Origin of the sequence: Curtobacterium sp. MCPF17_050 (genome assembly GCF_003224435.2) — a bacterium.
In the GTDB taxonomy this organism is placed as follows: Bacteria; Actinomycetota; Actinomycetes; order Actinomycetales; family Microbacteriaceae; genus Curtobacterium.
Window position 1 is genome coordinate 57,672 of record NZ_CP126250.1, and the last position, 56,574, is coordinate 114,245.

The following is a 56,574-nucleotide window of genomic DNA, read 5'->3' on the forward strand; positions in this document are numbered from 1 at the left end:
AGCGCGTCGAGTGCGAACGCGAGCGTGCTGAACACCGTCAGCCCGATCTGGGTCGTCGCGAGACCGATCGTGCCGAGGCCGGCCGCGGTGGCGATCGTCGCGAGCATCGCGACCCGCAACGACGCGGTCCGGAGGAACAACCACGCGCCGGACCGCAGCGCCCGTACGACCCCGGAGGCGCCGGGCCGGAGCGGTGCGCCCGATGCCCGGGCGGCGCGGACGGCGATGCCGACGTACACCGCGGCCATCGCCCACTGCACGACGACCGTGCCCGCGGCCGACCCCTCCACGCCCCAGCCGAACCCGTAGATGAGGAGCGCGTTGAGCAGACCGTTCGCGACGAAGCCGACGCTCGCGACGACGAGGGGGGTGCGGGTGTCCTGCAGTCCGCGGAGCAGCCCTGTCGAGGCCGTGACGACCAGGATGCCGGGCAACCCGATCAGCGAGACGGTGAGGTACGCCGTGGCGGCCGCGGAGACCCCGGGCGTCGCCCCGAACAGGTCGACGAGCGGCCCGGCGAGCGGCCAGCCGACGAGCGCGAGCACCACCCCCAGCGCGAGCGCCAGCCACATCCCGTCGATGCCGGCGTGCACGGCGCCGCGGCGGTCACCGGAGCCGAGTGCACGCGCCACCGCCGGCGTGGTCGCGTAGGCGAGGAAGACCAGGAGGCCCGTCACCGTCTGCAGGACCGCGCTCGCCACCCCGACGGCGGCGAGTGGTGTCGCGCCCAGGTGCCCGACGAGTGCGGTGTCGGTCAGCAGGAAGAGCGGTTCGACGACGAGCGCGCCGAGTGCGGGCAGGGCGAGGCGGACGATGTCGCGGTCGACGGCTCGACGCACGTGGCGGGGGTCGGTGTCGGACGCGGAGGGCACCAGGACATCCTGCCGTCGCTCCGGCCGGGCTGGTGACCCCGCCGCTCCGGGCCGAGGGCCATCCCTCCAGTGGGACGACTCTCGTCGAGGACCTGTCAGCGCGCGGTCGCTGCTGACGCTGTGACACCGGCGCGGTGGGCGTCCGGCTCAGCCGGGCAGGAGATCCGGGTGAGGACGGCGTCGCCCTCGAAACTCTCGACGCCGCCCGCCCAGACGGTGAGGGGGACGTCCTCGTGGAGCTCGACGGGGATCACGAGGTCGTGCGGGTTCCCGGTGGCGCCGTAGCCGTCGTACACGGCGAACTGCACGTCGGCTCGCGCGCAGTCGCGGCCGGGGATGACGTCGAAGCCGACGCAACCGAGGTCCCAGCACCCTTCGGGCTGGGCCTCGTTGTCCAGGGTGGGGAACCAGGTCGCGACGTGGTCGTCGATCTCCGGTCGCGGTCGGCACTCGGCGGCGTCGATGCTGCTCCATGACTCCGCACCGACCGAGGCGATGAACGCCGGTGTCCCCGGTCGGACACGCACCGATCGCTCTTCGGTGCGAGCGATCGGCCCGGTCTCGGTGTCGGCGAAGCTGATCGTCAGGTCGAGGTCGCACTCGACGGAAGCGACGACGCCCCACGCCAGACAGTCGGAGTCGCCCATGGCCGCTCCGCAGAGTGCCCACCAGGCGTCCTCGTCCTCGACCTGCCCGATGCGCACGGCACCGCCCTCGACGGCGAACGGCGGGACGGGGAAGCCGCGGGCGCCGCGGGTCGCGGCGACGGTCGGTGTCGGTGTCGGTGTGGGCTCGTCCACGACGGCGGGGCGTGCTGCCGTGGACTGTGCGGGGACGGGCGCCGGGAGGCCCTGACCACCGATCCCCACCACGAGCGCCAGGACCGAGAGGGTCGCGCTGAGCACCAGCGCGACCCGCCGAGCGCTGCTCACGGCGGCGACGGAGACCGTCGGGTGGCCGGCCAGCGGCCGGGCCCGGAGGTCGTCTTGTGCGCGGATCGCCCGTGCGGTGTCGACGGCGAGGTTCCACCACCGGACCGACGACACGGTGAACAGCGCGCCACCGCCCAGGACCGGGACCACGGCGAGCACGCCGACGATCCCCGTCCCGAGCACGGACAGGACGACACCGACCACGACGAGCCCGAGTCCGACCCACCGCAACGTCTCGTACTGCCATCGGTAGGCCGGCATCATCGCACGCACGACGTGGACGGAGGTTCTCAGCGCCGGGCGACTCACGCGGCGAGGCTAGTGAATGCGCCGTTGCCGCTGCAGGCCCCTGTTCGGGTCGGACCGACGGCCGCGAGCATCTGGCGTGCTCGCTTCTCCGTCAGTCCCTCCGGTCCGGACCCGCACGCGACCGGCGGAGCCTCCTCGGCGAGAACGACCCGTCCACGGGTTACCTGCACGAGTGGTCGAGTGGTCGCTCCGTGACGGGTCCTCCTACCGATGGTGGCGGGTGGTGGTGATCACGAGGTCGCCTTGTCGATCATGGCGAGCACGTGCGGCGTACTCCATCGCAGGAGGTCATCGGAGGGCGAGTCCTCGAGGTCCTCTCCCCAGATCGCAACCGCCGCGCCCGCCATGGGAGCAGCGAGGAGCGCACCCGAGTCGCCGTCCCACGTCCGCAGTGACCAGTTCTCGCGGAGATCGGTGGCCATGTACTCGCTGTCGGCCTCGTCGAGGTCGCTCGGCACCTCGTAGAGGTAGTACGAGTTGTAGTTGAGCAACTCGACCCCTGCCGCGTACAGGTCGTTCGCACCCGCTCGTCGCTGTCGGCGTTCGAGGCGCTCCGCAGTGTCCTCCGTGTCGCCGTCGAAGCTCCAGTACGTGACGTGGATGCGCGGGTCCAGTCGCTTGACCGCGACCCGGTCGATCCCGTCGTTCCACGCCCACACCTCACGGTCGCCGACGGCGGCCGCCATCGCGTTCAGCCACCCGACCCGTTCGTCTGCGGTGACGCCACCTCCCCATTCATCACCGCCGATGTGGACGGTGCGGCTGGAGGGGAAGGTCCGCGTCACCTCCGCTACGAGCTCGGTTGCCAGCGCGAGGCTCCCGGGTGCCGACGTGTCGAGCTCACTCTCACCCGATCGGATGCGATCGACCCACTCCTTGCCGTGTCGCGCCTCGAGCAGGGCGAACGCGGCTGCCATGTGGCCGGGAGTGTCGACCTCGGGCACGATCGCGATGCCCCGCCGGGCCGAGTACGCCGCGATCTTCCGCGCCTGTCCGGCGCTCAGGAACGGACGACCGGTCACTCGGCTCGTGTAGACGCCGTGGTGGAGATCGGCGTTCGCGGGGGTCTGGCCGAGGACGGCGCTCTCGATCCCGACGTTCTGGTCGTCGGTGAGGTGCAGGTGCAGGAAACGGCCGCCGTTGTCGGCCAGCAGGTCGACGTACCGCTTGATCAGCGCCACCGGGTAGTAGGCGCGAGCGACGTCGAGCATCACACCCGGTTCGGGACGTGCGCGGGACGCGGGTCTGCTCGTGACGGTCGTGGCAGACGTGCGGCATCGCTGTACGGAGTAGACCCCGGTGCAGCCGAGGACCCTGTACTTGCCGGCTTCCGCGCGGAGGGGTGACCTGTGGATCGCGCGGACCGTGGTGCTCGCGCCCGCGGCGAGCGGCTTCACGGTCACGTGGCCGAGCGTGTACTTCTTGCTGCCGGCGGACAGGTAGAGCCAGGCGTGGGCAGCCGGCTTCCGCACCGAGCTGGTGTTCTCGACCGTCAGGGTGGTCCGCACGGCCGTGCCGGTGGAGGTGACGGTGTTGGTCGCGGTGACCTTGGTGACCGTCACTGCCGAGGTGTTCGACTCGATGGCGACTGCCTGCACAACAGGGGCGTCGGGCGTCGCGCCCTCCGCCGGTCCCGCGGTCGCACCGATCCCGACCAGGGCTCCTGCCGACATCGCGATGGTCAGACCGACGGCGGTGATCCAGCCGACGCGTTCACGCGGACGCACTTCCGGCATCGGGGACGGGTTCGGTTCCTGACGCATCGCGACGTTCTTCCCCTCGACCATGCGGAACGTCCACCGCGCTACCGGGCCGGCTCGGATGGACCGGATGGCGCAGATCTTACCGGAACCGCTGCGGCCGCACTCCGAGCACCCGGTACTCGACCTGTGGCCTAGGCTCCGGGCCGTGGCTGACGAACTCCCGCGCTGCGCGACACGCCGACGAGGGAACCGATCGCGGGTCTGTGGACAACTCAGGACATGAACGAGATCGCGGGGGACCGGGCCGATTGGGCGCTGAGTACCGCGGGTGACGGGCAGGCGTTCGGGAGGGTGTTCGACCGGCACGCCGCACGCCTCCGGCGTCACGCGGTCGGACTCGTCCCCAGCCCAGCTGACGCCGACGACGTCGTCGCCGTCGCGTTCCTCGAGGCGTGGCGACGACGCGATCACGTCCGCTTCGTCGACGATTCGTTGCTGCCGTGGCTGCTCGTCACCGCGACGAACGCAGCGCACAACCTGACACGATCGACCACGCGACACCGCCGCTTCCTCGGCCGGTTCCCTGTCGATGACCCGGCGCCGGACCCCGCTGATCAGTACACGGACGGCGACGCCGTCGCGGCCCTGCGCGGACTCGGGCTCGCCGATCAACGCGTGCTCACCCTCTGCGTCATCGAGGGGCTCAGCGAACGCGAAGCCGCCGTCGCCCTCGGCGTCGCGGCCGGGACCGTCAAGTCCCGACTCCACCGAGCGAAGACTCGGCTGCACCAGCAGTACACAGCCACAGCGGAACCCCTCGGAGGCGCACTGTGAACGACGACATCTCACCCCGCTTGACCGCCATGCGCGAAGCCCTCATCACCGACGTCGCGTCGACCGGGACGGCCAGCACGACGGGCCGCCGCCGTCCCACCCGCGGCGCGGTCGTCGCCGTGGTCGCGGCTTTCCTGGTCGGCGGGACGATGACCGGTGGGCTCACCGCCGCGGCACTCCCGGGCAACGACCCCGACACCGCCATCCAGGCCTCCCTCGCCACGACGACGCGCTACATGGTCGAGGACGCCAACCACGGCCGTGTGGTGGGGACACCGAGCTTCCGCGTCGCACGCGGTGACACCGCCTTGACCTTGTCCGATCGCCCCGCCGGCGCGGACAGTGTCACGGTCGCGTGGGCGTGCCTCGACGGAGACGCGCCGACCGTCGAAGTCGACGGGCACCGCACGGAAGGCACCCTGTGCGGTCGACGAGACGACCCGACTTCCGAAGCGACCGGATGGGCGCTGTCCCCGATGGCCTCGACCGGTGCGACCGTCGTGACCCTCTCCGCCGATGACACTGACCGGTACGCCGTCTGGGTCTCCTGGGCGAAGGCACCGAGCATCGCCACACCGTCACCGCAGCAGGACGCCGAGACCGCCGACGGTGCCGTCACCCTGGACGAGTACAGGACGGCGTTCAACCGTCTCCTCGCATGCCAGGCACAGGCAGGACAACCGATGGGGGACGTTCCACTCACCTGGTACGCGGATGGAGCGTGGAACGGCAGCGGACGAGGGACCGGGCCCTGGTACCTGTACGCGACGCCGGCGGCCGGGAGCGAGGTGTTCGACACGCAGTGCTACCCGCGAGAGTTCGACGCCGTGGACAGGATCTGGCAGGAGGAGCACCCCGAGCCCGAAGACCCACCGGTCGAGCCCGCCGTCGGCTGACGCGGGGCGTGCCTCGTCCTGAGCCTCGACGCCGGGTAGCGGACGCGGGATCTCACCGCACCTCGCGGGAACGGTGCGCTGCGTGGCGCACTGCGGCGCTCGGACCGCCAGCTGCCTACTGCGACGGTTCCCGCCACCATGTGGCACGAGGCAAGCGTTCGAACGTGGCGGGATCAGCACCCACGAAGACGGTCTCGGCGCACGCCTCGGCGACGGGCAGATCATGCACCGAGTCCGTGAAGAACCGTGCTCCAGCGAGCGGGATGCCCGCCGCCCGGAGCGTCGCGTGCTTCTGTGCGCCGACGTTGTGGAGCCCGAATCGCAGACCCTCCGGGGTCGACTCGAGTTCCGACCCGAGCACACGGACGTCGTCGATCCCCATCGCCTCGACGAGTGCGCGCACGAGCCCTGCCTCGCTCGCCGTCGCGACGACTGCCCTGCCCGAAGCCGCTTCCGTCCGGAGCTCGGTGACGAACGCAGCCCGGAGCCAGTCCGAGGCGATGAACCGCGACACCACCCGTCGGACCAGTTCGTCGTACGTCCGGCGGTCGAGGCCGACGAGAGCAGCCTCGACGAGCGCTGCGTCCGCTCGCTGACGGGCGCGCGAATCTCGGGCGACCACGCGACGCACGAGTGACGGCACGGCCGCGACGAGCCGGCGCGGGTCGCTCAGCAGGCGGAGCCGACACACGTAGGCCATCGTGTCGCGGCTGGTGATCACTCCGTCGAAGTCGAAGACGACCACACCGACGGTACGCACGGTCATCTGTCGGGCCGACGACCGGGACGGCCGGTCAGCCCTTCCGGTGTCCGTCGATCCGCGGCTCGACGGGGGTGCCACCCGTCGCGGCCCGCTCGGCCTCGGTCGCGTCCGGGGTCACCGGATCGGTGCCCCGGGCCCGGCCCACCAGGTCCATGAGGTGGTAGACGACGATCGCGGCGATGGTGCCGATGATGATCCCGCCGAAGGTCGCGCCGCCGAACGAGAACGTGAAGTCCGCGATGCCCATGATGAGCGCGATGCCCGCGGTGAGCTGGTTCTTCGGCTTGGCGAAGTCGACCCGGTTCTCGACCCAGATGCGGATGCCGATCACGCCGATGAGTCCGTACAGCGCGGTGGTGGCGCCACCGAGCACGCCGGCCGGCACCGTCGAGATGACTGCACCGATCTTCGGCGACAGCCCGAGCAGCACCGCCGCGATCGCCGCGACCCAGTACGCCGCGGTGGAGAACACCCGCGTCGCCGCCATGACCCCGATGTTCTCGCCGTAGGTCGTCGTGGCCGAACCGCCGCCGACGCCGGCGAGCACGGTCGAGACCCCGTCGGCGAGCAACGCGCGCCCGGTCAGCGGGGTCAGGTCACGTCCGGTCAGTTGCCCGACGCCCTTCACGTGGCCGACGTTCTCGGCGACCAGGGCGAGCACGACGGGCAGGAAGCCGAGGTAGACGGCGGTCTGGGACAGGTCGAAGGCCGGAGCCGTGAAGGTCGGCAGTCCGACCCAGGCGGCGTCCTGCACGGCGCCGAGGTCCACCTCGCCGGCGACGAGTGCGACGAGGTAGCCCACGACGACACCGACGACGATCGACAGGCGACCGACGAGCCCCTTGAACAGCACGGTGCAGAGGACGATCGCGGCGAGCGTGACCGCGGCGATCACGGGCGCCTCCACGAAGTTGTCGCGGGCGGCCGGCGCGAGGTTGAACCCGATCAGGGCGACGATGGCGCCGGAGACCACCGGCGGCATGAGACGGTCGATCCAGCCGGCGCCGGCCAGGTGCACGATCAGTCCGACCACCGCGAGCAGCGCCCCGACGACGATGATCCCGGACAGTGCGAGCGGGATGCCGCCGATCTTCGTCGCGGCCCCGATCGGCGCGAGGAACGCGAACGACGAGCCGAGGTAGCTCGGGAGCCGATTGCCGGTGATGAGGAGGAACAGGATCGTGCCGATGCCGCTGAACAGCAGGGTCGTCGACGGGGGGAAGCCGGTGATGAGCGGCACGAGGAAGGTGGCGCCGAACATGGCGACCACGTGTTGCACGCCGAGGCCGACCGTCCGGCCCCAGGTGAGTCGTTCGTCCGGCGCCACGATCGCCGAGGCGGACACGGTGCGGCCGTCGCCGTGCAGCTTCCAAGGGAGTCCCATGCGATGACCGTAGCGGGCGCACGGGCGTCCGTGGGTCCGCAACCCGCCCTGTGGAGAACCGTGACGGACGGCCGGAATGCTGGATATGGTGTGTGGGACACCACGAGGAGCACCATGCGAACCACCAGCCACGTCCTTGTCCCCGTCCTCGCCGCACTCGCGGTCGGCGCAATGACGGCCGCGCCCGTGCTCGTCGCCGACCCCGCCCTGGCCGCGGGTGTCGACCGGCACGCGACGGAGACCTCGCGGTCGCCGGCGTCCGACCCGCCTGCCCCCGTCGACTTCACCGCCGGGGTGCGGTCGATCGCACACGGCACCGGCGTCGTCACCGTCACCGGCACCGTTCCCACAGGCGAGAGCGTCCAGGTCGCCGGGGACGTCGTCGAGCCCGTCTGGACCGAAGGGGACGCGGACGGTCGCTGGACGGCGCGGGTCCGGGTGCATCCGGGCGACCACGTCATCCGAGCCACGTCCCAGGTGTCCGGGCAGTCGATCGACATCCCGGTCCGGATGCTCGTGCTGCTGCCCCCGGACATGACCGCGACCGTCGACGGCATCGGACGGACCATCACGCTCGACGGCTCGGGCCATCCCGGAGCGCACCTCGTCGTCCGGGACCGCGGGACGGAGCGCGCCGAGACCGACGTCGCCGACGACGGCACCTGGCACGTCGTGCTGCGTGGTCTCGCGTTCGGTCGCCACCACGTGGAGGTCGGCCAGTACTTCGACGGCACCCTGAACGGCGGGGTCGACGACGTCTACGAGCTCTCGGGCACCCCGACCGTCGAGCACGCGACGGCTTCCCGGCAGACGGAGCACCTCGTCCTGGACGGACGTGCTCCCGCCGGCAGCACGCTGACCTTCGCGGACCGCCGGGGTCCGGTCACGGGAGCGGACGGCGAGCCCGTGGTCGTCCACGTCGGGGTCGACACGTCGTGGCGGGCGGAGCTCCCGATCCCCGACGACGTCCGTCTGCACGTGGTCTCGGTCATTGCCTCCGACGGAGGGGACGAGATCGGTCGGACGGACGCGCACGTCACGATCCCGTCCGTGCTCACCGGCGCGGTCGAGCGACTCGACGACGGCCGCCTCCGGTTCAGCGGCACGGGAGAGGTCGGCGGCACGGTGACGCTCGAGGACGAGGCCGGGAAGACCCTCACCGCCGCGGACGGCGAACCGCTCCGCACCACGATCGGTCGGTCCTGGGAACTCGTCGTCCCGCGCGACGCCCTGCCCGCCGCTGCCGTCGTCGCACAGCAGCGGGTGCAGGACGTCGAGCAGGGCGCCCTCCGGCTCGTGCTCCCCGGCGCACCGGGACGCCCCGGTCCGGGCGCCGGGAGCGACGGTGGTACTCCGACGGGAGGCGGCGTCACCAGCGGGGAGGAGGCCCGTCATCCGGCCGCGGCCCGCCTCCGGACCTCGGGCGCGCGTGCTGCCGCTGCCGGACGACTCGCCTACACGGGTGCGGACGTCGTGCACCCGGCCGTCGCGTCCCTCGTCCTGCTCGTGCTCGGAGGCAGCACCCTCCCGCTCGCCCGGGTCGTGCGCCGGCGTGCGACTCCCCGTCGGTGAGGGGCTGACGACGTGGACAGGTCGGTGAGCGAGCACCGGGTGGCGGAGGAGGGACCGGTGGCTATCGTGGAGCCCATGACCGACGTCGCAGGCACCACCGGAATCCGCACCGACGAACTCGACGAGTCGGTGCGACCGCAGGACGACCTCTACCGGCACGTCAACGGCAGGTGGATCGCCGACACCCCGATCCCGGACGACAAGGCCCGCTACGGGTCCTTCACGGTCCTGGCGGAAGAGGCCGAGGCCGCCGTCCGGACGATCATCGAGCGCGCGCAGACGGCTGAGCCGGGCACCGAGCAGCGGAAGGTGGGCGACCTCTTCACGTCCTTCACGGACGAGGTCGCCCTCGAGTCCGCGGGATCCGGGCCGATCGAGCCGCTCCTGGCCGACATCGCCGCGATCGAGGACAAGAACGACGTGCTCCGCATGGTCGGTCGCTTCGAGCGGCTCGGGCTGCCGAGCTTCATCCAGCTCTTCGTCGACAACGACCCGGGCGACCCGGACGCCTACATCGTCTTCCTCGAGCAGTCCGGCCTCGGTCTGCCCGACGAGTCGTACTACCGCGAGGACCGGTTCGCCGACATCCGTGAGAAGTACCGCGAGTTCGTCGGGTCGATGTTCCCGCTGGCCGGCTACGACGAGAGCGGCGACCGCACCGAGCACGTGATCGCCCTCGAGACGGCCATCGCGTCGGCACACTGGGACAACGTCGCCACCCGCGACAGCCAGAAGACCTACAACAAGATGCCGTGGGACGAGGTCTCGGCGCTCGCCGAGGGCGTCGACCTCCGCATCTGGTGGGACGCCATCGCCGCACCGGCGGGTGCGTTCGACACGGTCGTGGTCCGGCAGCCCTCGTTCATCACCGGCCTCGCACAGCTCTTCCGCGAGCAGCCGCTGCCCGTCTGGAAGGACTGGCTCTGCTGGCAGGTGATCCGGGCCTCCGCCCCGTACCTGACCAGCGCGTTCTCCGCGACCAGCTTCTCGTTCTACGGCACAGCACTGACGGGTGCGCCGAAGCAGCGTGACCGCTGGAAGCGCGGAGTCTCCCTGGTCGAGGGCGCGATGGGTGAAGCCGTCGGACGGATCTACGTCGAGGAGCACTTCGACGAGACCTCCAAGGCGACGATGGACGACCTCGTCGCGAACCTGGTCGAGGCCTACCGGCAGAGCATCACCGGGCTCGAGTGGATGACCGACGAGACCCGTGCCCGCGCGCTGGACAAGCTCGAGAAGTTCACGCCGAAGATCGGCTACCCCGTGAAGTGGCGCGACTACAGCGCCCTGCCCATCCGGGCGGACGACCTGCTCGCCAACGTCCGGGCGATCGCGTCGTTCCAGGTCGACCGCGAGCTCGGCAAGATCGGGAAGCCGATCGACCGCGACGAGTGGTTCATGACCCCGCAGACGATCAACGCGTACTACAACCCGGGCTTCAACGAGATCGTGTTCCCCGCGGCGATCCTGCAGTTCCCGTTCTTCGAGGCGACCCGCGACGCCGCCGCGAACTACGGAGCGATCGGCGCCGTCATCGGGCACGAGATCGGCCACGGCTTCGACGACCAGGGTTCGCAGTACGACGGCGACGGCCGCCTGCAGAACTGGTGGACCGAGGCCGACCGCCAGGCGTTCGAGGAGCGCACGAAGGCCCTCATCGCGCAGTACGACGCCCTCGTCCCGACCGAGGTGCCGGACGGCCACGTCAACGGCGCCCTCACCATCGGTGAGAACATCGGCGACCTCGGCGGCCTCTCGATCGCGTGGAAGGCGTACCTGATCTCGCTGGACGGTGCCGAGCCCCCCGTGATCGACGGCCTGACGGGTGCCGAGCGGTTCTTCCTGAGCTGGGCGCAGGCCTGGCGCATGGCGATCCGCCCCGAGGAGGCCGCACGCCTGCTCAGCATCGACCCGCATTCGCCGAACGAGTTCCGCTGCAACCAGATCGTGCGCAACATCGACGTGTTCTACGACACCTTCGCCGTCTCCGACAGTGACGCGATGTACCTGGCTCCGGCCGAGCGCGTCGCCATCTGGTGATGGTGGAGCCGGACGCGCCGAACTCGTCGCGCCGGCGCCGCCCGGGACGCCCCTCCGACGACGGCACCACCGCAGGAAGCGGGGGTGCCGCTCGGTCCGGCGGTGGCCGCGCCGGTGGTGGCGGTCGCAGCCGCGGCAAGCACCGGGGAGGTGCGGACGAGCGCTTCACAGCGACGACCGAAGCGCTCGGCGCGATCGCCGTCGACGGCGCCGGGGTGAGCGCGTCGATCATCGACACGTCCACCGGTCGGGCGCTGCTCGCGATCGACGACCGCCTCGTGCAACCGGTGGCGAGCCTCGGACGGGTGCTGCTCCTCATCGAGGTCGCCGCGCAACTCGAGGACGGTCGCCTGCACGGTGACCGCCTCCAGCGGATGGCCCGCGACACCGCGACCGGCGCGGGCCTGTGGCAGTTCCTGCAGGAACCGACCATGCAGGTGTCGGACCTGGCGACCCTGGTCGGCGCCACCGCCGACGCCTGGGCGACGAACGCGCTGCTCACCACGGTCGGGATGGACGCCGTGCGGTCCCGCGCGGAGTCGCTCGGCATCGAACGGACGGCCCTGATCGACCGGGTGCGCGACCGGCGCGGACCCGACGACGCCCCCGACGTGTCCGTCGCCGCCGCGGGTGAACTGAGCTGGCTGTTCCGGGGCCTCGCGCTCGGTGAGGTCGTCGACGAGGCGGTGTCGAACCGGGTGCTCGGCTGGTTGTCGCTCGCCGCCGACCTGTCGCTCGTCGCGGGGTCCTTCGGGCTCGACCCGCTCGCGCACCGGGCCCTCGACCACGGCCTGCAGTCCGTCGCCGTCACCGGTTCCGGACCCGGCGTCCGCGCGGAGGCCGGGGTCCTCCGTGGGCCGGCGTCGTCGGTCTGCTACGCGGTCACGATCCGGTTCGAGGACGACTCGCTGCAGCGCCGTCTCGCGGTCGTCGACGCCCTGCGCACCATGGGGACCGAGGTGCTCGAGGTCGTGCACGCCCCCGCCGAGCGCTGACCCCGTGGGCCTCGCGCATCCTCGCCCCGGCCATCACCCGCGTGACGCGGCCGTCGGCCTCGCGCGTCAGGCCGTGCCACACCCCGACTATGCCGCACACGACGGGGATGCTCACCACGGCGAAGAGCACCCGTTCGGGCATGGACTCGGGTTCGAGCGGCGTGGGCATGAGGTGCACGAGCCCGAAGACGGCAGGGCTCCCGTGGCGCACGTCCTCCCAGGAGCACACCGCCGCACAGCGACATCGGGCAGGATCGGCAGCGTGCACGTCGACGACGACGTGCCGGACGGAAGGACAGACCCATGGCAGCAGGCAAGCACGAGGCAGCACGCGGCGACGAGGACCGCGCGGACGGCGTGGACGAGCGCGCCGGCGAGTTCGTGGACAGCGAGATCCCCGGCGAGCACCGCGTCGCCGACGACGAACCGGTCGGTGAGTTCGTGTCGAGCGACATCCCCGGCGAACGGCGTCCGGAGTCCGAGGGTGAGCGCGGCGAGTACGTCGAGTCGGACATCCCCGGCGACGTCGAGCCCGGCGGCCCGGAGACGGCCGGCGAGTACACCGACCGCGACCAGTAGCGGCGAGGCGGGCCGACCTCAGTCGACGAGGTCGGCCTGCGTGAGCAGGCGCAGCGTCTCGACCCCGGCGGGCGGGCACCGCCCGGCGTCCGCGGAGGTGACCCACTCTACCTCGTCGACCTCTGCGGAGGCGAGGGGCGTGGCGGTGTCGAGCGCGCCTCCCGGCCGGGCCAGGAACAGCGTCATCGCGACGATCGTCCCCGGTGCCTGCCCGTGCGCCGGCTCGGTCACGGTCGCGAACTCGTCGACGTCGGCGGGCGTGAGCCGCAGCCCGGTCTCCTCGAACGCCTCGCGGACCGCGGCGTCCACGCTGCTCTCGCCGGGCTCGACCTTGCCGCCGGGCAGGTAGAGGACGTCGCGCCCGCGGGCGCGCACCATGAGCACGCGACGGTCGCGGACGAGCAGGAGGGCGCTGACCCGCAGCAGCGGGGCGGCGGCCGGGAGGCCCGGATCGCCCGAGCCGGTCAGCTCGCGTCCGCCTCGTCGTCGCGCACACGCGCGGCCCGGTCGGCGAGGGGCACGACGGCGGACGGCACGTCCGCGACGGGCTCGGGGCGCACCCCGAAGAGTGCGTCGAGCGCGCCGGTGAAGTCGTCGCCCCGACCGGCACGGCCGAGTTCGCGGGCCCGGACCGAGGGGCGGTGCAGGAGCACGCCGACCAGGTGCCGGAGTGCTCGCTCGGTCTGCTCGGCGGACTCGGGGGTGGTGTCGCCGCGCCGCTTCACGCGGTCGATCTCGTCGTCCAGGATGTCGAACACGTGCTTGCGGAGGGCGACGAGGGCGGGGGTGGTCGACTGCTCGAGGGCCTGGGCGCGGAAACGGGACACGGCGTCGTCGACGATCGCGCGTGCTTCGGTCTCGGCGTTCAGCTCGGCGATCGGGGCGTGGATGCTGATCGTCTCGAGGTCGAGCAGTTCGACGCCCTCGACGTCGGCGGCGTCCGGGTGCACGTTGCGGGGGAGGCCGAGGTCGATCACGATGCGGCGGGCCCCGTCGTCGAGGTCGCACGCCTCGACGACCGGGACCTCGCTCGACGTGCAGGTGATGACGACGTCGCTCGTGCCGATCGCGGTGCGCAGGTCGGTGGCGGCGACGAGGTCGTGCTTGGCGGCGAACCACGGTGCCCGGCCGGACGGCGAGAAGACCTGGATGTGCTGGGCCCCGCGGTCGCGGAGGGCGGCGATGGTGGTGGCGGCGTAGCTGCCGGTCCCGACCAGGAGCACGCGCGTCGCGGCCCAGTCGGTGATCCGCGAGGACGCGAGCTCGAGCCCGAGGCGGACGAGCGACCGGCCGGCGGCGCCGATCCGGGTGCGGGTCTTGACGCCGCGGGAGGTGTGCGCGGCCTCCTGGAAGAGCCGTTCGAGGTCCGAGGTGGTGGTGCCGTTCCGGCGCGCGTCCTCGAGGGCCCGGCGGACCTGTCCGGAGATCTCGGTCTCGCCGACGACGACGGACTCGAGCCCGCTCGACACGGCGAAGAGGTGCTGCACGACGTCTCCGCCGCCGAGCACCTGCACGGCGTCGAGGACCTCGTCGGCCTGCAGCTCGCTCGCTGCCGAGACGGCCTCGACGGTGGCGCGGACGGCTGCGTCGTCGTCGCCGGCGATGTCGAGGTAGGCCTCGAACCGGTTGCACGTGGCGAGGACCACGGCGCCGTCGAGGACGTCCGAGTCCGTGACGAGGTGGCTGGCGGCCGCGGGTGCTCCCATGCTCAGACGCTCCAGGAGGTCGAAGCTGGCGTTGCGATGCGACGCCGTGAGACAGATGAGCACGTGTTCAATGGTAACCCCGGTGCCCCGAGCACCGGGTCGGGGAGCCGTCCTGTTCGCGGTGCGAGAATCATCCGGTGACCGACGCGCTCCCGACCACCCATCCGCTCGCCGACGGCCGCACCACGGGCTCGCGGCTCGTCCGTGCCCTCCGCGGGGACCGGCCGGAGACGCTGCCGGTGTGGTTCATGCGGCAGGCCGGCCGGTCGTTGCCGGAGTACCGGGAGCTCCGCGTCGGGACGGCGATGCTCGACGCGTGTCTCGACCCGGCCCTCGCGTCCGAGATCACCCTGCAGCCGGTCCGTCGGCACGGGGTCGACGCCGGCATCTTCTTCAGCGACATCGTCGTGCCGATCAAGCTCGCGGGCGTGGACGTCGAGATCGTCCCCGGTCGTGGTCCGGTCCTCGGGTCGCCCGTCCGGACGGCGGCGGACGCGGACGCCCTGCGTCCGCTCGAGGCGGAGGCCCTGGCCCCGATCACCGAGGCGGTCGCCCGGACGGTCGCCGAGCTCGGCAGCACGCCGCTGATCGGCTTCGCGGGCGCGCCCTTCACACTGGCCGCGTACCTGGTCGAGGGCGGCCCGTCGAAGGACCACATCCGGGCCCGCACGATGATGCACGCCGAGCCGGAGACCTGGGCACGGCTGCTCGACTGGGCCGCCGACGTGTCGGGGGCGTTCCTCCGTGCCCAGGTGCTCGCCGGTGCCTCGGCCGCGCAGCTCTTCGACTCGTGGGTCGGGTCGCTGTCCCGCGCGGACTACGTCTCCCGCGTCGCTCCGCACTCGGCGCGGGCACTGTCCCACGTGACCGACCTCGGCGTCCCGCGCATCCACTTCGGCGTCGGCAGCGGCGAGGTCCTGGCCGACATGGCGACCGTCGGCGGCTCCGTCGGTGCGGTGGACGCGGTCGGCGTGGACTGGCGGCTGCCCCTCGACGAGGCCGTGCAGCGCGTCGGCGGTGACGTGACCGTGCAGGGGAACATCGACCCGGCGATGCTCTCGGCCCCGTGGCCGGTCCTCGAGGCGCACGTCCGTGACGTCGTCCGCCGCGGAGGCGTTGCCCGTGCGCACGTCGTGAACCTCGGCCACGGCGTCCCGCCCGAGACCGACCCGACCGTGCTGACCCGCGTCGTCGAGCTCGTGCACGCACTGGGCGACGGCACCGACGTCGGGACCGACGGGACCGACCGGGCCGCGTCGTGACCGACGTCGTCGTGGTCGGCGGCGGGGTCGCCGGGCTCGTCGCCGCTCGTGACCTGGCGAAGGGCGGCGCCCACGTCGTGCTGCTCGAGGCCTCGGGCGTGCTCGGCGGGATGATCCGACGGCACACGGTCGCGGGCCTCGACCTGGACATGGCGGCGGACTCGTTCGCGACCCGGACGGACGCCGTGTCCTCGCTCGCGGTCGAACTCGGTCTCGGCAACGACATCGTCTCCCCGGACCCGCGGGGTGCGTGGCTGATGACCCGCGACGGTCGGACCGCGCCGATCCCGTCGACCGGCCTGCTCGGGATCCCGGGCACTCCGATGGCCGCGGACGTCATCGCGGTGGTCGGCGGTGCCGGCGCCCTCCGCGCACAGATGGACGCGCTGCTGCCCTCGCCGGTCGGCGCACGGGCGACGTCGCTCGGCGCGATGGTCCGGAGCCGGATGGGCGCGAAGGTCCTCGACGACCTCGTCGTCCCGGTCGTGGCCGGCGTGCACTCGACGCACCCCGACGACCTCGACCCGGACCGCGTGGCGCCCGGGCTCCGTGCCGCCCTGCAGCGCGAGGGGTCGTTGGCCCGTGCGGTGCTCGCGCTCCGGAAGCGTGCCGTCGCCGGGTCCGCCGTGCAGGGGCTCCGAGGCGGCATCGCGCGGCTCGTCGACGAGCTCGTCGCTGATCTCGACACGTACCGCGTCGACGTGCGGCTGCACACCCGGGCCACCTCCGTCGGACGAGCGGCGGTCGAGACCGTGTCGGCGGACGGCACGACCGAGCGGCTGGCGGCGGACCACGTCCTCGCGACGGTCGCCGACCCGGCCCGGACGGCGGCTCCGCGTCGGTCCGGCATCGAGCTCGTCACCCTGGTCGTGGACCGGCCCGAGCTGGACACGGCTCCGCGTGGCACCGGCATGCTCGTGCACCCGGCAGCGACCGGTGTCGCCGCGAAGGCGCTCACGCACGCGACGGTCAAGTGGCCCTGGCTGGCGGAGCGGGCGGCCGGGAGGCACGTGCTGCGGCTCAGCTACGCCCTGCCCCCGGCAGGCGCGGACCAGGCGACCGGCGCTGCCGGCGCGACGGACGCGGACGAGGTGGCCACGAGCCTCCCGGTCGACCCCGCCGGTGCGGTGAGCGCACGGGCGACGACGGACGCGACCGCGCTGCTCGGCCTGCCCGTCCGTCCGGAGCACGTCGTCGGCGCGGCCCGCGTCCGCTGGCACGGACCGGACGCCGAGGCCGCCGGGCTGGCGGAGGGCGTGGTCGGGATCGGTGAGGCGTCCTCTGGGCGAGGGCTGTCCGGCATCGTCACCGCTGCCCGGGCGGCTGCTGAGCGCATCCTGGATTCCTGAGCGGACCGCTGACCCTCCGAGGGCTACTGTTGGGGGAACCGTCGGACACATGCCGATCGGTGCATGACCACGCACGGTGCCTTCACAGCACACTGACCCAACGGAGGAATCGCTCATGCGAGGAAAGCTCCTGTTCGTCGCCGGCGCAGCACTCGGGTACGTCCTGGGATCGCGAGCCGGACGGGCGCGGTACGAGCAGATCAAGACCGTCAGCGGCAAGATCTGGAACAGCAACGGCGTCCAGAAGAGCGTGAACCAGGTCGAGGACTTCGTGTCCGACCGCACCCCCGACGTCGCCGACTTCATCGGTGAGCAGACCAAGAAGGTCGTCCGCAAGGTGAGCTCGAAGGCGTCGTCCGGCAAGGGCTCGCAGATCTCATGACCGACACACGCGACCGGAAGTCGCGGTCGCTGTTCGGCCTCGTGAAGGACGTCCCCGACCTCGTCAAGGACCTGGTCAAGGGGGAGATCGCCCTCCTCAAGGCCGAGATGATCGGCAAGGCGAAGGTCTTCGCGGTCGCCGCGGGCATCCTCGTCGCCGCGCTGGTGATCGTGCTGTACGCGATCGGCGTGCTCCTCACCGCAGCGGTGATGGGCCTCGCCACGGTGATGCCCGCGTGGCTCGCCGCGCTGCTGCTCGCCGTCCTCATGCTGATCGTCGCGGCGATCCTCGGGTTCATCGGGTGGAAGCGGCTCAAGAAGGGCCTGCCGGTCACGCCGAAGCGCACCATCGCGAGCGTCAAGAACGACGTCAACGCGGTGAAGGGCCTCGGCCGGAAGCCCACCCCCGAGACGCTCCGTGCGTCACGGAAGCCGGACGTCGACGGCCGGTTCTGACGCCCGTCATCCCCACGACTCCCTCGGAGGACCAGTGACCGACCCCCAGCACGACGACCAGTCGAAGATCGCCGACCGCGTCGCTGCGACCCGTGCCCAGCTCTTCGACACCCTCGACGCGATCGAGGACAAGCTGAACGTGCCGAAGCAGCTCGGCATCGCCGCGTCGAAGGTCAAGCGTGGCGTCGACGCGAACCCGGTGCCCTACCTGGCCGGGCTCGCAGCGGGAGTGGCAGTGGTCGGGGGTATCGTCGTAGCGGTGCTCCGACGGCGGTGATCCACACGCGGCGAGCCTTCGCGAGCCGCAGTGGACGATCGTCCCGGACACCCGCTCGGCGAAGGGGGCCGGCGAACCACACCCCCGGCGAACGTGGAGGACGACCGATCCATGAGCACTGACGTGCCCACCCCAGCAACTCCCGCAGCACCAGCGGCCAGCACAGCGCACGAGACGGACCCGGCTTCCGGGATCGACCCGAACCTGCTCACGGCCTACGCCCTCTGGGCGGTCTTCCGCCGCCCGGTCGGCGCCGTCCGACCCGGCGGTGCGGATGCGGTCGCGGAACTCGACGCGGTCGTCTCCGCGGCTGCCGAGCGCGGCGTCACCATCCGCGGCTTCTACGACGTCTCCGGCTTCCGGGCCGACGCGGACGTCATGATCTGGTTGCACGGCGACGACGCACAGGCGATCCAGGCGGTCCTCCGCGAGATCCGCCGCACGGCCCTCTTCGCCGAGGCCGAGCCCGTCTGGCACGCCATGGCCATGCACCGGGAAGCCGAGTTCAACAAGCGGCACACCCCGGCCTTCCTGCGCGGCAAGGACCCGGAGCCGTGGATCACGGTGTACCCCTTCGTGCGCTCGTACGAGTGGTACCTGCTGCCCGAGGAAGAGCGTTCGAAGATGCTGCGCGACCACGGCATCGCCGGCGCGAAGTACCGCCGCGTCCTGACGAACACCATCGCGTCCTTCGCCCTCGGTGACTACGAGTGGATCCTGCCGCTCGAGAGCCCGGACCTGGTCGACCTCGTCGACCTCATGCGCGACCTCCGCTACACCGAGGCGCGCATGCACGTCCGCGAGGAAGTGCCCTTCTACACGGGTCGTCGCGTGACGACCGCCGAACTCCCGGAGGTGCTGTCATGACCGACACCAGCATGATCACGAACGGCCAGCCCGTCCTCGCCGCCACCGCTGCGGCCGCGTCCGGCCCGGAGCATGTCGAGGTGCCGACCGCGTACGACGCGATCCTGCTCGCCGGCTTCGGTGGGCCCGAGGGTCAGGACGACGTCATCCCGTTCCTCCGCAACGTCACGCGCGGTCGCGGCATCCCGGACGAGCGTCTGGAAGAGGTGGCGCACCACTACCGCCACTTCGGCGGCGTCAGCCCGATCAACGCCCAGAACCGTGCGCTCAAGGCCGCGCTCGAGGCCGAGCTCGCCTCGCGGGGCATCGACATGCCCGTCCTCTGGGGCAACCGCAACTGGGAGCCCTACCTCGAAGAGGCGTTCACCGAGGCGGCCGACAAGGGCTACAACAAGCTCATCGCGATCGCCACGAGCGCGTACTCGTCGTTCTCGAGCTGCCGGCAGTACCGCGAGGACTACGCCCGCGTGCTCGACGAGACCGGTCTGATCGACACGATCCAGATCGACAAGGTCCGCCAGTTCTTCGACCACCCCGGCTTCGTCCGGCCGTTCATCGACGGGGTCCGCGACGGACTGGCCCGCGCGATCGCCGAGAACGACGGCCTCGACGTCGCGACGGAGCTCCAGGTGCTGTTCTCCACGCACTCGATCCCGTCGACCGACGCCGCCCGCTCCGGCCCCGACTACCGGGGCTTCGACGAGCACGGTGCGTACGAGGCGCAGCACCTCGCCGTCGGGCAGGTCGTCCTCGACCAGGCGTGGGCGGAACTGCTCGAGCAGCCCGAGCACGCGCACCTGCAGGGCACGTCGAAGCCCGCCTGGAAGCTCGTCTACCAGTCGCGCTCCGGTCCCCCGACGCAGCCGTGGCTCGAGCCCGACATCAACGACTACATGAACGAGGAGCTCAAGGGCGGCCCCACCCGCGCCGTGCTCATCGTCCCGCTCGGCTTCGTGAGCGACCACATGGAGGTCATGTGGGACCTCGACGAAGAAGCCACCGAGACCGCCGGCGAGCTCGGCTTCTGGTCGCTCCGCACGCAGACCCCCGGCGTCGACCCGGCCTACGTGGCCGGTCTCGTCGACCTCGTGCTCGAGCGGGTCAACGGCACGCCGACCGCTGAGCGTCCGCACATGACCGACATCGGCCCCTGGTACGACGTGTGCCGTCCGGGGTGCTGCGAGAACGTGCGAGCGGGGTTCAAGCCCGCAGCCGCCGGCGTCGCTCCGTGACCGAGGCGACCGCGGACCACCCCAGCACCCCGGCGACCGACGGTCCGGCCCCGATCCGGCTCGGCACCCGTGCCAGCCGACTGGCGGTCGCCCAGTCGCAGGACGTCGCCGACCGCCTGGCGAAGGCCGCCGGCCGTCCGGTGGAACTCGTCACCGTGACGAGCGAGGGCGACACGAACCGGGCCTCCCTGGCGTCCCTCGGCGGTACCGGCGTCTTCGCGTCCGCGCTGCGGGAGGCGCTCGTGGCGGGCGAGGTGGACGTGCTCGTGCACTCGCTGAAGGACCTGCCGACCGCGCCGTACCCGGGCCTGACGATCGGCGCCGTGCCGAAGCGTGCCGACGCGCGTGACGTCCTCGTGGCGCGGAACGGTGCGACGGTCGAGACCCTGCCCGAGGGCGCGAAGGTCGGCACGGGGTCGCCCCGCCGTGTCGCGCAGCTCAAGGCGGACCGGCCGGACCTGGACGTCATCGACATCCGCGGCAACATCGACACGCGGCTCGCCCGTGTGGAGGACGACCTGGACGCCGTCGTGCTCGCGGCCGCCGGGCTCGGACGCATCGGACGGCTCGATGCCGCGACCGAGCTGCTCGACCTCGGGTTCTGGCCGAGTGCTCCCGGTCAGGGTGCGCTCGCGGTCGAGATCCGCACGGACGAGGACGACCGCAACCTGCTCGCCGCGCTGCGGAAGATCGAGCACGCCCCGACCCGCCTGACGGTGACCGCCGAGCGCGAGGTGCTCGCCAAGCTCGAGGCCGGCTGCTCCGCCCCGATCGGCGCGACCGCGGTCGTCGACGCCGAGATGCTCCTCGTCTCGGCGACGGTCTACCGCCCCGACGGCTCCGAGTACCGGACCGCGTCGCACGCGGCCGTGCTCGACGGGTCGGCGCAGGACCGCCTCGACGAGGCCCTGTCCGTCGCCGACCGGGTCGCCGCCGAGCTGCTCGAGAACGGTGCCGCCGAGCTGGCCGACCTGTCGAACTCCGCCGGGTCGGACTCGGCCGAGCACGACGCCGGGCACACCGTCGGCCCCGGCCTCGACACCCCCGGTACCGAGGGGCCGTCCGACACGTCCGCCACCACGACCGAGTAGGGCGACGATCACCACGGACACCACGCGGGACGACAGGACCGGGCCCCGGCCCGTGGTCGTCGTCCCGCGCGGTGGCTCATGGGGTGAACGGGTCGCCGCGGCAGCTGCGGCGCGCGGGCTCGACCCGCGCATCGTCCCGCTCGTCACCGACGCGCCGCCGCTCGACGCCGGTCCCCTCGACCGGATGGTCGCCCGGCTCGCGGCCGGCCGCCCCGCCCCGGCTCCGGAGCGGGCCGGAGCGGCTCCCAGCGCCGGCCGCCCCGCGCCGGTTCCGGAATTCCGGAACCTCGAGGCGTCGGATTCCGACATCGTGGAACCTCGACGATCCGCAGGCGGTGAGTCGTCGCACCTCGACGGCGCAGGCGCCGAGCGAGCGGGCGACGACTGGCTCGTGGTGAGCAGCGCGACCACCGTGCGGGTGCTCGCGGAACGCCTGCCGGGCCTCCCGGCCGGGGTCGGCGTCGCCGCCGTCGGCGAGCCGACCGCCCGCGCGGCCCGCGCCGTCGGATGGACCGTCGACCTCGTGCCGGCCGACCACTCGGCAGCCGGACTCGTGCGGGCGCTCCCGGCGGACGCCCGACTCGTCCTCCACCCGCGCTCCGACCTGGCCGCACCCACCCTCGTCGACGGCCTGCGGGCCAGGGGCATCGACGTGTCAGAGGTGGTCGCGTACCGTACGGTCGGGACCGGTGACGCGCCGATCCCGGGCGACCCCGCGCCGGACGTCGTCCTCGTGACGAGCGGCAGCATCGCCCGCGAAGTCGCTCGTCGTCTCACCCCCCTCGACCCCCGCACCCGGATCGCCTGCATCGGCCCCGGCACCGCCGACGAGGCCCGCGCCGCCGGCCTGCCGGTGGACGTCGTCGCCGCCGAACGGTCCGCAGAAGCCCTCCTCGACGCCGTCGTCGAGGCCCTCGTCCCATCCACCCCCGAACAGGAAGGCCACCCGTGACCGGCCGCTTCCCCCAGGTCCGCCCCCGACGTCTCCGCGCCACCCCCGCGATGCGTCGTCTCGTCGCCGAGACCCGGCTCCACCCCGCCGAGCTCGTGCTGCCGATGTTCATCCGCGAAGGCGCCACCGACGCGATCGACATCTCGAGCATGCCCGGGGTGCAGCAGCACTCCCTCGACTCGTTCCGCCGTGCACTGCACGAGGCCGCGTCGGTCGGCATCGGCGGCGTGAACCTGTTCGGCGTCCCGCAGCACAAGGACGCGGTCGGCTCCGGCGCGACCGACCCGGACGGCATCCTCAACGTCGCGATCCGGGTGGCGAAGGAAGAGGTCGGGGACGCCCTCGTCGTGCAGTCCGACCTGTGCCTCGACGAGTTCACCGACCACGGGCACTGCGGTGTCCTCGCGGCGGACGGCTCGGTCGACAACGACGCGACGCTGCTCCGCTACCGGGACATGGCGGTCGCCCAGGCCGAGGCCGGCGCCGAGCTCGTCTGCCTGAGCGGCATGATGGACGGCCAGATCGCCGCCGCCCGGGACGCGCTCGACGTCTCCGGGTACTCCGGCACCGCGCTGCTCGCCTACGCGGCCAAGTACGCCTCGGCCTTCTACGGACCGTTCCGGGAGGCCGTCGCGAGCACCCTGCAGGGTGACCGCCGCACGTACCAGCTCGACTCCGGCAACGGGCGCGAGGGCCTCCGCGAGGTCGAGCAGGACATCGAGGAGGGCGCCGACATCGTCATGGTGAAGCCCGCGATGAGCTACCTCGACGTCCTCGCCCGCACGGCCGACACCTCACCGGTGCCGGTCTGGGCGTACCAGATCTCCGGCGAGTACGCGATGATCACCGCCGCCGCCCAGAACGGGTGGATCGACCGGGACGCCGCCGCGATGGAGGCCCTCATCGGCATCAAGCGCGCCGGCGCCGACGCGATCCTCACCTACTTCGCCGTCGACATGGCCCGCAAGCTCAACGAGGAGGCCGGCCTGCGCACCTCCGGCAGCTCGGCGGACGTCGCCGGCATCGCACCGACCGGGAAGGCACCCGAATGACCACCAATGACGACCTGTTCGGCCGCGCGAAGGACAGCATCCCCGGCGGCGTGAACTCGCCGGTGCGTGCCTACGGCTCGGTCGGCGGGACGCCCCGCTTCCTGGTTTCCGCGAAGGGCGCCACCGTCACCGACGCCGAGGGTCGCGAGTACGTCGACCTCGTTGCCTCGTGGGGCCCGGCGATCCTCGGCCACGCGCACCCCGGCACGGTCGAGGCCGTGCAGCAGGCGGCGGCCCGGGGTCTGTCGTTCGGTGCCTCCACGCCCGGCGAGACCGAACTCGCGGAGCTCGTGAAGCAGCGCGTGCAGGTGGACGGCGACGGTCCGATCGAGAAGATCCGCATGGTGTCGACGGGCACCGAGGCGACCATGACGGCGATCCGCCTGGCCCGCGGCTACACCGGCCGGGACCTGCTCGTGAAGTTCGCCGGGCACTACCACGGCCACTCGGACTCGCTCCTGGCCGAGGCCGGTTCGGGCGTCGCCACGCTCGCACTCCCCGGCAGCGCGGGCATCACCGCCGAGACCGCTGCGCAGACGCTGGTGCTGCCGTACAACGACCTGGACGCCGTCCGTCGCGCCTTCGACGAGCACTCGGAGCGCATCGCGGCCGTGATCGTCGAGGGCGCCCCCGCGAACATGGGCGTCCTCGCCCCGGAGCGCGGGTTCAACCGGGCCCTGGCGCAGATCACGCAGTCGCACGGCGCGCTGCTCATCGTCGACGAGGTCCTGACCGGCTTCCGTGTCGGCCCGGCCGGCTGGTGGGGGCTCGAAGCGGACGGCACCGTGCCCGAGGGGACGGGGTGGAAGCCCGACCTCGTCACCTACGGCAAGGTCATCGGCGGCGGCATGCCCCTCGCCGCACTCGGCGGGCGCCGCGAGGTCATGGACTTCCTCGCCCCGCTCGGCCCCGTGTACCAGGCGGGCACGCTGTCCGGGAACCCGCTCGCGGTGGCCGCGGGCATCGCCACGCTCCGGGCCGCGACCGCCGACGTCTACGCGCACCTCGACCGGACGGCGGACGTCGTCTCCCGGGCCACGAGCGAGGCGCTCGCGGCCGAGGGCGTCGCACACACCGTCCAGCACGCCGGGAACCTGTTCTCGTTCGCGTTCCTGGACACCCCGCCGCGGGACTACGACGACGTCCGCGCGCAGGAGGCCTTCCGGTACGCGGCGTTCTTCCACAGCATGCTCGACTCCGGCGTGACCCTGCCGCCGAGCGTGTACGAGGCGTGGTTCCTCACCGCCGCGCACGACGAGCGCGCGGTGTCGCAGATCCTCGACGCGCTGCCGGCTGCCGCGAAGGCGGCCGCTGCCGCGACCGAGTAGCCAGCCGACGGCGGACGGGAGGCGCGGTCCGGAGGGGCCGCGCCTCCCGTCGGCCCGTCCGCGAGGTGCGCGAGACGCCGCCGTCTGCCCGTGACGCCGCCGAGTGCGCGAGACGCCGCCCTGTTCGACGGCGTGCTGCGACGAAGGCGGCGTCCGTCACTGACGGGGGCGTCTCGTGGCCACGCGACGACCGCGGTCGCGCGACCGGTCCGCGCCGGCCGGGAGGCCCGCCCGCCTCAGTCCGCCCGTCGTGCGTGCCAGCGCCCACCGCTGCGCTCGACCGCCAGCGGGAAGTCGAACGCGGCCGACACCAGCGCCGAAGTGATGACCTCGTCCGCCGGCCCCTGCGCCACGACGCCCCCGTCGCGGAGGAGCATCGCGTGCGAGGTCGAGGCCGGCAGGTCCTCCAGGTGGTGGGTGACCATCACGCTGCCGAGCTCCGGCTGCCGGACGCGGAGGGCGTCGACGGTCTCGAGCAGGTGCTCCCGTGCGGCGACGTCGAGTCCGGTCGCGGGTTCGTCGAGCAGCAGCAGCCGCGGGTCGGACAGCAGCGCCCGGGCGATGAGCGCACGTCCCCGTTCGCCCTGCGACAGCACCGGCCAGCGGGCGTCGCGGCGCGCGGTGAGTCCGACGTCGGCGACGAGCTGCTCGGCACGGACGAGGTCGTCGGCCGTCGGCTCCCATCGCGTCATGAGGTCGGTCGTCCCGGTGCGCCCGGTCAGCACGGTCTCGAGGACGGTCAACGGCGACAGCATCCGGTGCCGGGGGTCGACGTGCCCGATGTGCTCACGGAGTTCACGGACGTCGACACGTCCGAGCTGTCGACCGAGCACCTCGACGTGGCCGGCGGTCGGGTGCCCGGTGGCGCCGAGCACCGCGAGCAGGGTCGACTTGCCGGCGCCGTTCGAGCCGAGCAGCGCCCAGTGCTCCCCGCTGCGGACGGTGAGGTCCACGTCGTGCAGCAGGTCGCGTCCGCTGCGGGTGACACGGAGGGCGGTGGCGCGGAGCAGGACGTCGGTCACGTCTCCATCCTCGCGCAGGACGTACGACGCAGGACGTGCGACGCAGGACGGCCCCGCCACATGTGGGTGGCGGGGCCGACCGGTCGCCGGATCAGGCCTCCGCGGCCTTCGCCGCCCGTGCGGTGGCGAGGTGCTCGGCCATGGCGCGACCGAGCCCGCGCACGAGTGCGCCGCCGGCCTCACCGTCGCGGCCCTTCGCGGCGGCACGGAAGCCGTCGAGCGCGTCCGCGACGTCCCAGAACACGAACTCGGGCTCACCGATGCGGACGAACTTCGCGCGGTTCAGCAGCGACTCGCTCGTCTTCACGAGGAGCTCGTTGCCCGACTTGGCGACCATGAACGCGATCGCCTTGTCGATGTCGTCGTTCAGGGCGCGGTCCTCGGCCTCGGCGTGCGCGCGCATGTCGTCGAGGATCTTGCCGAACGCCTTGACGTCGGCGTCCTCGAAGCGGGGGAACGACCAGCGGGCGGCGAGCTCACCGATGCCGAACAGCACCTGGAAGGCGTCGTCGTACTGCTCGCGGGTGGGGGAGGCGACGCGCGTGTAGCGGTTCGCCTCCATCTCGACCAGGCCGTAGTCGACCAGCTTCGCGATCGCCTCGCGGATGGGGGTGCGACTCACACCGAGCCAGGCGACCAGCTCGTCGTCGTTGAGACGCTCCCCGGCCTGCAGGGTGCCGTCCTGGATCGCGGCGAGCATCTTCTCGAGGACGACGTCGCGGAGGAGCTTCCGGGGCGAGTTCTCGACGGTCGACTTGGGTACCGGCATCCGGGTCTCCTCAGTGAAGGTGTTCGGTACTCAAATCCTAACGTGACATTGCAAACGCTTGCTAAGGAGCGGGCGCAGGAGCGGGGGCCGCCGCCGCCCGTGCCCGCCCGGGTGCTGACCGGTGCAGCCCCGTCGGCACCGCCGGCCGGGAGGCCCGGATCACCGCGTGACGTCGACCACCGTCCGCCCGTGCACCCGTCCGGCGACGACCTCCGCGCCGACCTCGATCGCCTCGGCGAGGCCGACCGTGCGGGTCACCGCCCGGAGCAGCGCCGGGTCGAGGTCCGTCGCGAGCCGTGCCCAGGCCCGCTGCCGCAGGTCGAGCGGCGCCGCGACCGAGTCGATGCCGAGCAGGGACACCCCGCGCAGGATGAACGGCAGCACCGTCGTCGGCAGCGAGGTGTCCTGCGCCAACCCGCACGCCGTGACCGAGCCGCCGTACTGCGTCGCCGCGAGGACGTTCGCGAGGGTCGCACCACCGACACTGTCGACCGCGCCGGCCCACACCGCGCGCTGCATCGGCTTCCCCGGCTCGGCGATCGTCGCGCGGTCGATGACGTCCGCCGCGCCGAGGGCCCGGAGCGCGTCGCCGTTCTCCGGCCGACCGGTCGACGCGGTCACGCGGTACCCGCGGGCCGCGAGCAGGGCGATCGCCACCGTGCCGACCCCGCCCGAGGCTCCGGTCACCAGGACCGGCCCGTCCTCGGGGGCGACTCCGCGCTCGAGCGCCAGGACGCTGAGCATCGCGGTGAACCCGGCCGTGCCGATCGCTGCCGCCAGGTCGTCGTCGATGCCATCGGGCAGGGAGACGAGCGCGTCCACCGGGACGACGCACTGCTCCGCCCAGCCGCCGTGCCGGGTCTCGCCCGCGCCCGCGCCGGTCAGGACCACGCGTTCGCCGACCGCCACGTCCTGCACGTCCGGTCCGACCGCGGCGACGGTGCCGACCACGTCGATGCCGGGCACGAGCGGGTCGGTCCGCACGACGCCGGGGTCGCCGGCGACGGCCAGGCCGTCCTTGTAGTTGACGCTCGACCGCGTGACGGTGACCAGGGCCTCCCGGTCGCCGGGGGCGGGCAGGTCGACGTCGGTGACGATGGGGGCGGCGGAGCGGGACACGAGGACGGCGCGGGTCATGCGCGCGACGCTACCCTGGGCCTCCCGGTCGGGCGCAGCCGCCGCGGGTGGGCCACACGCTCCAGGTCGCACGACATGCCGCTCGTCTCCGGAGCGGACGGCATGTCGTACGACCTCGGCGAACGGCCGGCGGCGTGTTGTGCGACCCCGGTGGCCGAGGACTGATCGAGGTCCCGGCGCCCGGCGTCAGCCGAACATGATGGCGGCTTCGTCGTACCGGTCCTGCGGCACGGTCTTCAGCTCACCGAGCGCGTCCTCGAAGGAGACGTGCACGATCTCGGTGCCCTTCAGGGCGACCATCCGGCCCCAGCGCTCCTCGACGACGGCGTCGATCGCCGCCAGGCCGAGCCGGGTCGAGAGCACCCGGTCGTAGGCCGTCGGGGTGCCGCCGCGCTGGATGTGCCCGAGCGTCGTGGCGCGGGTCTCGATGCCCGTCATCTCCTCGATGAGCGGGGCCAGGCGCTCGCCGATGCCACCCAGGCGCGGTCGACCGAAGGCGTCGAGGCCGCGCTCGGTGTGGGCGGTGTCCTCGTGGTCGGGGACGAACCCCTCGGCGACCACGACGAGCGGTGCACGCCCGCGGTCGTAGGCGGCCTGGACCCACTCCGCGATCTGCGCGAGGGAGGTCTTCTGCTCGGGGATGAGGATCGCATGCGCGCCCGCCGCCATGCCCGAGTGCAGGGCGATCCAGCCGACGTGCCGGCCCATGACCTCGGCGACCATGCAGCGCGAGTGCGACTCACCGGTGGTGCGGAGGCGGTCCATGGCCTCGGTCGCGATCGCCACCGCGGTGTCGAAGCCGAACGTGTAGTCCGTGGCGCCGAGGTCGTTGTCGACCGTCTTGGGGACGCCGACGATCTTGAGCCCGGCGTCGGTGAGGCGCTTCGCGGCGGCCAGTGTGCCCTCGCCACCGATCGCGACGATGGCGTCGATTCCGTGCCGCTCGAGCGTCGCGGTGATGTTCTCGACGCCGCCCTTCGGGCCCTCGAACGGGTTCGTCCGGCTCGTGCCGAGGATCGTCCCGCCCTGCTTCGCGATGCCCTGGATGTCCTTGCGGCCGAGCGGCACGATGTCACCCTCGACCACGCCCCGCCAGCCGTCCCGGAAGCCGACGAACTCGTGGCCGTGGATCGCGATGCCCTTGAGCACGATGGCCCGGATGACCGCGTTGAGACCGGGGCAGTCGCCGCCGGAGGTGAGGATGCCGATGCGCATGGAGAGGACTTCCGATGTCGGGTTCGGTGGACTCCCTCATCATGGCCGACGCGGGTCCGGTATCGCCATGCTGTGACCCGAGGTCGTGGACAACCGCCGTGGGGTCGTCCGCCGCGGTCGCCGGTGTCCGTGCCGACGCTTACGATCCCTGCATGGCTTCCGTCCGATCCGCTGCGGCGTCGACCGGCGACGCCGAGCAGGATCGCGACCCGCTCGTCGACCTACGCCGCGTCGACACCGTGTACCGGCCGGGAGGCCCGGTGGACGTGATCGCGACGCTGCGGCCCCTGTCGCGCGGCTCCGGTGACCCGGCGCACCGGGTGGTCGGGTCCGACGTCTGGCTCGCGTTGCGCACCCCGGAGGGGCCGGCATCCGTCCTCGTCCGCGCCGTCGGCGACGCCGTCGCGATCAGCGCGTGGGGTGCCGGAGCCGCGTGGGCCGTGTCGCACGGACCGGACCTCGTCGGCCGCGGTGACGACTGGTCCGAACTCGACGTGTCCGCGCATGCGTTCCTGGAGCAGGCGCGACACCGCCAGCCGGGGTTACGGCTCCTCCGGACGAACACCGTCGTCGCAATGCTCGTGCCCGCGATCATGGAGCAGAAGGTGACTTCGCGGCAGGCCTGGCGTGCGTGGCGGTACCTCGTCCGACGCTTCGGCACGCCCGCACCCGGCCCGGCTCCCGAGGGCATGGTCGTCCCGCCGGACGCCGACACCTGGGCGCGCATCCCGAGTTGGGAGTGGCACAAGGCCGGCATCGAGCCCGGGCGCTCGGCGACGGTGATGCGCGTCGTGAAGGTCGCGCCCGCACTCGAACGGACGCTGGCGCTCGGCCGCGGCGGGGAGCTCGTCGCGAGTCGGCTGCAGTCCATCCCCGGCGTCGGACCGTGGACCGCTGCCGAGACGGCGCAGCGGTCGCACGGGGACCCGGACTCGCCGAGCGTCGGGGACTACCACGTGCCCGCCCTCGTCGGATGGGCACTCACCGGAGGGCCGGTCGACGACGACGGGATGCTCGAACTGCTCGAACCGTGGCGGGGGCACCGCGAACGGGTCGTGCGGCTCATCTCGGAGTCGGGGTTCCGGAAGCCGGCGTTCGGGCCGCGGATGACGATCCAGGACCACCGGGGACACTGAGACCGGACTGGCCGAACTCGACCCTCGACCCTCGACCCTCGACCCTCGTCCGCGGTCAGCGGTGCCGTGCACCCTCGCCGGCGAGCACCGCGCGGTAGCCCTCGCGGAAGGTCGGGTAGCGGAACGTGAAGCCGGTCGACCGCAGGAGCGCGTTCGACAGCCGCTTGTCACCGCCGGCCTGCCGGTCGGACGCCGGGCCGGGCTGCGGTGCCGGAAGCTGCAGTTCGTCGGCGAGGAACCGGAGCACGTCGTCGAGCCGGACCGGCTCGTCGTCGGTGCCCAGGTAGGTCGGTGCCGGGTCGTCGAGTGTCGCGAGGTGCATGATCGCGGCCGCGGCGTCGTCGCGGTGGATGCGGTTCGTGCGGGGAGACGCCCCCGGGCTCGGCGCGAGTCGGGCCGCGCCGGATCGCACCTGGTCGATGAGCCGCTCGCGCCCGGGCCCGTAGATCCCCGAGAGTCGGAGGAGCACCGCACCCGGAGCTCGCTCGCGGAGGAGCGCTTCGGCCTCCACGAGGACCTGCGCCGTGGGCGTCCCGCCGGTCGCCGGGGTCTCCTCGGTGACTTCGCTGCCGTCCGACACGTCGTACACCGCGGTCGAGGACACGACGACGATCCGTGGGCGCGCTCCCGACCGGTCGATGCCGTCCAGCACGTTCCGGAGGCCGTCGACGTAGGTCGCCCGGTACTCGTCCGGGTCCCGGCTGCCCGCGGCCAGGGTGACGATGACGATCGCGGTGTCGGCGTCGATCTCGGGCACGTCCTGGCGCAGGTCGGTGCTCCGGCCCTCGATCGGTGCGGGCAGGAGTTCCGCGCGACGACGGAGTCCGACGACGCGGTACCCGAGATCGGCGAAGCGGAGGGCGGCCTCGGTGCCGAGGTCGCCGCAGCCGGCGATGACGACGGTCTTGGGGTGCAGCATGTCTCGACCCTCGCACGGATGTGGTGCAGAAGACCACCGGCTTGACCTCCGGGTCGTCTCGGGCTCCGGCGGGTCCGGTCGTAGACACGACGACCCTCGACCGCCGGGTCGGACGTGCTTGTCTTCGGCCGCGCGTTCTGAGCGGCCTCATCCCCGTCTCGCCGGTTGAAGGAGCACTTGTGCATGTTGTGCGCAGAGATATTGCGCGCTTCGAGCAATCCTGGCAGACTGACCTCCTCGCAACCCGAGCCACGAGGACCCTTCCGGGGTCGAACGCCGCGGGTTGCAAGGGACGTTCACTGAAGAACTGCACCAGGTACTGGTGCCCACCGTCATCGTCGACTGGAGGACCCCCGCATGAGTGACTTCGATGGGCTCTTGCGAGCCCGGTCCGACGGGGGCGCCGAAGCGCTCCTGCCCACACCGACGGTGCAGTGCCACGCGGCGAACCTCGCCTTCCTGCCCGGGGGAGACCTCGCCTGTGTGTGGTTCGGTGGCACGCAGGAAGGCGTCTCCGACATCTCCGTCCACCTCTCGCGGCTCCCCGCCGGGACGGATCGCTGGCTCGACCCGGTGCAGCTGAGTTTCGACTCTGCGCGCTCCGAGCAGAACCCGATCCTCTTCACTGCGCCGGACGGCGCCGTCTGGTTGCTCTACACCGCACAGATCGCCGGCAACCAGGACACCTCCGAGGTGCGGCGGCGGACCTCCCTCGATGGCGGCGTGACCTGGAGCGAGCCGACGGCGCTCCTCGGCGACGACGCGCCCGTCGGCGTGTTCGTGCGGCAGACCCCCGTCGTGCTCGAGAGCGGTCGGATCCTGCTGCCGGTGTTCAACTGCCGGACCGTCCCCGGGGAGAAGTGGGTCGGCAACGACGACACCGCGTCGGTCTGGTACTCGGACGACACCGGGGAGACCTGGTCCGAGGTCGCCGTTCCCGAGTCGAGCGGGTGCGTGCACATGGACATCGTGCCGCGCGAGGACGGCGTGCTCTGGGCGTGCTTCCGCTCCCGCTGGGCGGACCACGTGTACGAGTCGTCGTCGACGGACGGCGGGATGACGTGGGAGCCGTGCCGGCCGATCGACCTCCCGAACAACAACTCGTCCATCCAGGCGCGCGCACTCGACGACGGCCGGATCGCGATGGTGATGAACCACGCGAGCAAGGACGACGCGACGAGCCGCCGGGTCTCCCTGTACGACGAGATCGACGACGACGGCCTGGCGGCCGATGCGGCCGACGGTGTTCCGCCGGTCGCGGAACCGTCGCTCGACGCCGACGGACGGAGCGCGTTCTGGGGCGCCCCGCGTGCGCCGATGACGCTCGTGGTCTCGAGCCCCGACGGGCGGTCCTGGCCGACCGCCTACGACATCGAGAACGGCGACGGGTACTGCCTCTCGAACAACAGCCGCGAGAGCCTCAACCGCGAGCTGTCCTACCCCTCGGTGCTCCCCGACCCGGCCGGGGGACTGCACATCGCCTACACCTGGCACCGCAAGTCGATCAAGCACGTGTACCTGCCTGCCGACGTCCTCGCGGCGATCGTGTCGACGCGATCCACCTCCGCCGGTCCGGCCCTCTCTGCGAAGGAGCAGCGAGCATGACCCTCCCCATGGTCTTCGCACTCGCGATCACCGTCCTCATGATCGTGCTGATCATGATCGACCGCCTGCCGTTCGGCGTCCCGCCCTTGATCGCCTGCCTCCTCATGGTGGTGTTCAACGTCGTCCCGATCAACGTCGCCTTCAGCGGCTTCGCGAACGCGACGATCATCATGCTCGCCTCGTTCATGGCGGTGATCGCCGCGTTGCAGAAGACGGACCTCGTCTCGGGCTTCAAACGCATGATCACCCGACTCGGGACGAAGGGCGGCTTCCGGGCCTACGTGCTCATCGTCGTGTTCGTCATGCTCGGCTGCAGCATCTTCGGCACGGGGTCCACGGCCTACTACGTCCTCGTCATCGGCCTCCTGTCGACGCTCGCGTACAACAAGAAGCTGCCGCCGTCGAAGGTCCTCATGCCGGCCGGCTTCGCCGCGAACCACCCGATGCTCCCCTTCAACGTGGCGCTGCAGTACGGCATCGTCGTCGCGGTGCTCGAGGCGGCTGGCGTGCGGGAGAACATCGACCTGGTGCGGTTCTCGATCGTCAACCTCGTGCTCAGCCTCGGGTTCCTCGTCTGGTGCCTCATCGCGTACCGGATGCTGCCCGACCACCCCATCACCGACGACGAGACCGGCGCGACGACCCCGACCGGGGCGAAGGAGCCGGCCCTGGCCGGTGCTCGCACGACCGCCGCAGCCGGAACGGACGCCTCCGGGGTGCACGCCGACACGGCGACCGACCCCGCGGCACCGGGCCCGCACGCCGCCGAGGCGAACGCGACCGCGATCGCCGCGTCGAGCGCGACCGCGACCGTGGCCGCGCCGAGGCTCGACCGCCGGAAGCAGCTGGCGACGTACTTCTGCTTCGTCCTGGCCATCGCCGGGATGATCTCGTACAGCTCCATCGGTGACGCGGGCTACGCCATCACGGGACTCGCCGTCGCGGTCCTGCTCATCACGCGTGTCCTCGACTTCACCGAGATCCGCGACGCCATCAGCCAGCCGATCATCATCATGTCCGCCGGCGTTATCGGCATCGCGGAGGCGCTCGGTGCGACCGGGCTCACGAAGCTCGTCGGCAAGTCGGTCGCCGGGCTGCTCGGCGGCGACGTCAGTCCCTTCCTGCTGGTGTTCGCGTTCTGCGTCCTGACGAGCGTCCTCGCGACCCTCACGGGGTCGACGATCGGCACGGTGTACGTCTTCGCGCCACTGGCGATCGCGACCTGCGTCAGCCTGGGGCTCAACCCCGCGGCCGCTGCGGTCGCCATCGTCATCTCCGGCTGGAACGGCCACTTCTTGCCGATCGACGGGCTCCCCGCGATGGTGATGGGCGTCGGGAAGTACTCGCTCATCCAGTTCTGGAAGTTCACGATCCCGATGTACGTCATCCGCCTGCTGGCCCTGACCGCCGGCGCGCTCCTCCTCTTCCCGATGTGACGGAGAACCCGACATGGAGAACACCTTCGAGCTCGCGCACGTGGGCATCAACAACTCTGACGCAGCAGCCGCGCAGGAACTGTGTGACCTCTTCTGCCTCATGTTCAACCTCGATCCCCGCCAGGGGAAGAAGTCCGCGTTCGCCGGCACCTTCTTCGAGTGCGTACGTTCGCAGTACCTCGGGACGCACGGTCACATCGGGATGTCGACCGGTGACCTCGAGGCAGCGGTCGAGGAGCTCACCGCGAAGGGCTTCGGGTTCGACCAGGAAACGGCAGCCCACTTCGACGACGGGCGTCTGCAGAACATCTACCTCGCGGGTGAGTTCGGCGGCTTCGCCGTCCACGTGATGCAGCAGCCCCGCCCCTGACCTCCCACCGGCCGCCCAGGCCACCCCGCCCACAAGGAGCACCTGAAGTGACCACCACGATCCGCGGCAGCATCCACGCCCTCGTCACCCCGTTCCACGACGACGAGTCGCTCAACCTCGACCAGATGCGTGCGCACACCGACCGCGCCGTCCGAGCCGGTGCCGACGGCGTCTTCTGCCTCGGGACGAACGGCGAGTTCTTCCAGCAGACGGAGGACGAGCGCCTCGCCGTCCTCGAGGCGGTCGTCGACGCCACTGCGGGCCGCGTGCCGGTCTACGGCGGCGCCGGTGCCGTCGGGACGAGGGAGACCGTGCGGATCGCCAAGCGCATGCAGGCAGCGGGCGCCGACGTGCTGTCCGTCATCACGCCCTACTTCGCGGCTGCGTCGCAGGACGAGCTGTACCGGCACTTCGCCGTGGTCGCCGAGGCCGTCGACATCCCGGTGCTCATCTACAACATCCCCGCTCGCACCGGGAACACCATCAGCCCCGCGACCGTCGCCCGGCTGGCGGAGATCGACAACATCGCCGGCGTGAAGGACTCCTCGGGCAACTTCGACGCGATCCTGCAGCTCATCGAGCTCACCGACCCCGAGCACTTCGCGGTGCTCGCCGGGACCGACTCGCTGGTCCTGCCGACGCTGCAGGCCGGCGGCGCGGGCGGCATCACGGCCGTCGCGAACGTCTACCCCCGCACGATGGTCGAGATCCACCAGCGGTGGGCATCGGGTGACCTCGACGGCGCCCGCGCGGCGCAGGCGTCGATCCGCCCGCTGCGGAACCTGTTCGCGCTCGGCAACCCGAACACGATCGTCAAGGCGGCCACCAACGCAGCCGGCGAGGCCGTCGGCCCCTGCCGGGCACCGTTCAACCTGCTGAGCGATGCAGCCCTCGCGAAGATCGCGGACACGGTCCGCGCGGACCAGGCGGCGGGCTTGGGCTGAGCGGTCCTGGACGCGACCACGGCACGTGCCGGGAGGCCCGGTGCGAGTTCATCGGCACCGGGCCTCCCGGCACGGCCGTGGCGCCGGTGCCAGCTGATGGGTCTCACGCCCAGGCCGTCGTGTGGTTGCGTCGCGACGGTCTCGTCAGCGGTTGTACGCCGGCATCGGACCACGCAGTGCAGCGGCGACGTCGTCGACGGCCCGCTGTACGTCCTCGGGCAGCGCACCCGCGGCCAGCGCGGCGAGGTTCGCCTCGATGTTCGCGACGCGCGACCCACCGATCAGGACCGCGTCGACGACGGGACGGCCGATCGTCCACCGCAGCGCGAGCTCGGCCATCGGCATCCCCGCGTCCTCGGCGACCGCGCGGAGCTGCTCCACGGCGCCGAAGACCTCGTCGTTCCAGTACCGGGTGCGGTACATGCCTGCGAGGGGCGAGGAGCCGAAACGCCCCTCCGCTGGCTGCTCGTCCGGGCGGTGCTTCCCGGTGAGGAGCCCGCCACCGAGCGGGTTGTAGACGACCGTCCCGAGTCCGGTGGTCCGGGCGAACTCGGCGTACTCGTCGTCGATCCGCGTCGCGATGACGCTGTAGACCTGCTGGCCGAGGACGGGTGCGGCCAGCCCGAGGCCCGAGGCCGTGTGTCGCAGTTCCGCGATCTGCCAGGCCGCGTGGTTCGAGACGCCCCACGTGCGGACCGCGCCGGAGTCGACGAGCGTCCGGACGGCGCTGAGCGTCTCCTCGTGCGGGGTCGAACGGTCGGGCTGGTGCAGGTAGAGCACGTCGACGTGGTCCGTCCGGAGCCGACGCAGGCTCGCGTGCACGCATCGGTCGATCGCGGCGGCGGACAGGGGAGCGGCACCGTGGGCGTCCGGGTTCGCGATGCCGACCTTCGTCGCGAGCACGACGTCGTCGCGCCGACCGGCGAGCACCGAGCCGAGGATCTCCTCGCTGCGGCCGCCGGCGTACCCGTTCGCGGTGTCGATGCCGGTCCCGCCGGCCTCGAGGAACCGGTCGACCATCTCGGCCGCGGTCGGCTCGTCGACGCTGTCGCCGAAGGTCATGGTGCCGAGGACGGCGGGGGCGAGCCGACGGCCTCGGATGTCGATGTCGCGCAAGGGGTTCCTTCCGTTCGGTCGCCGTCGGGCGACTCGTCGTCGAGCTGCGGGCAGACCATGAGCAGATCACGCTTGCGTGTTTCACGCAACTGACATAGCGTGTTTCGTGCATGATGCCGCATGGCCGATCCGCCTACCGAGCCCGAGGAGGGGTCCGATGTCGAACCGCCTCGCCGCGATCGCTGACGACCTGTCCGGAGCCGCAGAGGTCGCGGCCGTCCTGGGCAGCGGTTCGGCGACCGTCGCCCTCACGCTCCCCGCCGCGCTCGAGCACGTCGCGCGCGCCTCGTCCGACGTCGTCCTGGACTGTGACACGCGAGCGCTCGACCCGTCCTCGCGACGAGCGGTGATCGCGCAGGCCACGCTCCGCATGCGTGCGGCCGGCGCACCGGTCCGGCTGGTGAAGACCGACTCGCTGCTGCGCGGCGGTGTCGGCGACGTCGTCGACGGCCTCTCCGACGCCGGCGCGCGCGTCGTGCTCGCCTCCGCGCTCCCGGCGCTCGGACGTACGGTCGTCGACGGTCGGCTCCTCGTCCACGGCAGGCCCGTGGCGGACGCGGGACTCCACGGCCTGGAGGCCCGGGTGGTCCCCGGTCCGCTGGCTGCGGTCGGACGTCGCGCCCGGTCCGTCCCACTCGCGGTCGTCCGTGCCGGCTCCGATGCCGTCCTCGACGCGGTCGTCCGAGCACATGCTGCCGACGCGGTCCCCGTGCTCGACGCCGACTCCGACGAGGACCTCGACCGGATCGCAGTGGCGCTCGACGGTGCGGACTGCACGGTCGTCGGTTCGGGCGGGATCGCTGCGGCCATCGGTCGGCTCCGTGGAGCGCGGGCCCCGTCCGCGGCCGCACCCGGATCCGGAGATCCGACGGGGGCGCCGGGAGAGCGTCAGTCCGTGCTGCTCGTCGTCGGCACGGCCAGCACGGAGGCCACCGAGCAGCTCGAGGTCCTCGCGGCGAACGGCGTCCCGGTCACGCCCGTGCCCCGTGACGTCCTGCTCCGTGCCGTCGACCGCCGGGAGGTCGACGACATCGACCACCCTGCACTCCACGCTGTTCGGGCCGCCTTACGCAGCGGGAGCGCCGCGATCTGCGTCGAGGACCGACACGAACCGGTCCCGCACCTCGCCCGACGGCTCGCTGACGGCCTCGGCATCGTGGCTGCGGCCATCAGCGGGCGCGCCGCCCTGGTGCTGACCGGCGGAGAGACGGCCCGGTCCGTGCTCACCCGCCTCGAGATCACGGCCATCGTGCCGGAAGGTGTCGTCGAACCCGGATGCATCGTGTCCCGCGCGGACGACGGCCGCCGTGTGGTCACGCGACCCGGCAGCTTCGGGACCGTCACCAACCTGCTCGACGCCGCCACGTTCCTCCAGGCCGCTCGAGAAGACCCCTTCACGGCCGGCGGCCGTGTGCAAGCGGCCGCACGCCGCACGAACGAAAGGCAGCACTGAAGATGAACGCAACTCCGATCATTGCCGTCACGATGGGCGACGGGGCCGGTGTCGGCCCCGAGGTCGTCGTCGAGGCCGTCGTGTCACCGGACGTCCTGGCCGTGTGCCGGCCCGTCGTCATCGGGGACCTCGGTCGCCTCCGCCAGGCCGCAGCGATCCGGGGCGTCGAGGTCACGTTCAACGCTGTCGAGGACGTCGCGGACGCCGCGTACCAGGACGGCGTCATCGACGTGGTGGACCTCGGACTCCTCCCGGAGGACCTGCCGTGGGGGCAGCTCTCGCCGGTCGCCGGCGATGCGGCCTTCCAGTACATCCGGGTCGCGTGCGAGGCGGCGATGGCCGGGAAGGTCCAAGCCATCTGCACGGCTCCACTGAACAAGGAAGCCCTGCACGCCGGTGGCCATGTCTTCCCGGGGCACACTGAACTCCTCGCCGAGCTCATGGGCGTCGAGGAGGTGTCGATGATGCTCTCGACAGCCAAGCTGAAGGTCGTCCACGTGACGACCCACCTCGGTCTCATCGACGCTGTCGCGCGGATCGAGCCCGGACTCGTCGAGCGGACCATCCGGCGGGGCAACGAGGCCCTGGTGCGCGCGGGCAACCCGCACCCGAAGATCGGCGTCGCGGCGATCAACCCGCACGCCGGTGAGAACGGCCTGTTCGGGTACGGCGAGGAAGCGGAGAAAATCGCTCCGGGCGTCGAGGCCGTACGCGCCGACGGGATCGACGCCGTCGGACCGCTGCCCGCCGACACCCTCTTCTTCCTCGCCGGTCGCGGGGACTACGACCTCGTCGTCGCGATGTACCACGACCAGGGTCACGGCCCCGTGAAGGTGCTCGGGATCGAGGCCGGCGTCAACATCACGGTGGGTCTGCCGGTCATCCGCACGTCGGTCGACCACGGGACAGCGTTCGACATCGCGGGCACCGGCAGGGCCGATGTCGCTAGCATGATCGAAGCGCTCCGCCAGGCGGCCGAACTCGCCCCGACAGCGGGGGAGCCGAGCCCGGCCCAGGGCGTCTGACACGTCCCAAGTCCCTGCCGTCCGGAGGTGCCCGGTGTCGATCTCGGCCAGAGCGCGGCGCGATGCCATCGTCACGCTCGCAACGACGGTCGGACTCGCGAGCGTCGATGAACTCTCCGAGCGGTTCGGGGTGACGGCGTCCACCATCCGGCGCGACCTCGCTGCCCTGCAGGAGCAGCGGAAGTTGACCCGGACGTTCGGGGGGGCGATGGCGGTGGCCGCGCACCCCGAGGCATCGTTGCGCCAGCGGCTCGGCGAGCACTTCGACGCGAAGCGCGACATCGCCCGCCGGGCCGCTGCGACCGTGGCACCCGGGGCGTCACTGTTCCTCGACAACGGCTCGACCGTCGCGGCGTTCGCTCATGCACTGCCGATCGACGCCGACCTCACCGTCACCACCACCAGCGTCGGGGTCATCACCGACATGGCCGACCGCGACGACGTCCGACTCGTCATGCTCGGGGGCGAGTACCGGTCGCTGAGCAACGGGTTCGTCGGTCCCCTGACCGAGGCTGCGCTCGAGTACCTGACCTTCGATGCCGCGTACCTCGGTGCAGATGCGGTGTCGCCGGAGCGCGGGATCTGCGAAGCGGACCTCGGTCAGATCCGGCTGAAGGAACTCATCGCTCGTCGTGCGGCAGCCGTGTACGTCCTCGCTGACTCGTCGAAGCTCGCGCAGTCGGAATTCCACGCATGGACCCGACTCGGGAACGGATGGACGCTGATCACCGACGACGGCATCGCACCGGACCTCATCGAGCGCTTCGGAGCAGCGGGCGTCACCGTGGGCACGGCCTGACCTCCGCCACACGGAGTCAACGACTGCGGGAGCTCGCAGGGTCGCGACGCGCGCCGATGATGGAAGTCATCTCGGACACGACGCCCGCGTTCCCCGACGACCAGCGCGACGAGCGGCGTCAGCGTGCAGTCGTGGACGCACAGGTCTGCCGTGGTCCGTCGAGAAGTGCCCGATCCTCACCGCGGAGCCCGAGGGAGGTGTCGCCGACGACGCGGAGCCACCGGGTGAGAGCGCACGCGAGACAGTCGACGTCGGCCTCCGGTACGCCACGACGACTGCCCTCCCGCCGTCGTTCACCGCCCGGCGAGATCGGGCGTCGGCCGGAGCACGTTGGCTGTTGCATCGATGTGGACCTCTGACTCCCGTCCAGAGTCGAGGACCACATTGTGCACTGCGGTGGGGTCGATCATCACTGCGAGCACCGCGAGTTGGCTGATTCCGGTGGCCAGGAGCGCGTCTACCTGACCGGAGAACGCGGACGCATTCGAGCGCGAGTGAGCGTCCTTGGCCACGACGTGATTCGTCGCGACGGAGTTGCCGGAGCCACGTACGAGCCGGATGATGACGGGCGCTTCGCCGGGGGGCGTCACGCGCTGCGAGTCGACGACTTCCGAGAAGTGGTTGCTGACGATGGTGTTGTCGCTGCCATCGACGCGGAGCAGGCCGTACTGGTCGTCGAGGCCGTTGTCGATGTCGAGGAACGGCGTCCACGGCTCATGGTCGCGGAGGAGGTGGTTCGCGGCGATGAGGTTCTCAGAGCTGTTCTCGGCGAGGACGACCATCCCCGGGTAGAACGAATGCAGCCGGTTGTTGGTGATGCTCGACCGAGTGACGCTGCTGAGGCGGACGCTGCTCGCCCCGCGGGGGAACACGTTGTTGGCCGTGATCAGGAGCCCGCCGTGGTGTTCGGCGTAGATGGAGTGGCCTTTGAAGCCGGCACCGATGAGGTTGTCGGTGACCTTCGATGCTTGTCCCCATCCGCGGAGCTCGATGCAGTTGCCGCACTCGGCGATGAAGTTGTCGTGGATGGAGAGGGCGTCGGCGTTGTGGATCGTGAGGCCGTGTTCGAGGTAGACCAGTCCCATCCCGTTGAAGCGGAAGGAGTCGTTGGCGCTGGCGACGTGGACCCCGGTCTTGCCGTTGACGTAGGTGTTCTCCGGGAGCAGGTCGGAGCCGTCTGCGATGAAGTGCATGCCGTCGATGCAGAAGTCCTCGAACTCGACGGAGCTGATCCGAGGACTGCCCTCGCGCTCCACGAGGAACGCGGCGCCGGCCCGCTCGTCCGCATCCTCCGGGAGCGGCATGTCGACGAGGATGCGGCTTCCGCCGGGCCAGAGCTCGTGCAGGTCTGGCCACTCTTCCTCGGGGACGTTGAACCGGATGCTGGAGGAGGTGAATCCGTGCCCGGCGCCGCGGATCTTCAAGAAGCTGATGTCGATGAGGACCTGTGTGCGGAGGCGGTAGTCCCCCGGCGGGAGGTAGACGACAGCGCCAGGCTTGCCGCCGTCGCCGTCGGTGCCACTCTGTCGGCTCTTGACGTCGGCGATGATGCTGTTGAGCACCTCGCCGATGTCCTCGGCCGGATCGCCGACCGGCCAGGTGGTCACGTCGTAGTCGTTGCTGTTCGGCATGGTTGTTGGATCCTTTCGTCTCGTCGTTGCTGTGGCCACTGCGCGCAGCGGAACAGCAGGATCAGTTCGAGGGCCGCTACCGCGTGACAGCGACCGGGGCACGCAAGGGTGCGGCGAACAGTCCGGCTCTGGTGCTGAGCTCGAGGACCGGTCCGTCGAGGAGGATCTCCACGACCCCATCACCTGCCGGCACCGTTCCACCTGCACCGGTCGCTGCCGCGATGTGCAGGTCGTCCCCGGTGCGGTTGATGGTGAGGATCGGTTCCTCATCTCTGGTGACGACCAGCTGTCCGAGATCGGGGTCCCAGTTGATGATGTCAGCGCGGCCATCGCTCGTGAGGTCGATCCGATCGAACGCGGTGTGCGTGTTGACGCCATCGCCGCTGACGACGTCAGGGTGCGGCCGCGCGACGAGCTCATCGCCGTCCAGCGTGAGCACGTGGGGCACGCTCATGGCACCGGTCCAGGTGTCCCCGGCGTGATCGCGGATCTCGCGGAGCCAGAAGACCAGCCCGGGCCGACCGTCGGAGTCGCGGTAGAAAGAAGGTGCGTAGTAGCTGTTCCCCCACGTCAGCCGACCCCATCGCTCGACCCCGAAGACGCCGTCCCGCCACTCCCCGAGTCCGTAGGCGACGTAGTGGAGCTCGTCGTCGTTCCAGACGGAGGTGATGAGCACGTCGACACCATCGATGGTGAAGACCTGTGGGCACTCCCAGAGCTTGCCGGTCCAGACCGGTTCGGTCAGCGAGGTGTTCCGCTGCGCGGCGACGCCGTCGTACTGCCAACTCTGGAGATCCGGCGAAGAGTACGACAGTGCAGCGGCGGTGGTGCCGTCGATGTTCGCTCCGACGAGCATCCGCCATCGGTCACGATCACGGAAGACGAACGGGTCGCGGTAGACCTGCACATCGATGTCCTCGGGGGGAACGGCGACGACGTCCCCCTTGGTCCACGTTGTCCAGTCCGAAGCGGTGGGCGTAGCGGTACGGATATGGCCGATGCTGAAGTCCGGCGTCTGGATCGACGTGTAGAAGATCGTCGCACGATCGCCGTCGATGGCGAGGGAGCCTGACCAGATCCCGTCGTCGCCCTCGCCGGGCACCAACGCCACCGGCTGTTCCGTCCACGTCCGCAGGTCGGTGGACGTCGCGTGCCCCCAGTGGCAGGACGGGGCCCAGCTGGTCTGTTCCGGCACGTACTGGAAGAAGACGTGGTACCTGCCGTCGTGCCAGGTCAACGACAGGGGGTCGTTGATCCAGCCGGATCGAGCGGTCAGGTGGATGCTGGGGCGATCGTCGTCGATCATGCGCAAGGGGTCCCCTCGGAGCGATGGGCCGTTCGCTTGACGGCCTCTGCGTAGATGTATATCTTGGGCCAAGTCGTTTTGGCAAAACGCTTTGTCATTGACACCGTACCCGATCGCAGCGCTGCTGCTGCAGACGAAGGAGACGAAGTAATGATGCTTCGTAGGAAGTCCGGCACGCGTGCCGGCAACAGAGGTCGCATCCTCGCCGGTACTGCCGTGGCCGTGGCATCGGCGCTGTTCCTCAGCGCGTGCGGTGCTGGTGGCGGCGACGGTGGCGGGTCGGCGAAGAGCTTGACCGTCCTCGTCGAAGCCGGGGGGCACGGCGAGCTCCAGCCGATCGCCGATCGCTACAAGAAGGAGACCGGGACGAAGGTCCAGTTCGTCGAGCTGCCCTACGACGGCCTCTACAACCGCGTCAACAGCGAGCTCAACTCCGGGTCGGTGTCCTTCGACGTCGCCGCGCTCGATGCGATCTGGCTGCCCACCTTCAAGGAAGGGCTGACGCCGCTGAACTCGCTCTTCACCGAGGACGTGGAGAAGGACCTCTTCCCGGCGGAGTTGCAGGAGGGCAAGATCGGCGGCGACTACGTCGGTATGCCCGCGTGGACCAACACGGAGATCCTCTACTACCGCAAGGACCTCCTCGACGACCCGGCGAACAAGACTGCGTTCAAGGAGAAGTACGGCTACGACCTCAAGCCCCCAACGACATGGGAGCAGTACCAGGACGAGGCCGAGTTCTTCACGAAGGACGGCATGTACGGCACTGCCACGAAGGGCGCTGTCGAGACCGAATACCTCGCTGCCCTCTCGCAGGCCGGCGAGAAGGACATGGTCGTCGACGACAAGGGGAACGTCACCCTCGGTGACGCTGCCAGCTTGAAGGCGTTGGACTTCTACACGAGCATGCTGAAGTCGTCGGCACCCGGTGCGGCGCAGACCGACTGGGCGGCAGCGCAGAACCTCTTCTACCAGGGCAAGACCGCGCTCATGCTGTTCTGGGGCCACGCCTACCGGCAGATCCCCGAGGACTCGAAGGTCTCCGGCAAGGTCGGCGTCGCCCCGATGATCGCTGGCCCCGCCGGTGTTGCTGGCGTCCCCGGCCCCTACTACCTCAGCGTGCCGAAGGCATCGCCGAACCAGGACGCAGCCGAGGAGTTCATCAAGTTCGCGTACGAGCACAACGACCTGAGCGCGACCACGGACCTCGGGCTCGCCGCGCGGGTGTCCGCGTTCGAGAAGTACCAGGACAAGCCCGGCTACGAAGCGTTCAAGCCGATGGTCGAGACCCTGCAGGCGGAGGGCACCATCCCGCGTCCGTCGAACCCCAAGTGGCAGCAGATCGTCGACAACGCGCTCGTGCCGATGCTGCAGCAAGCCGTCCGACCGGGTGCGGACAACCAGCAGCTCCTCGACCAGGCCAAGACCAAGGTCGAAGACATCCTCAAGTAGAGCGTGGTGGCCCTACGGGGCCACCACCTCCCCCGAACCGAAAGTCGCTCGTGCGCATAACTGACCGACGCTTCGCCGTGCTCATGATCCTGCCGGCGGCGCTGTTCCTGCTCATCTTCATCGGCTGGCCGCTCATCCAGTTCGTGACCAACAGTTTCTTCGACATCAACCAGCTCGCAGGCACTCGCCGGTTCGTCGGTTTCAGCAACTACATCACCGCGTTCACCGACCCGGACTTCGGCAACTCCGCCTGGCGCACCGCGGTGTACACGGCGATCGTGGTGTTCTTCGAGTTCGCCATCGGCCTGCTCGTCGCACTGCTCTTCGCCACGATCGGTGACCGCTCACGCGTCTTCCGCACGATCTTCCTCTATCCCCTGATGATCGCGCCGATCGTCGCGGGCCTGCTCTGGAAGTTCCTGCTCAGCGACAACTTCGGCATCGTCGGGCAGCTGCTCTACAGCGCCCACCTGCTGCCGTCCCCCAACGCGATCCAGTGGCTGAGTGACCCGAAGATCGCTCTGGTGTCGGTCTCCATCCCGGACGTCTGGCTGACAACGTCGTTCATCACGCTCGTGCTGTTCGCCGGTCTGCAGAACATCCCCGGCGACGTCCTCGAGGCGGCCCGCCTCGACGGAGCCCGATACCCCACACTGCTGTTCCGCATCGTGATCCCGCTGCTGCGTCCCGTGATCGCCGTCGCGCTCATCGTCCGTGGTGTGGACGCCGCTCGCGCATTCGACGTGATCGTGCTGCAGACCAACGGTGGCCCACAGAACGCCACCGAGACGATGTCACTGCTGGTGTACCAGACCCAGATCCGCTACGGCGACCCCGGCCTGGCAAGCGCAATGGGCACCATCTACCTCATCGCGATGCTGGCCGTGGCCATCTTCGCGATCTTCAAGATCTGGCGACCCGGGAGTGACCAGTGAACGGCCTCGAAACACAGCGCATCGGCACGAAGACCATCCTCTGGATCGCCCTGATCCTGCTCGTCGTGCTCTACGCGTTCCCCTTCCTCTACATGGTGCTCACCTCACTGAAGGTGCCGGTCGAGACGATCGCGGTGCCGCCGACCATCTGGCCGCGGAACTGGACGCTGGAGAACTACAGCTCGGCACTCGGCACCAGCGGAGTTCCAGCGTCCTTCATCAACAGCATCGTCACCGCGGCGATCAGCACCGTCATGTCCCTCGTGCTGGCAGTGCCAGCCGCGTACGCAGTCACCCGGTACCGGACCCGCTTCGGGCAGGTGTTCATCCTCGTCGCCCTCGTGACCCGCATGGTTCCGGCGATCGTCGTCGGGGCCCCCTTGATCACGATGTTCCGTAGCGTGGGCATCCAGGACACGTCATTCGCCCTCGCGATCGCCCACACCACGATCTCACTGCCACTGTCGATCTGGCTGCTGTCGAGCTTCTTCCAGGCTGTTCCAGAAGAACTCGAGGAAGCTGCCCGTGTTGACGGCGCTTCCAGGATCGGCGCGTTGATCCGCGTGATCCTGCCGGTGACCGCCGGCGGCCTCGCGGTCACCGCGATCTTCGCGTTCCTGGCATCGTGGAACGACTACATCTTCGCCCTGCTGCTCACCTCGGTGCGTGCGCAGACGACTCCACTCATGATCGCCGACTTCCAGACGCAGTTCGGTCTCGACTGGGGAACGATGACCGCCCTCGGCATCGTGTACTCGGTACCCGTCATCCTGCTGACGTTCGTTCTGCAGCGGCACATCGTCGCTGGTCTCACACTGGGCGCAGTCAAGGGGTGATCATCGCCCACTCGGAGATCCCACTTCCGGTGGACTTAGGGTGATGATGCTCGCGTTTCACACCGGGAGCGGGACCTTCCCACGGCCGCGAGCATCAGCGATGGTGTGCTCGGCCAAGACGGATGCCGCCGACCAACGCAGGGCCGGACGCGATCCGACCTCCCACGGAACGAAAGGATCGATGGTGGCTCCGAGACGCGTCGGCATCAAGGACGTCGCAGCCGAGGCCGGGGTGTCCGTCACCACCGTCTCCCACATCCTCAACGACGTCGACTTCCTCCGAGCCAGCGACGAGACCCGCGAGCGGGTCAAGGACGCTGCACGCCGCCTGGGCTACGGCCCGAACCGGATGGCGCGGGGCCTGCGCATGCAGCGCTCTGAGATGATCGGCCTGCTCAGCGAAGAGATCGCCACGACCCCGCACGCTGGTCGGATCATCCTCGGCGCGCAGAACGCGGCCCGTCGCCACGGGTTGACGCTGGTCATCATCAACACCGAGCGGGACGACGTCGCCGCGAACGCCACCGCCCTCATCCGGCAACAGGTCGATGGTGTCCTCTACGCCACGATGTACCACCGCGAGATCACTCCCCCGACCGAACTCGATGTCATACCGACCGTGGTCATCGACGCGACCGACAGCACCAGGAAGCACCCCGCGGTCGCCCCAGATGAACGCAGCGGTGCCCGCGCCGCGATGGAAGAGCTCCTCACTGCCGGGCACCGACGCATCGGCTTCATCAACAACGTGGACGACGTTCCCGCCACCCGTGAACGCTTGGCGGGGTACACGGAGAGCCTGCTGGAAGCCGGTCTCGACGTCGACGAGTCGCTCGTCCGCGCGGCCCCGTCCGAAACCCCGGGCGGCTACGACGCTGCGCGTGCGCTGTTGCAGCGTCCTGACCGGCCGACCGCCCTGTTCTGCTACAACGACCGCATGGCGATGGGCGCTTACCGCGCTGCAGCAGAGCTGCAACTCCGCATCCCCACCGACCTCTCAGTGGTGGGCTTCGACAACCAGGAGCTCATCGCAGAGGGGCTCTTCCCCGCGCTGACCACTGTGGCGCTGCCGCACTACGAGATGGGCGAGTGGGCCCTCGAACGCCTCGTCGAGCTGCAGAACGACCTTCCGACCCGCGAGCAGCAGCAAGCCGTCGGACCGGTGTTCTTGACCTGCCCGATCGTGCGTCGCGAATCCGTCGCCGCACCATCTCAGTGACGTCCGGACGGTGACATCACCGTTCGCGGAAGGATCGCCATGACCACCTCCTACCGCCCTGTGATCGTCTTCGGCGAAGCGCTCATCGACGCCGTCGCCGACGGGTCGGAGACCCGCCTCACACCAGGCGGGAGTCCCATGAACGTCGCAGTGGGGCTCGCCCGCCTCGGCGTGCCCGTGACCCTCGCCACGCAGTTCGGTGACGATGAACACGGGCGTCTGATCGCCGAGCACCTCGCTCACGACGGCCTGACGGTCGACCGCGCCGACGGGCCGACCTCAGTCGCGCGTGCGGAGCTCCAAGCCGACGGGTCTGCTCGGTACGACTTCGACATCGTCTGGGACCGGGAAGCGCCCGTGCTCCCGGCCGGGGCTGCGCCAGCTGTTGCGCACACCGGCTCGTTGGGGGCCTTCTTGCAACCCGGCGGCCGCGCCGCAGTGCAGCTGTTCCGTCAGCTTCCCGCGGCGACGGTGCGCAGCTTCGATCCGAACATCCGGCCGGCGCTCCTCGAGCAGGCCGATGCGCTGCAGCAGTTCGACCGCATCGTCAAGCGGACGCACGTGGTCAAGCTCAGCGATGAGGACGCCGACTGGCTCTACCCGAACGTGGACCCCGATGGCGTCCTCGACCGTCTCCTCGACGGCGGGGTGCGCCTCGCCGCCATCACCCGTGGTGCAGCCGGATCGATCGTCGCCGGCCGGGACACTCGTGTGCAGGTCATGGCGCCCGCGGTGACGGTTGCCGACACGATCGGAGCAGGGGACGCCTACATGTCCGGGCTGCTCTTCGCGTTGCTGCAGGGCAGCGGACTCCAACGGATACAGCAGTCCGCTGTTGACACGACGCTGCTGAACCGCGTGGGGGGCGTGGCGGCAGCATCGGCGGCGGTCGCGGTGAGCCGTGCTGGCGCGAATCCTCCATCACCGGTCGAGCTCTTCGCAGCGACGACCGGCGACCATGACTGATCACGTCCGCACGGAGAGACAACGGGCCCGTCACGATGCGTGACGGGCCCGTTGTCTGCGAACGGTCCTACGGAGTGGGTCGGAACCCGTAGCTCGTGGAGGCGGCGGCGAACTGCGCCTCCGTTCCGCTGTCGAAGACGTGCGAGTTGGTCGTGCCCGCGTCGAGGACCACAGTGTGCAGCGTCAGGTTGCTGATCACGTGATTGGCGCCGATGAGGTTCTGATCGCCGCTCGCGACGCGGAACACCGCTGCGGTCGCGCCGGCGGGTGCGACCTGCTCTGGCGGGATGATCACGGTCACGTGATTGCCGGTGATGGTGTTGCCGTCACCGTTCACCTGCACGACACCGAAGTCATCCGGTCGGCCGTTGCCGACTCCGATGAACGGCCCGTACGTCTCCACCTGCCGCTCGAACATGTTCGAGCCGATCAGGTTCTCCTTGCAGTTCCCCTCGAGCGTGATCATGCCCGGGTAGAACGAGTGCAGTCGGTTTGCGGAGATGGTGCACCTCGTCGAGTTCTTGAGGTGCACCGAGTCGATCCCGCGCGGGAAGATGTTGTTGCCGGTGACGAGGAGACCGTTGTGCTGCTCGGCGAACAGCGAGAACCCGATGGGTCCCGCTCCGAGGTGGTTGTCGGTGACCTTCGACGCCTGGCCGGACCCGGTGAGCTCGATGCAGTTGCCGCACTCAGCGATGAAGTTCCCGGAGACGTCCAGCGCGTCCGCGTCCTGCACGATCAGGCCGTGCTCGAGGTACACCATCCCCATCCCGCGCACCCGGGTTGCGTCGGTCGCGGACGCGAACCGGATCCCGACCTTCCCGTTGCGGTACGAGTTCTGGTTGCCGGTGAACGACACCCCGTCGAGGCAGAAGTTCTCGAACTCGATCGAGCTCAACCGCGGGTCTCCCGATCGCTGCACGAGGAACGCCTCGGACTTGCCGTCGGCGTTCTCCACCGTGATGTGGCTGCCCCCCGGGTTGATCTCGTGCCACGTGGACGTGCCGCCGGAGTTGTAACGGATGCTTAACGAAGTGAAGCCGTGTCCGGATCCGCGGATGCAGAGGTAGCTGATGTCGACGACGACCCGCGTCTTCAGCGAGTAAGTTCCCGGCGGGATGTAGATCACGGCGCCGGGCTTGTCCGCCTGGTTGGTCTGGCGGCGCTTGATGTCCCCGATGATGCTGTTGATGACGGCGCCGATGTCCCGCACCGGATCGAGAGCGCCGGTCGGGTTCCAGTCGGTGACGTCGTAGACGTTCGGCTCTGGCGGGATGGCCACCGGCTTCTTCTTGTCGGCGGGCATCAGAGCAGCCCCACCGGGACGCGACGACGGCGAGGCTCGAGCTTCCCGCGGTGCCCGGCAGAGGGGCTCTGTCCCGCGGTCGCCTGCAGAGCGGGCACGTTGTGTGCGGCCACGGCGAGCACCGCCATCCCCGTCAGCACCGTGCGCCGAGACATCACGAGGTGTTTCGTCATTGCTGCTACCCCTTCGTAGTGTGCCAAACCGATTTGGCACCTCACGAACATGGTACTGCGACCTCAGCCGCAGGGAAAGGAGCGGACTGCAACTCGTTCTCGGAGGCGCGCATCCGGCAGGGACGTTGCATCGTCAGCCCATGCGAGGCACCGGCAACGAGACGAGCCTCCCGTCCGTCGCGATGACGGCCAGGAGGCCCGGTGCACTCGGGTGGGCTGCTCAGGCCATCGGCTCGCGCACCTCGTCGACGTCGACGACCTCGTGCCGGAGGGTCTCGTCGACGACCACGTCCTGCGTGACGGTGTGCGTGGTGAGTGTGACGCGCTCGACCGGCACGACGGTCTTGGTCACGACGAGCTGCTCCTCGTGCAGGACGACCACGATCGGTTCGCGGACGGTGTCGCCGGCGCCGGCCGGCAGGCGCGTCCCGCCGGTGATCGGCTCGCGGGTCAGACGGATCTCCTCACGGCTGACGTCGACCGTGACGGTGCGCTGCTCGGTGACGACGTACCGCTCGAGTCGGACGCGTTCCGTGGCGTGACGCTCGGTGGTGACGGCGATGCGCTCCTCGCTGCGGACCACCTCGACGTGGTCGTCGGCGTCGGACACGTGCTGCTGGTCTCGGTTCATGCTCTGCTCCGTTGGGCCGTGCGGTGCTCCGGTGAGGGAACGGGAGGGGCGGGTACGCCTGTCGGCCCCGCTCGTCATGATCGGGGCCGACAGGTGTGAGCGGGCTCAGTCCCGGCGACGGAGGGGTCGCCGCCGGTGGTGCTCAGGAGCGGAGGTCGCGGTCGGTGGTCCCGGTGGCGCTGCGGACCTCGCTGTCGTCGAGTTCGATCTCCTCGTGGGCGACCTCCTCGTCGACGGTCTGCTGCTCGGTGACGGTCTCCGTGCCGAGGCGGACGCGCTCGACGGGGACGGTCTCCTTGGCGGTCACGACGCGCTCCTCGGAGAGGACGACCTCGTGCTCCTCCTCGCTGAGCTCCGGGCCGGCGAGGGCGTCGGCGGCGTTCGCGTCGGTGATCGGCTCGCGGGAGAGGGTGACCTCCTCGTGGCTGACCGGGACGGTCTTCGTGACCTGCTCGGTGACGACGTGCTTGCGCAGACGGGCACGGCCGGCTTGGACCTGCTCGGTGCCGACGTGCAGACGCTCCTCGGAGCGTGTCATGGCGTCGTCGGTCGTCGGGCCGGAGGTGTCGTGGCCCTGGGTGCCGTGGGTGTTCACACCACGGTCGGCGTCCTGGTCGTACAGGGGCTGCTCGTCCGCCGCGGAGGTGTCGGTCATGCCGTAGTACGAGTAGAGCGCCTGCTCCTCCTCGTCGCTGAGGGCACCATCCGCCTCGACGCGCGGTGCGTCCTTGACGAACGCCTTCTCGTACGCGACGCGGACGATGCCGGCGTCGAAGTTGGCGTCCGTCAGCGGGGCGAAGGTCTCGGACGAGCCGAAGAGCCCCGTGCGGATCGTCACCCAGGTCGGGGCCTGCGTGTCGTTGTCGACGTAGACCTGTCCGACGGTGCCGATCTTCGCCTCGCCGCTGCCGTAGACGTCGGCGCCGATGAGGTCGTTGATGCTGTTGCTGTCGATCATGGTGGTGCTCCTGTTCCCCGGCGTGGTCACCGGATCCGATGAGGAGTGCGTCCGAGATGGAGGTGCGGGATCACCTCGGCGGACTTACGGCGTAAGCCCGCGTCGGAGCTTACGACGTAAGCGCGCGTACGATCTCAGGTACGGCGGCGTCGCATCACGAGGACGCAGTCGGGGCCGGACGCCACCCACAGCGAGGGAGATCCGCCATGGCGGCACGCGACAGGACGACCGCACCCGGGCTGAGCCGGGACCTCATCGTCGCGACCGCGCTCGGGCAGATCGACCGGTCGGGCACGCAGGGGCTCTCGATGCGCTCCCTCGCGCAGGAGCTCGGCGTCGAGGCCATGTCCCTCTACCGGTACGTGCACGGGAAGGAGGACCTGCTCGAGGGCATCGTCGCCTCCCTGATGAGCGACCTCGTCTCCCACCTCGAGGAGGCCGAGGGCACGCACTGGCAGGCGTTCCTCCAGACGGTCGCGCATGCGGTCCGCCGGATCGCGACGGACCACCCCAAGGCGTTCCCCCTCGTCGCCACCCGCCACCCGGCCGCACCCTGGCTGCGTCCGCCGCTCCGGAGCATCGAGGTCGTCGACACGTTCCTCCGGGCCCTCACCGGGAACGGGTTCTCCGACGCGCAGGCCGTCAACGCCTACCGCGCGTTCAGCAGCTTCCTGCTCGGCCAGCTCCTCCTGCAGTCCGTGGTCAGGGGAGCCGAGGCAGGACCCGCGGAGGAGCCGCTCGACGAGGGCGGCGCCGCCGTCCCGGAGGGCGACGGGAACCTGTCCCTCGACATCGCCCCGGAGGTGCAGCGGCTGCGTGCCCTGCTCAGCGAGGACCGCAGCGACGAGGAGTTCGAGGTCTCGCTCGAAGCGCTCCTCGACCGCCTGGACCGCGAGCTCTCGCAGTAGGTCGGGAACCGCTCCCGCACCCGTCCGGGTGGACATGTGCCGGGTGGTTCACTCGAAGCATGTTCCTGCTCTTCGGCACCCGCGCGGTCGCGGCGCTCCTGTTCGTCGTGACCTTCGTGTGCGGGCACTGCGGGGTCGCGGCACCGCAGCAGATCGTCCGCGAGCGGCAGAAGGTGACGCTGTTCTTCATCCCGCTGTTCTCCCTGGGCACGTCCTACCTGATCGAGTGCAGCAACTGCGGCATGGTGACGGGGTTGTCCCGGCAGCAGGCGGAACACTCGATGCAGTGGGCCGACGCACACGGCATCGCCGTCAGCCCCTGACGCGCACGGGGTCAGCGGAAGGGGTCGCTGCCGAAGATCTCCTCCGGGCTCGGGAAGCGCGGGGCGCGGCGTGGCGGCGGTGCCACGGTCCGCGGTGGCGCGTACGACGGACGCGGCCGCGCCTCCGGCTGCCGCGGGGTCGCGTCCGCGGGCACGAAGCCGGACGGCAGTTGCTCGCCACACGTGCTGCAGGTGCGGCCGCCGCGATTGACGCCCTCGCACACCGGGCAGCGCCAGACGGCCGGCATCTCAGCCACGGTCGGGCCTCCGGTCGCGCGGTGTCCGGCCGAGTAGTTTGCCCTTGAGCCCGCTCGACGGCGCAGGAGGCGGGGTCGCCTCGGACGGGTCGGCTGCGGGAGCGGTGGAACCGCTCGTCCCGACGGGAGGCGCGGCATGCGTCGGCGTCGCAGCCGGCCGGACGAGCTTCCCGCGGAGGCCCCCGGAGGCGGCCGGCGCTGCGGCTGGAGCCGGAGGGGCGGGCGCCGCGGCCGGCGCGCTCACCGACGGAGCCGGCGTCACGGTCGGCGCGACCGCCTCGCCGGATCCGCGGAGGCCCATGAGTCCGGCGTGCACCTGTCCGATCGTGGGTCGTGCCGCCGGGTCGGCCAGCAGCATCCGGTCGACGAGGTCGGCGAGTGCGGGGTCGAGCGAGGTGCGGTCGACCCGGAGGACGACGCCGCTCCGCGCAGCCACGGCCGGTTCGCCGTACGCACGGTCGTAGGCGGGCAACTGCCCCGTCAGGAACTCACTGAAGATGAGTCCGAGCGCGAAGATGTCCGCAGCGGTCCCGAGGTCGGCGGCCGCGACTCCGTCCTCCTGGATGTAGCCGAGGAGCTCCGGCGAGTAGTAGTTGATCGTGCCGACGATCTCCGCCGGGGGCGGCGGGTCACCCGCGACGTAGGCGTTGTCGAAGTCGATGAGCTTGCTCGTGTACCCGAGGTCCGTGCGCTTCACCAGCACGTTGTCCGGCTTGAGGTCGCCGTGCACGATGTGCAGGTCGTGCAGGATCTTCAGGCTGTGCGCGGCCGACTTCAGCAGCACGAGTCGCTGGCGGAACGGCAGGGCGGCGATCCCGGCGACGCCGAGGTCCTCGGACTCCACACGCTCGGTCGTCTTGTAGTACTTCGCACCGGCGCGGAAGAAGTCGAGCGTGACGATGAGGTTGCCGCCGTACGTGGACAGCGGAGCGAGCGCCGCCTGCATCGCGGTGTGCCGTGCCTCGAAGGCCGCGCACCGCTCACGCTTCCGTGCCTTGACCCGGTCGCTGCCCGGGGAGCTGTCCTCCGGGTAGGTCGGGCTCAGGAACTCCTTGACGAAGTACTCCCGCCCGCCCTTCGTCGCGAAGGTCCAGCGGCTGAGCCCGGCTCCCACGACGCTGAAGTCGGCGAGCAGCGTGTACCCGTTCAGCACGTCTCCGGCCTGCATCAGGAGGCCTCCCCTTCGCGCGTCGGGGCACCCTCGGGTGCCGGTGTCGCATCGGTGTCCGGCACTTCGTCGGTGGTCACTGCCGCGGCGACGTGCCCGGTGGCGATCCGCTTCGCGGGCTTCCAGATCTGGCGCGAGGGCGTCTCGTCGACAGGGTCGACCGACGCGTCCTGGTCGTCCTGCAGCATCCGCTCGTACCCGGTGCGGTAGCGCTGCCACTGGTCGGCCTGAGCGGCGACGTAGCGCGCCTGCAGGTCGGTGAGGTCCCGCTGCGCGCGCTGGATCTCGTCGGCCATCGCGTCGAGGGGTGCGACCACCAGGTCGGCCATCTCGGCCTGTCGTGGCGCCAGTGCGGCCCGGAAGTCGGCGAGGTCGGCACCGACGACGATCGTGGCCATCGACGCATCGTCCCCGGTCACGGCGCTGATCGATCGCTGGACGGCGAGTGACCAGTCCTCGTCGGTCTCGGCCTCGGCCAGTCCGTCGAGCACCAGCTGCTCGAAGTGCATCGGGGACGGGACGTACCCGAAGCACCCGTCGGTGGCACAGACGAGGGCGAACGGCGCCTCGAGCGTCACCCGGCGGTGGTTCACCTGGAACTCGGTGTCCGCGGAGATCGCGTTGCTGATGACCGAGTCGCGCTGGAGGTTCGTCATGGCGTCGCTCGGGTCGCGCAGGTCGTCGACGCTCAGTTGATGCAGCCCGGAGGCGTCGAGCGCGTAGACCCGGGAGTCCCCGGCCCAGAGCACCTCGCAGACCCAACGGGACCCCTCCGGCTCGCTCCGCTGGAGTGCGCCGAGCGCCATCGTCGTGGGGAGCGCCCGCAGCAGCCGGGACCGCAGTCGGCTCACCGGGGCGTTGAGCCCGGTCAGCGCGTCCTGCAGCACGGTCTCGATCGCGTCGTGCAGCTCGACGGCCGTGGCCGGCAGCGGCAGCGGCCGGTCGGGAGTGAGCGTACGGAGGAGGTGCTCCTCCACCACGTCGCGGACGAGCCGGGAGGCAAGGTAGGCGCCGGAGCGCGCGCCGTCCGGCGTGTCGTAGACGGTGCCGCCCGCGCCTCCCATGCCGTCGAAGACCGCTGCGAGCCCGAGGTCGGGACCTTCGCGGAGGATCGGGTCGGAGTCCTCGCCGTGGTCCGGCACCTTGGCCAGGTTGAACCCGAAGGACGCGGTCGGGCCCGCAGCGGTCTCGCTCACACCGAGTTCCCGATGGAGTCGATGATCGTGCCGTAGTCGACGTCGGACAGGCCACCACCGGCGGTCGAGGGGTTGTGCACGACGTTCTCCCACTCGGCGGAGATGTCGCTCCAGCCGGGACCGTCCGGGGCGAACAGGATGAGGCGCTTCGTGCTGGACCCCATGACGCCCTGCTCGTCCTCCCACGCGTCGGTGAGCGCGCTGAAGTCGGCGGGGATGCGGGAGCGGAGGTCCGCGGGGACGACCGTGGGGTCGAGCGGGTGCGCGGGCTGGTCGCTCCACACCACGATCACCTGACGGCGGCGGTCACCGTTCCGAGTCCACGGCGACGCGATGGCCAGGGCCACGGCTTCGAGGCCGGACTCGGGTGCGTCGCCACCGCCCTCGGCGACGAGGCCGCCGACGAAGTCGGAGAAGCGGGCGCGGTCGTCGGGGAGGCCGTAGAAGGGCGACTCCTCGATGGCGGCAGCGCCGTCGGCGACGAGGTCACGGAACGCGATGACGCGCACGCGGAGCTCGGCGACGTTCTTGCCCTTCGCAGTGAGGTTGGTCTGCACGTCGTCGTAGAACCCGAGCGCGTTCGCCTTCACGGCGTCGAGGATCGGGTCCATGCTCCCGGTCACGTCGATGCAGAAGACGATGTCGACGGCGTAGTTCACGCCACGCGACGCGAGGCTCGTCTGCGGCGGCACGACCGGGGCGACCGGCACGGCAGCGGCAGGGGTCGCAGCCGGAGCGGCCGTCACCGGAGCGGGAGCCTCGGCGGGGACGGCTTCGGCGGCCGGTGCATCGGTCGCAGGGGACTCGGGCGTGGCCTCGACGGGCGGGACGGACGCGGCGTTCGGGTCGACGGGCTCACTCGGAGCGGCCGGGGTGGTGTCGGACATGACACTCCTTCGATCGGGGACGGCGGTGTGCCGACGGCGGGGTCGCCTGGCTCGGAACCTACGCGGTGGCGGATGCCGGGACGTCGAGGGAAGGCTGTGCTCCGTCGTCGAGTCCGAGTAGACGATGATGATTCTCATGTGCATGTAAGGTTCCCGGAGTAGCGCGCCGCGCTGCGTTCCCGTTTCCCACCTGACCAGGACCCCCATGCAGACCCGTCTCGTCATCGGTGCGCTCGCGCTCGCCGTGCTCGTCCCCGGCGCGCTCCTCGCGCGCCCCGCACCACCAGCCGCGCACACGCGGACCCTCTCCGACTCCGTCCCGACCTGGGTCGCCCGCGCCGAGCGTGGTGCCCCGGTGACCACCGACACCCTGGACTTCTCCGTCCTCCTCGATCCCGCGCGCACCAACGCCGCGCCGGACGTGGCCGCGTGGCTGCGCGGGGCGGGCCTCCAGGTCGACGACCTGCGCGAGTCGGTCGCGGTCCTGCCGGTCTCCGGTCCGGCTGACCGCGTCGGCGACGCGTTCGGGACGTCCTTCGCCTCGTGGACCACCGCCGGTGCGACCGCGGTCGCGCCGGACCGTGCCCTCTCGGTGCCGCGTGCGCTCGACGCCGTCGTCGGCGTGGCCGGTGTCGTCGACGCCG

55 protein-coding genes (2 of these 55 running past the window's edge) are annotated in these 56,574 nt (G+C 70.9%); 33 read left to right on the top strand and 22 right to left on the bottom strand.

The features are described 5' to 3' along the window. From DEJ34_RS00275 to DEJ34_RS00285, 3 genes are all read right to left on the bottom strand, one after another. Positions 1-872 carry the 5' portion of an MATE family efflux transporter gene (locus tag DEJ34_RS00275; RefSeq protein ID WP_258368204.1) on the bottom strand. Its footprint begins 463 nt before the window's first position, so the window shows 872 of its 1,335 coding nt (coding positions 1-872); it begins with the start codon at positions 870-872; its stop codon lies off the left edge, out of view. A gap of 95 nt (positions 873-967) precedes the next feature. Further along, on the bottom strand, positions 968-2,113 hold the full coding sequence (locus tag DEJ34_RS00280) for a hypothetical protein (RefSeq protein ID WP_220032794.1): 1,146 nt from the start codon (positions 2,111-2,113) through the stop codon (positions 968-970). A gap of 230 nt (positions 2,114-2,343) precedes the next feature. Continuing rightward, positions 2,344-3,900, bottom strand: coding sequence for a family 20 glycosylhydrolase (locus tag DEJ34_RS00285; RefSeq protein WP_110910750.1), 1,557 nt, complete (start codon positions 3,898-3,900; stop codon positions 2,344-2,346). A gap of 195 nt (positions 3,901-4,095) precedes the next feature. Between DEJ34_RS00285 and DEJ34_RS00290 the strand changes: the two genes are divergently transcribed. Both DEJ34_RS00290 and DEJ34_RS00295 read left to right on the top strand, forming a co-directional pair. Continuing rightward, on the top strand, positions 4,096-4,650 hold the full coding sequence (locus tag DEJ34_RS00290) for an RNA polymerase sigma factor (protein WP_110900803.1): 555 nt from the start codon (positions 4,096-4,098) through the stop codon (positions 4,648-4,650). Next, positions 4,647-5,546 (top strand): hypothetical protein, encoded by a 900-nt coding sequence (locus DEJ34_RS00295; protein ID WP_110910749.1) that lies wholly within the window; start codon positions 4,647-4,649, stop codon positions 5,544-5,546. The genes DEJ34_RS00290 and DEJ34_RS00295 overlap by 4 nt, the downstream gene beginning before the upstream one ends. A gap of 115 nt (positions 5,547-5,661) precedes the next feature. Here DEJ34_RS00295 and DEJ34_RS00300 read toward each other — a convergent pair whose 3' ends face one another. Beyond that, the gene (locus tag DEJ34_RS00300) at positions 5,662-6,312 is read right to left on the bottom strand and encodes an HAD family hydrolase (RefSeq protein ID WP_110900805.1); all 651 of its coding nucleotides are present in this window, start codon (positions 6,310-6,312) and stop codon (positions 5,662-5,664) included. 28 nt (positions 6,313-6,340) lie between these two features. After that, positions 6,341-7,693: a uracil-xanthine permease family protein gene (locus tag DEJ34_RS00305; protein WP_110900806.1), complete on the bottom strand. Its 1,353-nt coding sequence runs from the start codon at positions 7,691-7,693 to the stop codon at positions 6,341-6,343. 114 nt (positions 7,694-7,807) lie between these two features. On the opposite strand from DEJ34_RS00305, the gene DEJ34_RS00310 reads away from it, so the two are divergent. The 4 genes from DEJ34_RS00310 (at position 7,808) to DEJ34_RS00325 (ending at position 12,879) form a co-directional block, all read left to right on the top strand. Further along, positions 7,808-9,265: a hypothetical protein gene (locus tag DEJ34_RS00310; RefSeq protein WP_146236876.1), complete on the top strand. Its 1,458-nt coding sequence runs from the start codon at positions 7,808-7,810 to the stop codon at positions 9,263-9,265. Positions 9,266-9,340: 75 nt separating this feature from the next. Next, positions 9,341-11,305 carry a M13 family metallopeptidase gene (locus DEJ34_RS00315; RefSeq protein ID WP_110825724.1) on the top strand — a complete coding sequence of 655 codons (1,965 nt, stop codon included), beginning with the start codon at positions 9,341-9,343 and terminating at the stop codon, positions 11,303-11,305. Next, positions 11,305-12,300: a serine hydrolase gene (locus DEJ34_RS00320; RefSeq protein WP_110825723.1), complete on the top strand. Its 996-nt coding sequence runs from the start codon at positions 11,305-11,307 to the stop codon at positions 12,298-12,300. Before DEJ34_RS00315 ends, DEJ34_RS00320 begins: the two co-directional genes overlap by 1 nt. Before the next feature lie 303 nt (positions 12,301-12,603). Continuing rightward, a complete protein-coding gene (locus DEJ34_RS00325; protein WP_110889459.1) occupies positions 12,604-12,879 on the top strand; it encodes a hypothetical protein in 276 nt (91 codons plus the stop codon). Between the two features lie 18 nt (positions 12,880-12,897). Here DEJ34_RS00325 and DEJ34_RS00330 read toward each other — a convergent pair whose 3' ends face one another. Then, positions 12,898-13,257, bottom strand: coding sequence for an NUDIX hydrolase (locus tag DEJ34_RS00330; protein ID WP_220032793.1), 360 nt, complete (start codon positions 13,255-13,257; stop codon positions 12,898-12,900). A gap of 86 nt (positions 13,258-13,343) precedes the next feature. Next, on the bottom strand, positions 13,344-14,648 hold the full coding sequence (locus DEJ34_RS00335; RefSeq protein ID WP_110910747.1) for a glutamyl-tRNA reductase: 1,305 nt from the start codon (positions 14,646-14,648) through the stop codon (positions 13,344-13,346). Between the two features lie 74 nt (positions 14,649-14,722). On the opposite strand from DEJ34_RS00335, the gene hemE reads away from it, so the two are divergent. The 11 genes from hemE to hemL all read left to right on the top strand — a co-directional run bounded on the left by hemE (position 14,723) and on the right by hemL (position 24,832). Further along, a complete protein-coding gene (gene hemE, locus DEJ34_RS00340) occupies positions 14,723-15,847 on the top strand; it encodes a uroporphyrinogen decarboxylase (protein WP_110910746.1) in 1,125 nt (374 codons plus the stop codon). Continuing rightward, the gene (locus DEJ34_RS00345; RefSeq protein WP_220032792.1) at positions 15,844-17,196 is read left to right on the top strand and encodes a protoporphyrinogen/coproporphyrinogen oxidase; all 1,353 of its coding nucleotides are present in this window, start codon (positions 15,844-15,846) and stop codon (positions 17,194-17,196) included. The genes hemE and DEJ34_RS00345 overlap by 4 nt, the downstream gene beginning before the upstream one ends. A gap of 115 nt (positions 17,197-17,311) precedes the next feature. Continuing rightward, positions 17,312-17,578, top strand: a complete 267-nt coding sequence (locus DEJ34_RS00350) for a hypothetical protein (RefSeq protein WP_110825717.1) — start codon at positions 17,312-17,314, stop codon at positions 17,576-17,578. Beyond that, positions 17,575-18,033, top strand: coding sequence for a phage holin family protein (locus tag DEJ34_RS00355; protein WP_110825716.1), 459 nt, complete (start codon positions 17,575-17,577; stop codon positions 18,031-18,033). Before DEJ34_RS00350 ends, DEJ34_RS00355 begins: the two co-directional genes overlap by 4 nt. Before the next feature lie 34 nt (positions 18,034-18,067). Further along, a complete protein-coding gene (locus DEJ34_RS00360) occupies positions 18,068-18,310 on the top strand; it encodes a DUF3618 domain-containing protein (RefSeq protein WP_181419485.1) in 243 nt (80 codons plus the stop codon). Positions 18,311-18,421: 111 nt separating this feature from the next. Then, on the top strand, positions 18,422-19,177 hold the full coding sequence (gene hemQ, locus DEJ34_RS00365) for a hydrogen peroxide-dependent heme synthase (RefSeq protein ID WP_110825714.1): 756 nt from the start codon (positions 18,422-18,424) through the stop codon (positions 19,175-19,177). Then, positions 19,174-20,409, top strand: coding sequence for a ferrochelatase (locus DEJ34_RS00370; RefSeq protein WP_181420610.1), 1,236 nt, complete (start codon positions 19,174-19,176; stop codon positions 20,407-20,409). Before hemQ ends, DEJ34_RS00370 begins: the two co-directional genes overlap by 4 nt. Beyond that, positions 20,406-21,500 carry a hydroxymethylbilane synthase gene (gene hemC, locus DEJ34_RS00375; RefSeq protein WP_110900812.1) on the top strand — a complete coding sequence of 365 codons (1,095 nt, stop codon included), beginning with the start codon at positions 20,406-20,408 and terminating at the stop codon, positions 21,498-21,500. Before DEJ34_RS00370 ends, hemC begins: the two co-directional genes overlap by 4 nt. Before the next feature lie 52 nt (positions 21,501-21,552). After that, entirely contained in the window at positions 21,553-22,452 is a 900-nt protein-coding gene (locus DEJ34_RS00380) for a uroporphyrinogen-III synthase (RefSeq protein WP_110910745.1), read from the top strand. Between the two features lie 50 nt (positions 22,453-22,502). Continuing rightward, positions 22,503-23,504, top strand: a complete 1,002-nt coding sequence (gene hemB, locus DEJ34_RS00385) for a porphobilinogen synthase (RefSeq protein WP_110910787.1) — start codon at positions 22,503-22,505, stop codon at positions 23,502-23,504. Beyond that, complete coding sequence (hemL, locus tag DEJ34_RS00390) at positions 23,501-24,832, top strand: glutamate-1-semialdehyde 2,1-aminomutase (protein ID WP_110910744.1); 1,332 nt, start codon at positions 23,501-23,503, stop codon at positions 24,830-24,832. The genes hemB and hemL overlap by 4 nt, the downstream gene beginning before the upstream one ends. A 236-nt stretch (positions 24,833-25,068) precedes the next feature. Here the strand turns inward: hemL and DEJ34_RS00395 are convergent, their stop codons facing one another. From DEJ34_RS00395 to DEJ34_RS00410, 4 genes are all read right to left on the bottom strand, one after another. Next, positions 25,069-25,854, bottom strand: coding sequence for an ABC transporter ATP-binding protein (locus DEJ34_RS00395; RefSeq protein ID WP_110825710.1), 786 nt, complete (start codon positions 25,852-25,854; stop codon positions 25,069-25,071). A 91-nt stretch (positions 25,855-25,945) separates the two neighbouring features. Then, positions 25,946-26,623, bottom strand: a complete 678-nt coding sequence (locus DEJ34_RS00400) for a GntR family transcriptional regulator (RefSeq protein ID WP_110900815.1) — start codon at positions 26,621-26,623, stop codon at positions 25,946-25,948. A gap of 159 nt (positions 26,624-26,782) precedes the next feature. After that, positions 26,783-27,760 carry an MDR family oxidoreductase gene (locus DEJ34_RS00405; RefSeq protein WP_110910743.1) on the bottom strand — a complete coding sequence of 326 codons (978 nt, stop codon included), beginning with the start codon at positions 27,758-27,760 and terminating at the stop codon, positions 26,783-26,785. A gap of 186 nt (positions 27,761-27,946) precedes the next feature. After that, positions 27,947-28,975 (bottom strand): 6-phosphofructokinase, encoded by a 1,029-nt coding sequence (locus DEJ34_RS00410; RefSeq protein WP_110889469.1) that lies wholly within the window; start codon positions 28,973-28,975, stop codon positions 27,947-27,949. Between the two features lie 152 nt (positions 28,976-29,127). Here DEJ34_RS00410 and DEJ34_RS00415 point away from each other — a divergent pair, with 152 nt between their 5' ends. Then, on the top strand, positions 29,128-30,111 hold the full coding sequence (locus tag DEJ34_RS00415; protein ID WP_181422190.1) for a DNA-3-methyladenine glycosylase family protein: 984 nt from the start codon (positions 29,128-29,130) through the stop codon (positions 30,109-30,111). Between the two features lie 55 nt (positions 30,112-30,166). On the opposite strand, the gene DEJ34_RS00420 is transcribed toward DEJ34_RS00415, so the two are convergent. After that, positions 30,167-31,030: an NAD-dependent epimerase/dehydratase family protein gene (locus tag DEJ34_RS00420; RefSeq protein WP_110910742.1), complete on the bottom strand. Its 864-nt coding sequence runs from the start codon at positions 31,028-31,030 to the stop codon at positions 30,167-30,169. A gap of 357 nt (positions 31,031-31,387) precedes the next feature. Between DEJ34_RS00420 and DEJ34_RS00425 the strand changes: the two genes are divergently transcribed. Genes DEJ34_RS00425 through dapA form a run of 4 tightly spaced genes read left to right on the top strand, consistent with a single transcriptional unit; the run spans position 31,388 to position 35,385 of the window. Beyond that, a complete protein-coding gene (locus tag DEJ34_RS00425; RefSeq protein WP_110900818.1) occupies positions 31,388-32,635 on the top strand; it encodes a sialidase family protein in 1,248 nt (415 codons plus the stop codon). After that, positions 32,632-34,071 carry an SLC13 family permease gene (locus DEJ34_RS00430; protein WP_110889472.1) on the top strand — a complete coding sequence of 480 codons (1,440 nt, stop codon included), beginning with the start codon at positions 32,632-32,634 and terminating at the stop codon, positions 34,069-34,071. Before DEJ34_RS00425 ends, DEJ34_RS00430 begins: the two co-directional genes overlap by 4 nt. A gap of 13 nt (positions 34,072-34,084) precedes the next feature. Next, positions 34,085-34,441, top strand: a complete 357-nt coding sequence (locus DEJ34_RS00435) for a 2-dehydro-3-deoxyphosphogluconate aldolase (protein ID WP_110889473.1) — start codon at positions 34,085-34,087, stop codon at positions 34,439-34,441. Positions 34,442-34,488: 47 nt separating this feature from the next. Further along, entirely contained in the window at positions 34,489-35,385 is an 897-nt protein-coding gene (gene dapA, locus DEJ34_RS00440; protein ID WP_110900820.1) for a 4-hydroxy-tetrahydrodipicolinate synthase, read from the top strand. A gap of 144 nt (positions 35,386-35,529) precedes the next feature. Here dapA and DEJ34_RS00445 read toward each other — a convergent pair whose 3' ends face one another. Continuing rightward, a complete protein-coding gene (locus tag DEJ34_RS00445; RefSeq protein WP_258368199.1) occupies positions 35,530-36,501 on the bottom strand; it encodes an aldo/keto reductase in 972 nt (323 codons plus the stop codon). Positions 36,502-36,658: 157 nt separating this feature from the next. On the opposite strand from DEJ34_RS00445, the gene DEJ34_RS00450 reads away from it, so the two are divergent. The 3 genes from DEJ34_RS00450 to DEJ34_RS00460 are packed head-to-tail and all read left to right on the top strand — an operon-like array spanning position 36,659 to position 39,778. Next, complete coding sequence (locus DEJ34_RS00450) at positions 36,659-37,954, top strand: four-carbon acid sugar kinase family protein (protein WP_110910741.1); 1,296 nt, start codon at positions 36,659-36,661, stop codon at positions 37,952-37,954. A gap of 2 nt (positions 37,955-37,956) precedes the next feature. Then, on the top strand, positions 37,957-38,979 hold the full coding sequence (gene pdxA / locus DEJ34_RS00455; protein WP_110910740.1) for a 4-hydroxythreonine-4-phosphate dehydrogenase PdxA: 1,023 nt from the start codon (positions 37,957-37,959) through the stop codon (positions 38,977-38,979). Between the two features lie 34 nt (positions 38,980-39,013). Next, positions 39,014-39,778 carry a DeoR/GlpR family DNA-binding transcription regulator gene (locus DEJ34_RS00460; protein ID WP_110889476.1) on the top strand — a complete coding sequence of 255 codons (765 nt, stop codon included), beginning with the start codon at positions 39,014-39,016 and terminating at the stop codon, positions 39,776-39,778. 293 nt (positions 39,779-40,071) lie between these two features. Here DEJ34_RS00460 and DEJ34_RS00465 read toward each other — a convergent pair whose 3' ends face one another. After that, positions 40,072-41,409 carry a NosD domain-containing protein gene (locus DEJ34_RS00465; RefSeq protein WP_110900822.1) on the bottom strand — a complete coding sequence of 446 codons (1,338 nt, stop codon included), beginning with the start codon at positions 41,407-41,409 and terminating at the stop codon, positions 40,072-40,074. A 76-nt stretch (positions 41,410-41,485) separates the two neighbouring features. Beyond that, the gene (locus DEJ34_RS00470) at positions 41,486-42,715 is read right to left on the bottom strand and encodes a glycoside hydrolase family 32 protein (protein ID WP_110900823.1); all 1,230 of its coding nucleotides are present in this window, start codon (positions 42,713-42,715) and stop codon (positions 41,486-41,488) included. Between the two features lie 150 nt (positions 42,716-42,865). On the opposite strand from DEJ34_RS00470, the gene DEJ34_RS00475 reads away from it, so the two are divergent. From DEJ34_RS00475 to DEJ34_RS00495, 5 genes are all read left to right on the top strand, one after another. Further along, positions 42,866-44,167: an ABC transporter substrate-binding protein gene (locus DEJ34_RS00475; RefSeq protein ID WP_284180691.1), complete on the top strand. Its 1,302-nt coding sequence runs from the start codon at positions 42,866-42,868 to the stop codon at positions 44,165-44,167. A 50-nt stretch (positions 44,168-44,217) separates the two neighbouring features. Next, a complete protein-coding gene (locus DEJ34_RS00480) occupies positions 44,218-45,102 on the top strand; it encodes a carbohydrate ABC transporter permease (protein ID WP_110900824.1) in 885 nt (294 codons plus the stop codon). Continuing rightward, positions 45,099-45,938, top strand: coding sequence for a carbohydrate ABC transporter permease (locus DEJ34_RS00485; RefSeq protein ID WP_110889480.1), 840 nt, complete (start codon positions 45,099-45,101; stop codon positions 45,936-45,938). The genes DEJ34_RS00480 and DEJ34_RS00485 overlap by 4 nt, the downstream gene beginning before the upstream one ends. Positions 45,939-46,119: 181 nt before the next feature. Beyond that, positions 46,120-47,157 carry a LacI family DNA-binding transcriptional regulator gene (locus DEJ34_RS00490; RefSeq protein WP_110900825.1) on the top strand — a complete coding sequence of 346 codons (1,038 nt, stop codon included), beginning with the start codon at positions 46,120-46,122 and terminating at the stop codon, positions 47,155-47,157. A gap of 60 nt (positions 47,158-47,217) precedes the next feature. Then, entirely contained in the window at positions 47,218-48,123 is a 906-nt protein-coding gene (locus DEJ34_RS00495; RefSeq protein WP_284180692.1) for a PfkB family carbohydrate kinase, read from the top strand. Between the two features lie 67 nt (positions 48,124-48,190). Here the strand turns inward: DEJ34_RS00495 and DEJ34_RS00500 are convergent, their stop codons facing one another. The 4 genes from DEJ34_RS00500 to DEJ34_RS00515 all read right to left on the bottom strand — a co-directional run bounded on the left by DEJ34_RS00500 (position 48,191) and on the right by DEJ34_RS00515 (position 51,191). After that, complete coding sequence (locus DEJ34_RS00500; RefSeq protein ID WP_110889483.1) at positions 48,191-49,429, bottom strand: NosD domain-containing protein; 1,239 nt, start codon at positions 49,427-49,429, stop codon at positions 48,191-48,193. After that, complete coding sequence (locus DEJ34_RS00505; RefSeq protein WP_181422189.1) at positions 49,429-49,602, bottom strand: hypothetical protein; 174 nt, start codon at positions 49,600-49,602, stop codon at positions 49,429-49,431. Before DEJ34_RS00505 ends, DEJ34_RS00500 begins: the two co-directional genes overlap by 1 nt. A 220-nt stretch (positions 49,603-49,822) precedes the next feature. Next, complete coding sequence (locus DEJ34_RS00510) at positions 49,823-50,233, bottom strand: YsnF/AvaK domain-containing protein (RefSeq protein ID WP_181420613.1); 411 nt, start codon at positions 50,231-50,233, stop codon at positions 49,823-49,825. A 142-nt stretch (positions 50,234-50,375) separates the two neighbouring features. After that, entirely contained in the window at positions 50,376-51,191 is an 816-nt protein-coding gene (locus DEJ34_RS00515; protein WP_110910739.1) for a DUF2382 domain-containing protein, read from the bottom strand. 206 nt (positions 51,192-51,397) lie between these two features. Between DEJ34_RS00515 and DEJ34_RS00520 the strand changes: the two genes are divergently transcribed. Both DEJ34_RS00520 and DEJ34_RS00525 read left to right on the top strand, forming a co-directional pair. Next, positions 51,398-52,099, top strand: a complete 702-nt coding sequence (locus DEJ34_RS00520) for a TetR/AcrR family transcriptional regulator C-terminal domain-containing protein (RefSeq protein ID WP_110825700.1) — start codon at positions 51,398-51,400, stop codon at positions 52,097-52,099. Positions 52,100-52,158: 59 nt separating this feature from the next. Then, on the top strand, positions 52,159-52,422 hold the full coding sequence (locus DEJ34_RS00525) for a zinc-ribbon domain-containing protein (protein WP_110889486.1): 264 nt from the start codon (positions 52,159-52,161) through the stop codon (positions 52,420-52,422). Between the two features lie 249 nt (positions 52,423-52,671). Here the strand turns inward: DEJ34_RS00525 and DEJ34_RS00530 are convergent, their stop codons facing one another. From DEJ34_RS00530 to DEJ34_RS00540, 3 genes are read right to left on the bottom strand one after another with little or no spacing between them, the layout of a single operon-like run. Continuing rightward, positions 52,672-53,847, bottom strand: coding sequence for a protein kinase domain-containing protein (locus DEJ34_RS00530; RefSeq protein ID WP_110910737.1), 1,176 nt, complete (start codon positions 53,845-53,847; stop codon positions 52,672-52,674). Next, complete coding sequence (locus tag DEJ34_RS00535) at positions 53,847-55,043, bottom strand: PP2C family protein-serine/threonine phosphatase (protein ID WP_110910736.1); 1,197 nt, start codon at positions 55,041-55,043, stop codon at positions 53,847-53,849. The genes DEJ34_RS00530 and DEJ34_RS00535 overlap by 1 nt, the downstream gene beginning before the upstream one ends. After that, positions 55,040-55,930, bottom strand: a complete 891-nt coding sequence (locus DEJ34_RS00540) for a vWA domain-containing protein (RefSeq protein ID WP_220032791.1) — start codon at positions 55,928-55,930, stop codon at positions 55,040-55,042. Before DEJ34_RS00540 ends, DEJ34_RS00535 begins: the two co-directional genes overlap by 4 nt. A gap of 205 nt (positions 55,931-56,135) precedes the next feature. Between DEJ34_RS00540 and DEJ34_RS00545 the strand changes: the two genes are divergently transcribed. Next, positions 56,136-56,574 carry the 5' end (the start) of a S53 family peptidase gene (locus tag DEJ34_RS00545; protein WP_110910735.1) on the top strand. It continues 1,361 nt past the right edge of the window, so the window shows 439 of its 1,800 coding nt (coding positions 1-439); it begins with the start codon at positions 56,136-56,138; the stop codon falls past the right edge of the window.

Bases quoted from the DNA above. Each gene is read 5' to 3' on its own strand.
- DEJ34_RS00430 (WP_110889472.1), top strand. From the start codon at position 32,632: ATGACCCTCCCCATGGTCTTCGCACTCGCGATCACCGTCCTCATGATC.
- DEJ34_RS00515 (WP_110910739.1), bottom strand. From the start codon at position 51,191: ATGATCGACAGCAACAGCATCAACGACCTCATCGGCGCCGACGTCTAC.
- DEJ34_RS00355 (WP_110825716.1), top strand. From the start codon at position 17,575: ATGACCGACACACGCGACCGGAAGTCGCGGTCGCTGTTCGGCCTCGTG.
- DEJ34_RS00510 (WP_181420613.1), bottom strand. From the start codon at position 50,233: ATGAACCGAGACCAGCAGCACGTGTCCGACGCCGACGACCACGTCGAG.
- DEJ34_RS00305 (WP_110900806.1), bottom strand. From the start codon at position 7,693: ATGGGACTCCCTTGGAAGCTGCACGGCGACGGCCGCACCGTGTCCGCC.
- DEJ34_RS00320 (WP_110825723.1), top strand. From the start codon at position 11,305: ATGGTGGAGCCGGACGCGCCGAACTCGTCGCGCCGGCGCCGCCCGGGA.
- DEJ34_RS00315 (WP_110825724.1), top strand. From the start codon at position 9,341: ATGACCGACGTCGCAGGCACCACCGGAATCCGCACCGACGAACTCGAC.
- DEJ34_RS00530 (WP_110910737.1), bottom strand. From the start codon at position 53,847: ATGCAGGCCGGAGACGTGCTGAACGGGTACACGCTGCTCGCCGACTTC.
- DEJ34_RS00465 (WP_110900822.1), bottom strand. From the start codon at position 41,409: ATGCCGAACAGCAACGACTACGACGTGACCACCTGGCCGGTCGGCGAT.
- DEJ34_RS00420 (WP_110910742.1), bottom strand. From the start codon at position 31,030: ATGCTGCACCCCAAGACCGTCGTCATCGCCGGCTGCGGCGACCTCGGC.
- DEJ34_RS00410 (WP_110889469.1), bottom strand. From the start codon at position 28,975: ATGCGCATCGGCATCCTCACCTCCGGCGGCGACTGCCCCGGTCTCAAC.
- DEJ34_RS00500 (WP_110889483.1), bottom strand. From the start codon at position 49,429: ATGCCCGCCGACAAGAAGAAGCCGGTGGCCATCCCGCCAGAGCCGAAC.
- DEJ34_RS00400 (WP_110900815.1), bottom strand. From the start codon at position 26,623: ATGCCGGTACCCAAGTCGACCGTCGAGAACTCGCCCCGGAAGCTCCTC.
- hemB (WP_110910787.1), top strand. From the start codon at position 22,503: ATGCGTCGTCTCGTCGCCGAGACCCGGCTCCACCCCGCCGAGCTCGTG.
- DEJ34_RS00350 (WP_110825717.1), top strand. From the start codon at position 17,312: ATGCGAGGAAAGCTCCTGTTCGTCGCCGGCGCAGCACTCGGGTACGTC.
- DEJ34_RS00520 (WP_110825700.1), top strand. From the start codon at position 51,398: ATGGCGGCACGCGACAGGACGACCGCACCCGGGCTGAGCCGGGACCTC.
- DEJ34_RS00470 (WP_110900823.1), bottom strand. From the start codon at position 42,715: ATGATCGACGACGATCGCCCCAGCATCCACCTGACCGCTCGATCCGGC.
- DEJ34_RS00540 (WP_220032791.1), bottom strand. From the start codon at position 55,930: ATGTCCGACACCACCCCGGCCGCTCCGAGTGAGCCCGTCGACCCGAAC.
- DEJ34_RS00300 (WP_110900805.1), bottom strand. From the start codon at position 6,312: ATGACCGTGCGTACCGTCGGTGTGGTCGTCTTCGACTTCGACGGAGTG.
- DEJ34_RS00415 (WP_181422190.1), top strand. From the start codon at position 29,128: ATGGCTTCCGTCCGATCCGCTGCGGCGTCGACCGGCGACGCCGAGCAG.
- DEJ34_RS00310 (WP_146236876.1), top strand. From the start codon at position 7,808: ATGCGAACCACCAGCCACGTCCTTGTCCCCGTCCTCGCCGCACTCGCG.
- DEJ34_RS00425 (WP_110900818.1), top strand. From the start codon at position 31,388: ATGAGTGACTTCGATGGGCTCTTGCGAGCCCGGTCCGACGGGGGCGCC.
- DEJ34_RS00330 (WP_220032793.1), bottom strand. From the start codon at position 13,257: ATGGTGCGCGCCCGCGGGCGCGACGTCCTCTACCTGCCCGGCGGCAAG.
- DEJ34_RS00405 (WP_110910743.1), bottom strand. From the start codon at position 27,760: ATGACCCGCGCCGTCCTCGTGTCCCGCTCCGCCGCCCCCATCGTCACC.
- hemL (WP_110910744.1), top strand. From the start codon at position 23,501: ATGACCACCAATGACGACCTGTTCGGCCGCGCGAAGGACAGCATCCCC.
- DEJ34_RS00370 (WP_181420610.1), top strand. From the start codon at position 19,174: ATGACCGACACCAGCATGATCACGAACGGCCAGCCCGTCCTCGCCGCC.
- DEJ34_RS00285 (WP_110910750.1), bottom strand. From the start codon at position 3,900: ATGGTCGAGGGGAAGAACGTCGCGATGCGTCAGGAACCGAACCCGTCC.
- DEJ34_RS00490 (WP_110900825.1), top strand. From the start codon at position 46,120: ATGGTGGCTCCGAGACGCGTCGGCATCAAGGACGTCGCAGCCGAGGCC.
- DEJ34_RS00505 (WP_181422189.1), bottom strand. From the start codon at position 49,602: ATGACGAAACACCTCGTGATGTCTCGGCGCACGGTGCTGACGGGGATG.
- pdxA (WP_110910740.1), top strand. From the start codon at position 37,957: ATGAACGCAACTCCGATCATTGCCGTCACGATGGGCGACGGGGCCGGT.
- DEJ34_RS00450 (WP_110910741.1), top strand. From the start codon at position 36,659: ATGTCGAACCGCCTCGCCGCGATCGCTGACGACCTGTCCGGAGCCGCA.
- DEJ34_RS00475 (WP_284180691.1), top strand. From the start codon at position 42,866: ATGATGCTTCGTAGGAAGTCCGGCACGCGTGCCGGCAACAGAGGTCGC.
- DEJ34_RS00435 (WP_110889473.1), top strand. From the start codon at position 34,085: ATGGAGAACACCTTCGAGCTCGCGCACGTGGGCATCAACAACTCTGAC.
- DEJ34_RS00525 (WP_110889486.1), top strand. From the start codon at position 52,159: ATGTTCCTGCTCTTCGGCACCCGCGCGGTCGCGGCGCTCCTGTTCGTC.
- hemQ (WP_110825714.1), top strand. From the start codon at position 18,422: ATGAGCACTGACGTGCCCACCCCAGCAACTCCCGCAGCACCAGCGGCC.
- DEJ34_RS00290 (WP_110900803.1), top strand. From the start codon at position 4,096: ATGAACGAGATCGCGGGGGACCGGGCCGATTGGGCGCTGAGTACCGCG.
- DEJ34_RS00325 (WP_110889459.1), top strand. From the start codon at position 12,604: ATGGCAGCAGGCAAGCACGAGGCAGCACGCGGCGACGAGGACCGCGCG.